The organism is Bdellovibrionota bacterium (genome assembly GCA_040386775.1).
GTDB lineage: Bacteria > Bdellovibrionota > Bdellovibrionia > Bdellovibrionales > JAEYZS01 > JAEYZS01.
The window spans coordinates 133899-178611 of sequence record JAZKEU010000011.1; the positions used below are offsets into that span (position 1 = coordinate 133899).

A 44713-nucleotide genomic window follows, 5' to 3' on the forward strand; every position below is an offset into this window, starting at 1 on the left:
CACAGGTTTTCAAAAGCCTCATCATTGTGTTTCTTGCTCTTTCAGTTTTAATTCTACTCACACCATTTTTACTTCCATTAGCCCTTGGTGGAATTCTCTGTGTTGTGATTTTTCCCATGTACAAAAAAATGGTAGAGAAAAAATGGAATCCCTCTCTCGCTGCACTCACTTCCCTGCTCGTTTTCTCATTGGTGTTCGCGGTACCAACGACTCTTGTCGTTTTAAAAGGCGCAAGAGTCACAACAGAATTTGTCCAAAAAACTTTAGATTCTAAAAAACCAACTCAAGATCTAAAACCTGAAGAGCAAAAAAATATTCAAAAAATAGAAAACTTTGCCGAAAAAACTGCCGGGAGATTTGGAATTGATATTCCAGATCCCTCTGCTGTGTTTGATAAAATTTATAACTCTATAGGCGCATTTATTCTAGCTGCACTCACGGACTTCTTTACAAAACTTCCTGATTTTGTATTGGCATTCTTTATCGCTTTACTCACAATGTACTTTGGCTTGGTTGAAAATGAAAAAATCTATGCCACTTTAAAAAAATATTCGTTCCTCTCGCCTAAGAATGCCGAGAAGCTTGTCGAAAATATTGTTGTGAGCTGTAGATCTGTGATCGTTTCCAATGTCGTGACGGGAGCTATCCAATCCATTGTGGTTGCGGCTGGAGCCCATCTCACCAACACTGGAAATTTCTTTGTGGTGGGATTTATAACTTTTGTATTCTCGTTCATACCTGTCGTAGGTGCAGCTCCTGTGGCTTACGCCTTGGGTGCTTATGCCTTAGTCTCTGGTGAATCTACGGCTGGGATCATAATGATGGTTGTGGGAACTGTAGCGGGGATCTCTGACAACTTCATTCGCCCGATGATGCTCAGTGGATCCGGCGAAGTCCATCCGCTATGGAGTTTATTAGGAATTCTTGGAGGGATTATTATCTTTGGATTACCCGGATTATTTATCGGCCCCTTGATCTTGGCTGTAGCCTCAAGCTGCTTACCGATTTACGTAAAAGATTTTAGAGAGACCTCTAAACAATTAAACGGTCAAAGCTAGAGCATGTCTTCGTAGAAAGCACCAAAGTGCTTTTCGGGATGTCTGATTTGAATTTCTAAAATCCATCTCTGTGCTGATGGCTTTTCCTTAAAATCTACAAGTTGTCCTTTATGATAAAGAGCGTGCGGGAAATCGCCAATGCGATGCCCAGAGGCGCCATTCAATGTCATCACATAGCCGCGCTTCTTAGTGGCGTCTTTTGCAAATTCATAAAGTTCAGCACCGGATTTCCCAGTTTCTTTCCAACAGTTTTTTACTTCATGAAAAATTTCTTCTGACGCTTTGATCACATCGTGATGTTCTTTATTATTTCCTACGGCGAAAGTTTTGCCACAGTCTCCTTCGTGACCGAAGAACACCGGACCAATGTCAATAAAGAATAAATCATTTTCCTGTAAAACCACATTAGGTTCTGAAACCTCTCTAAAGGCCTTCAAAGTATTGATTCCAAAGCGTAGCTTTGACGGATGCCACTTCTTCTCTGAACCAAATTCTTCGAACAATCCCTTAGAAATTTCTTCGATGTCTTTTTCGGTTTGTCCAGGACGAACTCTTTCAGCAATAGCGTTCACGAGATCCCAGGTGCGGTGGCGTGCTTTCTCTATAGAATCCGAATTGAAATTTTCTCCGACTGCCTCTAACATCTTAATCTCTTAAAAAATGGCAAGTATAGCCGTTTGGATTTTTCTGTAGATAATCTTGATGATACCCTTCTGCTGAATACCACTTATCAAAAGAAATAATTTCGGTAACAACTTTGGATTTCCATTTTCCAGAGGTATCGACTTTTTCTTTCACTGCCTGCGCAATCTTCTTTTGATTGTCGTCGTGATAGAAAATAGCTGAGCGATATTGAGTTCCGTGGTCATTACCCTGACCATTCACTTGTGTCGGGTCATGAAGTCTAAAAAAATATTTAAGAATTTCTTCATAACTAATTTTTGCAGGATCAAATTTAATTTGGACTGCTTCAGCGTGGCCCGTGGTTCCAGTTTTCACAAATTCGTAAGTTGGCGCACTACCTTTACCGCCGGTGTAGCCCACTTCTGTTTCGATAACTCCATCGAGTTTACGAAGGAGTTCTTCCACTCCCCAAAAACATCCGCCAGCTAAAGTTGCGACCTCTATTTTCTCTGACATCTTTACTCCTTCAGGTCTTTTTTTTTACTGTCTTCAGCTTTAGTGTCGTTATTGTTCGTGGCTTTCTGAAGTTTACGCACAATTTTCTTACCCGCCACTTTCACTTCATCCACCGCTTCCTGCGCCGAACGATCAATCTTTTGAACCGCCGACTCCTCCGCCACCGCAAAATTTAAAGCAAAAATAGATAAAAATAACGCAAATACAAGTTTCATAAATAACCCCTTTAAAGTGAGTAACCAGAACACTAATAATCTTACAAAAAATAGTCAATTTCCAATATATTTATGACCATAACTTGTAGAAGTTAAGAAGAGTTTTAAATAGAAAGTATATTATCAAATATTCTCGCTGGTTTTACTTACGCAAATAACACTCACATTACCGCGATTTTTAAAAATGCCACGGGTTCTACCAATAAAATTTCTATTTGAATCTGTACTGCGTCGTACGCACACAATCAGCTGTAGATGGTGTGGTCTTTTTATTGCATTCTCTTATCGAATGAGAACTAAACTGATCCTATTGTTTTTACCAGCTTTTATTGTTCATTTCTTTACCATAGGAGTGCCAATATTTGTCCTAGCTAATCAAGCAACAGTTCCCACATCATGTTCAGCCATATTCAATGTTGGCAATGCCGATTCTGCCGCTTTAACTATTTCGAAAATACTTTCGGACCTTAAACTGTATCAAGAACTTACGAATTTTTACCATCATAAAAAACCTGGAATGTATGCACTACACGATATCGTAACTCTGAGTTCTCGCCTAAGCGATCGTGAGCGAAAAGACTTTATCGCTCACGTAAGGCAAATGTACGATGTCACCCATCGTTTTGACCAATCTAAACTTAGGGACATTGCGTTGGCTCTTTTTGATCCCATCATGTGGGAAAGGAAACTGACATCATTAGCTCGCTCGGGAACTAGTAGGCAGGAACTTTATTCCTTTGCAGACTTACTTTTGATTTTAAATCCGAAACAAAAAACAATGCTTAAAGAAATAATTTCAGAAAATTACGCCCTTTCAACTCTGAATAAGATAAATCGTGATTACGAATTACCGTCTAAACGTTCCTATGAAGCCATTTTGCGCTTTTTGATAGATGCTGACAAAAACTTCGAAGCAAATGTCATGCGTCACGGAGTTCTGAAAGCATACGAAACGTACACCGAAGAAAATCAGGCCGTCGTACATGAAGCAGGATTTGGAAATTATCGATTTTCTCAAATTCTACAAACTTATAAACTTTTTCAAGATTATTTAAAAGCTATTCCTGATACTAAAGCCAAAGTTTATTTCAAAGGTAGTTTCGTTAGTCGCCGAGCAAAAATTGATTCATCCGATCTTGATTTATATTTTGAAGGAACCAATAACTTCAGATTCCAACGCCTTGTTAAAATTGCAACCGGAAGTACCGTCAGACAAGGCTTGCATGATATTTTTCATGATCATGAAAAAATAAATCTTGAGATTGAAGACACTGCAAACAACTTCATAGATAAAGGCGCCGGACTGTTTGCTCGTTATGGCGAAGTAGGTGGAATCTTAATCGAAGTCACGGCCAATGATATGCGTTTACTTTATTTTCCAAAGCCTTCAATAAAATATGTAGATCCTGCTTACCCTGAGGCCGTCTTAGCGCGAGAACCAGTGGTTTACCAGTTCGTTTCGGACGATCCACTTTGATACAGGCATGCAATATGCATTCTAATAAATCACTAACGAGAAAGTTGTGTTTATGAGTCGAATGAAACTAAAATCTGTTGTAAATAGAATGCGATCAGATATGGAAGAACTTGTAGTATTAGGTGATGAGTATCGCGCTGCAGTTGCAGCAAGTCAAAAGTCTACGCGGCTCGGGTTCTTAAAGAACTTTCGTCTTCGAAATGAACGACCAGTAAACAGTGCTGGGCAAAATCCAAATACTTTTAACTTATAATTAGCTTTAAACTTACAGAATTTTTGATCGCGCGCTAAATTTGGGTTTACGCTTCTTTAGCTCCTACTTGCGACGTGATAGAAGCTTTGCGTTGAAAAGAAGGATCTTTCTTCTTAGCGACAGTAAGAAAAACCAAGAAGTACGCTTTAGTAAATATTAATCGAAGAGGTCTTTTTCATAGAGGAGATAAATCAGTGGCGAAAAAGAGCCCATGAATATGACTCCAATACAGCAAAGGTAAAAGTATTTGTAAGATCTCTGCTTTTTTTTCAACTGCATAAATATGAACATTAGGACTAAGCCGACGGATACCAACAGATCGGAAAATATTTGATTTACATAAAGCTCTGAAAAAGGAGGAAATACTGTCCAAATGCTTACTTGTTTAAAAACAAAAAAACTAATTACAGAGTGCATAAGCAATAAAAAAATTAAAAACTTTCTAGGCATAGAAATGCACAATGCCGTTGTCTTTTTAAGTTGTCAAATAAGCAATACGAAAAGTTTTCAAAAAATTTCTAATTTATCAATTTAGAAATAGCCGCCTCATCTAAACGATAAACAGTCCACTCCTCCATAGGCTTTGCTCCTAAGGACTTATAGAATTCAATAGCTGGCGTATTCCAATTAAGAACGGACCATTCCATTCTACCGCAATTACGGTCTTTTGAAATCTTCACTAAATGGAGTAAAAGCTTTTTACCAAAGCCCATTCCCCGATATTGAGGACGCACAAACAAATCTTCGAGATAAAGACCTTTCTTACCCAAAAAGGTTGAGAAATTGTGAAAGAACAATGCATAACCGACCGTTTCATTCTCATATTCGCCAATAATAACTTCGGCGGATTTTTCTTTTCCAAAAAGACTTTCATATACAATTTCTTCCGTGGCTATCACTTCGTGCGAAAGCTTTTCGTACTCGGCGATTTCTTTTATCAGTTGTAGAATCAAAGAAACATCTTCTTTAGTGGCATTGCGGATTTTTAAAGTTTTATTTGTGCTTGGATTAATACTCATAGGCCTTGTTTTTAGAATAAAAAAAGTTTATTTTCAATCTGTATCGATCATAAAAACAATGCTTAAGGAAACTATGTCCAATTCTCTTCCTCTATTTGAATATTTTTACTTTATCCGTCACGGTAGAACCGACGCTAACGTTAATCAGCTGATGGCCGGCGGAAGTAACGACATTCTCTTAAACGAGGAAGGTCACCTTCAGGCCGCAAAAGCGGCGCAAATTCTAAAGACCAAATGTCCAGAAATTCAAACCATCTGCGTGAGCACCATGACCAGAGCCAAACAAACCGCTGGCTACATCAATGAACTCCTGCAAAAACCTATGCTCGAGTTTCCAGAATTTATCGAATGGCACTTTGGCGAATGGGAAGGAAAGTCTTGGATAGACGTTGCTCCTTTGTTTTTAGGCAACGAAGAACCTCCCGAGGGCGAAACTCGAGATATTTTTAAAAATCGTGTTTTCAACGGATTGAATAAAGCTCTAAGTCTCCCCGGCCCTATCCTAGTCGTCGCTCACGGCGGTGTCTGGTATAAAATTCAAAAGATCTTTAATCTAGAGCTTATAAAGAGTGATAATTGCCAGATCTTTAAAATATACTCTCAAAAGAACAAAGACATTGTTGAATACAAATACCATGAGATATGTCTATAGACATCGAAACGACCAGCAGGAAACGATAGATGAAGTCTTATCAACCCATACATAAAATTCCGCATTTTTTTGATGACGCCTTAAAACTCCGACATGAGTTCGAAGCAAAGTTCAAAGATCCCAAAAAGACATCGCCAGATCGCTTCGTTTGGGACTATTGGTTTGTGGAAGACCAATATACTTTGATCAGAACGGAAGCTGAAAATATTTTTTCTAAAAAAATATTTCAGAATTTCTCACAAAACTTAATTGAATTCGGGCAAAAATATTTGGGTTGTGATGGCATCACTCCTCCTTGGATCAGTTATTATGTCGACGGCTGCAAACAAGATCTTCATGCCGACGTTCCCCACGGACCGTGGGCCTATGTGTACTCTCTCACTCCCTGGAGCAAACGTGAATTCACAGGCGGCGAAACGGTTCTCTTAAAACCCTCTACCCTCGACTACTGGAACAATTTTGAAAAGATGAGTGGCATCGAAATGAAAGAGCTCACCACAAAAATTCCTGCTAACTTTAATCAACTTTTAGTATTTGATCCCAGAATTCCTCACGGAGTAAGTCCCGTGCGAGGAGCTCAAGATCCACTCAAAGCTCGAGTCGTCATCCATGGCTGGTTTACAAATCCTCGTCCTATCATTCACGGAGGCCTCGGTGAAAAGAAAACCACTTCGCTTTTAAACGAAATGATCTACGAGATGGAACCTATCTTTGATAAATATTCTTTTGTCACCGGCACCCTTGCTATCCGCATGGAAATTAATCCTAAAGGAAAAATAGATCGTCTGTACTTCTTAACAAATACGCTCATCTCGATCGAGAGAAATATTCCTACCGTAAAATTACTCAATGAAATGGAGCTCTTTCTCAAAAACAAGACCTTCCCAAAGGCAAAAACACGAACGGAAATTACTCTTCCTTTTTTATTTCAATCGCGCTAAGCTTTTTTCAGAACTTAATGGAGATTCTTAAATGAATGTACTCGTCACTGGTGGAGCTGGATATATTGGTAGCCACGCCTGTAAACAATTAAAGAAACATGGATTAAATCCAATTGTTTACGACAATCTCAGCCGTGGCCACGAAGACTTTGTGAAGTGGGGTCCACTTATTCATGGAGATATTCTAGATACAACCAAAGTTGAACAAACCCTCAAGCAATATCAAATAGAAGCTGTCCTTCACTTTGCAGCCTTTGCTTATGTTGGGGAGTCCGTAGAAAATCCTACTTTATATTACAAAAATAATGTTCAAGGCTCTTTATCTCTGTTGGAAGGAATGCTTAAGGCCAACGTTAAGAAAATCATTTTCTCTTCGACTTGCGCCACTTACGGAATTCCAGAAAAAATTCCACTCACGGAAGAACTCCCACAAAACCCTATCAATCCCTATGGTCAAACCAAATTAATGATTGAAAAAATATTAAGAGATTATGCACCGGCTTACGGCTTGAGATCTGTTTGTTTGCGATACTTCAATGCCGCAGGCGCTGATCCCGAATCACTCATCGGTGAAAATCATGAGCCTGAGACTCATATTATTCCTCTAGCCATTGAATCTGCTCTTAAAAATAAAGTTTTAAAAATTTTCGGTAGCGATTATTCCACTCCAGATGGAACTTGCTTAAGAGATTACATTCATGTAGCAGATCTTGCTGAAGCCCATGTTCTGGCTCTTAAGTATCTAAATACCTCAGACAAGAATTTTGATTATTTCAATCTTGGTAACGAAAAAGCATTTTCAGTTAAAGAAATCGTAAAAGCCGTAGAAGAAGTTTCTAATCTCAAAGTGAATGCAGAAATTTATCCTCGACGATCCGGTGATCCCGCAGTCTTAGTTTCTGATTCTACAAAAGCAAAAAATATTTTAAAATGGACCCCAGAAATAAAAGACATCAAAGAAATCATCAGAACCGCATACAACTGGCATAAAAAGAATCTTTAGCACAATCTTAAGCAACAGGCTCTGGCGGAATCGGATCTACGGCAGGCTGCACTTTCAAATCTTTAAACTGTTTAAAAATATAAAGACATCCAAAAGTTGCCACTAAAACCACGTAGCTTGTCCAATTGTAATGAAGTAACTTGCCATCCTCTGCTCTGACCACCATGAGTCCCGCAATAAAAGACGCAACACCTGATCCCAACTGCTGGAGAGCGGTATTGATACTCATAAAACCTCCACGAAAACGAGGTTCAATACATCCTGTTACCGCGGTCATTGCCGCAATCATACGAGAGCTTCCTATAACAAAGAAAGTAGTCGTGATAACCAATGCTACCCAAATGGGAACAGGAGGAAGATGAGTGAGTGCAAAAATCGGAATGAGCGCCATAAAAGCCAAAATTTTAAAAACATGGTAAGAAGAAGTTTTATCTACCCAACGTCCCACCAACTGAGAACTCACAATCGTAAAGGCTCCTCCACAAAAGTAAATGTACGAAAGCTCGGCATCGGTAAAACCAATGTTTGCGGACATGTAAGGACTGATAAACGGAATCACCGTAAAGTGAGCGAGCATAAGCATCGGAAATAGACTCAAAGCCCAAATGAGTTTTGGTCTTGCCCAAATGTAAGAATAGATTTCTGTCTTACTTCTTTTTTTACTGTCCATCTTCAGGTGAGCCTTCATCGGAGGCAAAGTTTTAAAAGCAAAAATAAAAACCACTGTGCCAATAGCCACTAAACTATAAAATGGCGCATGCCATGTCATATGGGCCGCAATGAAGAGACCCATCGGAACTCCAAGCACCGAAGCCGCCGAGAAGGATCCCATAATGACACCCATAGCTCTGCCTCGAAAATTGGGATGAATGATATCTCCTACGATAGACATGATTTGCGATCCCATCACGCCACCAAAGAAGCCTGTGAAAACTCTTGCTGCCAATAAAATTTCAAAAGAAGGAGAACTCGCGCACAACAAGGTACCCACTAAAAATCCAAGATAAATAAGTAAAAATGATTTTTTGCGATCATAATCGTCCACAAAAAACGAGCTAAAAATCGCCGAAACTCCCGCACTCAAAGAATAAGATGCTACCAAGAGACTGAACTGCACAGGCGTTATACCAAACATGCGGACAAGCTGCGGCTCGAGCGGCATCATGATCATAAAATCTACGATATTGGTGAATTGAGCACTCGCTAGCAACAACAGAATCTTCAGTTCGCGTTTAGACATATTTGCAATATACGCTTCTTGATCAGGCAGAGCAAATCTCTTTATTTTCTGTCGAATCTTTTAGCAAAGTCACAACGCTGACAAAGAGATTCAACAAGAGTTTTAGCAGCAAAACCTTTTCTCATTTGGCTTGCTTTATCGCCCATCAGAATTGTTTTTAAATCCGTTTCCAGGCAGTTACCTAGATTTATGGAAGCTTCTTTATCCAGGCAGCACGGAACAACGGTGCCGTCCGCATGAATCCCAATATGGTGAGTCAGCGCATGGCAAAAGCCCTTCTCTGATCTTATAGGCTGATTCATTGATGGCCATTCAAACCTAGAATCAAAGTTCACATACAGACGGTTTATAATTTTATAACCCTTAACCCTACGGATATCGATTTTCAAAGTAGCAAAATCAAAGCTGTATTTGTTTTCAATCATTTTTCTAATTAATGCATTCTTTGGAGAAAGACTCAAAGGATCAGCTAAATCCCAAATTCGATAGTTGATATAGATATCAGGCCGTTTTTCGAAAGCCATATCTACAAAGTTAAAAACCTTATCCATATAAGGTGTAACATCTTTTTCCTTATGATTGGCTTCAAAACTATGAATCGAAATATTCACTTGCCTAACAATTGGATTTAAAAGCAATTCCACTTTTTGATGATTAAGTAAAACTCCATTGGTAGTGAAATTCACTTTCACATCATGCTTCACACAGATGTCTAGAATTTCTTTCAAATGAGGGTGACCCAAAGGCTCACCCATAAGATGCAAACAAATTTCTTTGGTTTTTCCTTGGATTTGTGAAACAATTTTTTCAAAGCTTTCGATAGCCATGACCTTTTTGTCTCTTAATACTGGAGGACAGAAATCACACTGAAGATTACAAATATTGGAAATCTCCACGTAGATGCGATCAAATACGTGTGAAGTTACAAATTCCATGCAATCTTCTCCAACTGTTCCGTCTCTTGCGCCCAATAACTGTAACTTTGAAAGTCTGGAAATAATCTTGGAAAAGATGGATCTGTCCATCGCGCAGCAATCCATTTTGCGTAATGAATAATTCTTAAACCTCTTAAAGGCTCAAACAAATCAATTTGTGATTCATCAAAATCTCTAATCTCAGTATAACCAGACAAAATTTCATCAATCTCTTCATCCATTTGGTCCTGGCTGAGCAACATCCAAAAATCTTGAGCCTCGGGTCCATTGCACATATCATCGAAATCCACAAAAAAGAAACTCTTTCCATCATTCAACAAATTTCCTCGATGGCAATCTCCATGAATACGAATGAAATTTTCAGGCTCTAGATAATCTTCTAGATATTCGATAATTTGAATTGCGGCTTTTTCATAGCGGGGCCACATTTCCATGGCAACGGCATTTTTTAGAATCTTTAAACTCTGACGTCCATAAATATCGGCTGTCATCGAGGGCCTATATTTTGCTTTTTGCCGAGAGCCCACATTGTGGATCAACGCCAGCGTTCTTCCAATCTTTTGAAAATCTCCTGGCAAAAGTTCCTGCGGCATACGTCCATAAAATTTGGGAAATAAGCTAAAGTAAATGTCTTGATGAGAAAATACAGTCTGGGCTTTATCATTTTTGGGTGTGAACTCATAAGGAGCTACAACTTCGACACCTTCGTTTTTAAGATCAGCGAGGAATTGATGTTCATCCTTGATGGCATCCATGCTCCAACGACCCGGACGATAGAACTTAGCAATAAGCTTCTCACAGTTGAGGTCATTTTCTTCTAACCGAACCTCAAAAACCCTATTTTCGTAGGAGTTGAGCTGAGTAAATTCCCCCGTTGTGCTGAATCCAAGGGATTCGATACCTATCAAAACCTGATCTGGGGTGAGTTCGTAAAAATTTTTCGTCACGGGTTAACCTTATGCACAGATAAAATATATAAATCTATTAGAAAAACCGCACTCTATTTTTTTACTTTTAGCCATTAACCGCTCTTTCCCCCATAATTGTTACACTTTAGAGGGGTTCGGAAGAGAGATTCGGAAGAGGGGTATCGGGGGATGTTTCAGAGATTAACGCTAAAGTTCGTTTTAGCCATGTCAATTCTAGCAGGATTGAGCTTGGTTTTATTTGCCAATGCAGCTCTGGCTCAAGACTTTAAAATATTCAATCTTAAAAGTAATAAAAAGCAACTTCAAGTCGGCGAAGAATGGAGCCGTACGACTTTCGATGGAAAACTCACTTCCACGGAGGCTCTCAATAGCGCCATCAAAGCTACGGCTCGAGTAGATCTAAAAAATGAGCAAGGATCTGCGTTTTACCTGGGTAAATTCAACGGCGTACACCTCATGTTAACCAACTACCATGTCCTCTCGGAACAAGAAATTTGCCGTACAGGAAAAGTTTATTTTGCAAATATGCAAAAATCTTTCAGTTGTGGCCTGATCATTGATAAATTCCGTGATCTAGAAGCCACATTCTTTACCATTCGAGTTGATAAAAAAGATGAATATCGTTTTGAAAATATCGCTTTGAAATTTGATTTTGTTAATGAATACAAACCGGGACACAAACTTGTCACAGCGGGATACGGAATTGAGCGCAATAGCAACGGAAAGCTCACTTATGAAAACTCTCAAACTTGCGTTGTAGCGACCACCACCTACAAAACTATACTACTGACAGTGCAATCGGATGAAACATCCTACAATGCACGATCGTTTGTTCATGCGTGCGAAATTTCAAGTGGCGATTCTGGATCGGCGGTTATTAGTGAAAGCACCGGAAAAGTTGTAGGCCTCAATTGGGCAACTTCAACCTCTAAACCTATCACTCTCCTAAATAGTCTTAATGTCTATGAATGGATTGAAAAACAATCTAATCTTCTATGGAGTTACATGTCCTACGCTGTCCCTGGAGGAGAGATCATGAATGCCATCCGGGTTTCAAAGAATGTCACCCTCAATGAATTTGTAAACTCTCACTTCAACTCTCCATAATCTGGCCAACAATTTGCATTAATATTTGCTCTTAACTTACAAGATCCTTTCTAAGGAGATACATCTTCTAGAGAATGAATTTTCTTTAGGTCAATTTGTAATGGAGTCAATTTATGCGCCTTATTTATTTAATTTTAATCACATCTATTTTTTCGCTTCCTATCGCCAAGGCCGAAATTCCTTACGCTCAAAAAATCCTATTGAACGCAGAATATGATCGCGCGGAAAAAACTTTAGAGAGCCAAATTAGTGATATTAAAAAAATAAGAGAAAATATCAAAAAAGGCAAAAGCTCTTTCGATGAAGTCAGACACCTTACAGAATCTCTCTATGTCTACGCCCTAGAAAGTGTTTATCGCTATAAAAATAAATCCCAATTCAATCGCCTTGCTCACTTACTCAATAACAACAGCACCAGAGAAAGGTTTTATTACCCAGTAAATCAGAAAGGTGGATTCAGTGGAAAAAACATCCGTTACGTTGCCTGGAAAGATGAAGGTTGCATTAAACCAGTACAAAAAAATCAAATTCAAACGGGCGTTTTTATTGAGATAAGAAGTGGGTCATTCAAAAATCTAAATTTTTCAGGAACAGATCTTATTTTCACTGAAAAATATTTCGTTACTAACAACAAAGAGCAAATTTTAAAGAGCTATCCTCTTGCCTCATTTAAAACTAAAGACAAATCGCCTATTTCTTCTGTAATAGAGGATCTAAAAAACTTATCTAGCGATTTGGCAGAATACTACAATTGCAATTATGTTACACAGTTTGCAACTTTGGAAAAAGCAAACAAGCAACTCTACGCAAGATACTTGCACTTAGCAAAAATTCTCCATAAGACTCCTGTCAATTTCAATAAAGAGAAAAAAGAAAAAACCCTTGGCGAAGAACTCAATGAATTGACTTCTACAATACCAAAAACGGAAGCACCCAGTGCCGTGAGTACAGATGAGGATTTAAAAACTACGCCTTTATAAATATTTTATGAACAGCATCGAGTCTCTGCTTGTATTCTTCGCGTGAAATGTATTTTCCACCAAGAGACTCAAGAACGGGTGTGACCATCTGAATGTCCATCCAATCTAAACCAATACCCTGAAGCCTTTTGATCGCTTCGATTACGCAGAGTTTAGAAACATTACTTTCTAAACCAAACATACTCTCGCCGCTGAAGACTCCCGCGACAAGAACACCATAGAGACCTCCCACGAGTACCTCGTCGCCGTTCGAATTCTTTCTGTAACATTCTATGCAGAGAATATGACCTTCATCATAGAGATCTTTATAGGCCACTTGCATCTCGTCTGTGATCCAAGTTCCTTTTTGATTTTTTCTTGGAACGAGAGAACATTGCTCGATGACGTCGTTAAAGCGCGTATTCATCCTAAAAGTATAGAGATTTTTTTTGATGAGCTTCCCCAGTGATTGTGGAATATGTAGATCTTTAAAATCCAGCACACCACGCTCTTTAGGGAAAAACCAAAGTAATGGATATCCTTCATGAGGCCAAGGAAAGATTCCATGAATATAAGCATCGAGAAGTAAATCTCTTTCAAACTCTCCGCCAAAACAAAGGACTCCATCTTCCGAAGCCGTCATTGGATCCGGAAAACTAGTGATCTGAAAGTACTTTCTTAAATCTTCACTCATTACTAGCCTTACAATTGTCACAGATTCCACATTTCTTAATGTCTTCAAATCCAAAGTACTTGTAGATTTCAAGAGCGCGGCACTCTGAAGTTTTCACCCATTGAAGGAGTTTTAATAAATTCATTTGGCTATTTTTAAGTCTTTCAGAAATTCTCTTCTGATCTACGAGTTTTGCAGGAAGTTCTGCGATCACCTTAAGATCTTTATCTAAAATATCACCGGAGGTCACTTCCCAGCGATCAAAAAGATTAAGAGCTGTTTCTAATCTAAAATCTTTTCGATTGTAGAAATGGAGATTCTCTCGGATTGCATCTAAGCCCTCTTGATTTGCTTTCTCCGTATTCTGTTTAATGTATTGATAAACTCTAGAAATAAACTCTGCGTCTGGATGCGCCCACTTTAAAAATTCCATTTGAATCGTCACATCGTCTTCATCATAAAGCACGTGACACTCAGAAGGCTTTCCATCCCTCCCCGCACGACCCATTTCTTGATAAAGGGCTTCGATATTTGCCGGCAGCTCGAAGTGCATAACCGCTCTGATATTTTGTTTATCAATTCCCAAACCAAAAGCAGGTGTTGCCAAGATCAGATGATCGTCTTCGTCGCCAAGGTCAGACCGGATGAATTGCTTTTGCATCTTTTGGCGCAAACCTCTTGGAAGTTGTCCATGGTATTTGAGATGAGGAAATTTTTTATCGATTTTTTCTGAGCACTTTTCTAAAGTTGAGATCAGAGAAAAATAAACAATCTTTGGCCCTTTAATTCTCGAAGCCACTTCGATCAATCTTTGAATTTTTTGTTCTTCCCCATAAAGATCATCTACATTAAGACTTAAATTTTCTCTTTTGATGCCTGAATGGAAAGTTCGAACTTTGTCCTCATCCAAACCCACTTGCTTCAATATATCTTTTTGCACCTCAGGTGTTGCGGTTGCTGTGAGCATTAGAGTTGTTGGGTTTCCCATGAACTCGCGCATTTCCTTGATTCTGGTATAGTCCGGTCTAAAATCATGACCCCATTCTGAGATACAATGAGCTTCGTCTATGGCCAACAGATTCACCTGATTGGCCTTCAGAGCTTCTCTAAATTCCTCTTTACGAAAGCGCTCGGGAGCCACAAAAAGCAGTTCGTACTCTTGGTTTTTGAGTTTTTTATAACGCTTCTCTCTGTCTTCTTTTTTTAAAAGGGAGTGAATGTCTGCGACCTTAAAACCCCGCTCTTTGGCCTTAGCTGCTTGATCCTGCATTAGCGCAATCAGTGGAGATATCACCACCGTTAAACCTCCTAAAATCCTTGCAGGGATTTGAAAACAGAGGCTTTTCCCCATTCCTGTAGGCATAAGACAAAGGCTATCCTGCCCTGCTAAAACAGAATCAATAACGGCTTTTTGGTCTCCTCTAAAAATATCGTGACCGAACACTTCTTTAAGGATTTTTTGTGGCTCAATTTTAAGTGCCGTTTTTGTAGGCATTTCAAACCTCTTCTGACAACTTTCGCTGGAATTTTTCGCTTGTAAATCTCACTTCTTATGCTACTTTACCAATCTTTAAATTTACAGATATTTAAATATAAAAAACCTAATAACTGACACCAATTTGTTGGCAGTTTATTAAAACCATTATTAAAAAAACCATAAGGGTACAGGCAGGAGCACAATGGCAACAAATTTAGACTTAGTTCGTAACATCGGGATTTCAGCCCACATCGATTCTGGTAAGACTACTCTTACCGAGCGTATCTTGTATTACACAGGACGTATTCATCAAATCCATGAAGTTCGTGGAAAAGATGGAGTTGGCGCGACAATGGATTCTATGGATCTTGAAAGAGAAAAAGGGATCACGATTAAATCTGCTGCTACATACTGCCGCTGGAAAGAATACACAATCAACATCATCGATACTCCGGGACACGTTGACTTCACAGTTGAAGTGGAAAGATCTTTAAGAGTTCTAGATGGCGCTATTCTTGTTCTTTGTTCTGTATCTGGTGTTCAAGCTCAAACTTTGACCGTGGATAGACAGATGAAGCGTTACAAAGTTCCACGTATCGCATTTGTTAACAAATGTGACCGCGTTGGTGCTAACCCTAAAAGAGTTTGTGCGCAAATCAGAGAAAAATTAAAATTGAACGCTGCCATGATTCAAATCCCAATCGGATTAGAAGACGCTCACGTGGGTCAAGTGGACCTCGTGAAAATGGTTGCTTACTACTACGAAGGCGATAACGGCGAAACTGTTGTTGAAAAACCAATTCCAGCGGAATTACTTGAAGATGCAAAAGCAACTAGAGCTGAGCTTATCAGCGTAGTTGCAGACTTCGACGAAGGCGTTGGAGAGAAATTCTTGATGGAAGAAGAAGTTGGCGCTGCCGAACTTCAAGAAGCGATCAGAAAAGGTGCACTTGGATTGAAATTCGTTCCGGTAATGTTGGGTTCAGCTTACAAGAACAAAGGTATTCAAGCGTTACTTGATGGCGTTGGAAACTATCTTCCAAATCCAACTGAAATTGAAAACGTTGCTTTAAACATTGATAAGAAAGAAGAAAAAATCGTACTTGAATCTGTGGATGATAAGCCACTTGTAATGCTTGCGTTCAAACTTGAGAAATCTCCTTATGGACAATTAACGTTCATGAGAATTTACCAAGGGACGATCAAAAAAGGCGATATGATCTATAACGTTGTTGATGGTAAGAAAGTTAAAGTTCCACGCTTAGTGCGCATGCATTCTGACGACATGGAAGATATCGAATCAGCATCAGCTGGAGATATCATCGCAAGTTTCGGTATTGAGTGTGCATCAGGGGATACTTTCACTGACGGTCAATGGAACGTGACATTAGAGTCTATGTACATTGCTGATCCAGTTATCTCTTTAGCGATTGCACCGAAAGATAAAACTTCGACTACAAACTTCTCTAAAGCTTTGAACAAGTTCACTAAAGAAGATCCAACTTTCAGAGTTCATAGAGACGAAGAATCTGCGGAAACAATTATTTCTGGAATGGGAGAATTGCATCTAGAGATTTACGTTGAACGTATGAAGCGTGAATTTGATACGGAAGTTGTCGTTGGTAAACCACAAGTTGCGTTTAGAGAAACAGTTGCAAAGTCTGTTGATTTCGTAACAGTTCATAAAAAACAAACTGGTGGTGCTGGTCAGTACGCAAAAATCGGTGGAAGAATGGAACCGCTTCCAGCTGATCCAGAAGATCCAAAGAAAATTTACGAATTCTCTGATGACACTAAGGGTGGATCGATTCCTCGTGAATACGTTCCAGCTTGTGACAAGGGTTTCCAAGAACAGCTTAAAAAAGGTATGTTGACTGGCGCTCCTGTAATCGGCGTGAAGATGATCGTTAACGACGGTGGATTCCATCCAGTGGATTCATCAGAAATGGCTTTCAGAATTTGTGCGCAAGCTGCGATCAGAGAAGCTTACATGTCAGCTCAACCGACAATCTTAGAACCAATCATGAAAGTGGAAATCACTGTTCCTGAAGAATTCCAAGGTGCGGTCATGGGTCAAGTGAACCAACGTCGTGGTGTTATCATGGGTTCTGGTACAGAACATGCTGAAACTACGATTGAGTGTGAAGTTCCATTAACAGAAATGTTTGGTTACTCAACTGATCTTCGTTCTGCAACTCAAGGTAAAGGTCAATTCTCTATGGAATTTGCTAAGTACTCTCCAGTACCAAGAGCAATCCAAGAAGATATGATCAAGGAATACCAAAAGAAAAGAGCTGAAGAAAATAAGAAGTAATTCTTAAAAATTAATCTAGAAATTGATAAGAGGCTCGTAATTTACGAGCCTCTTTTTTTTGCACCCATGACGCTCATAAAAGAGAGCAGTTTTTTCAAATTAACATCTTCCTTCTAGACAAAGCTATAAGATTAATTAAACTTCTCTACGACAAGGTGGGGTATTATGAAATTCATTGCGATCTCAATTATTTTTTTATTTATTCAAACTTCCTATGCAAATCCAAAATTGCATAACAAGCCTATTAAACTAAGAATAGTTGGGGGAACCGAAGTAAAGCTTGAGGATCTAGAAGCTAAGTCTACGGTTTCACTTCGCCGCGAAAATGGTGGCTTAATTAACAACTGCACCGGAACTTTGATTCATAAGAGATTAGTTTTAACTGCAGCACATTGTGTGGCAAATCATACAACCGTGAATGTAGAAAATTTGTACGTTGGTTTTGGCTTAGCGAAACCAAGTTGGGTAGATTCTTCTGATTCGGAAGTAAAATTTGTTACCCTCGAGACAGGAAGAATTCACCCTGAATACACAACAAATGGAGTAGACATTGCCCTTATTAAACTGAGTCAAGACGCACCAAAAGGTTGGAAGCCAGTTGAAATTGAAAGTGATGCAAGTGTGCTCAAAAAAGGCACTGAAGTTATTCTTGCTGGCTACGGACTTCGCAGTTATAACCCTCTGCTAAACGCCGGAAGTCTCTATAAAGTTACAGTTAAAATTGCCGAAACAGAAAAAAATGCACCTTATCTTTTTAATTATGCTTTTTTTGGTGGAGGAGGATGCCAGGGAGACTCCGGAGGACCAGGGTACATTCAAGATGGCAATAAACTCAAGTTACTCGGAGTTATCTCTGGAGGAGATCGTGATTGCTTGGGCCGCGGCTTCTTATCTTCCGTACCTTATGTCGCAGAGTGGATTAGCAAAATGGCCGTCGAGCTTATTGAAGAAGGATCACTCTAAACTCAAAATAAAGAAAGCACATCCTAGAGCTTATTACTTACAGGGTAAGCTCTAAAAAATTATTTTTCTATTATTATATTGCAGGAAATTTCTACGCTTTTGTCCAAAGCATCTAGGGGTTGAGTATTTAAAGGAATTATTTTTTCACCTATGCTCAATGTAGTTCTTGTTGTTCTAAAACTAGAAGCAGTTTGTTCAAATTGAATGACATACTCGGTGTAAACACCTTTGCCGCCAGGAATCTCATCACCACTGTAACTTGCTTCAACAATTCGAGTGTCTGGCGTTGTCATAATTATTAAAACTTCTTTAGGACAAAGGATCAGTTTATTTGCAAAATCAATAGACTCTTTACTGAACTCTCCAGAGTGAGACGCCCACAAATTCACACCACAGAAAAAAATAACCAAGCCAAATAAAATTGTTTTCATAAAAAATACCACCCAATTATGATTTAATAAGTTGAACTCCTAGAGACAATGAGAAGCCTTGTATTCGCATAGGATGATTTAAACTTAAAAATTATCGACTGACAAACAAACTTTCAGTATGAATATGCCAATGTCACTCCCTCAATCCTTCTACAGACAAAGTACGAAAAAAGTCGCAAAAGAGCTTTTGGGCAAAAAGCTTGTACGCATTTACAAAGGCAAGCGCATCTCAGGGATCATCACGGAGACCGAGGCTTATTTGGGGATTAAGGACATGGCCTGCCACTCTTTTGGAGGGCGAATGACGGAGAGATTAAAGCCCATGTATCTCGATGGTGGGCATTCTTATGTTTATTTTATTTATGGAATGTACTTCTGTTTTAACGTCGTCACTAGAACTTCGAAACACCCTGAAGCGGTGCTAATTCGCGCGTTAGAGCCGCTTGAAAATATCGAACTTATGAAGTCCTTCAGGGGCAAAGATGACCTCAAACAACTCACTACTGGTCCAGGAAAACTCGCGCAGGCTTTAAATATAACCAAGGATTTGAACGGTCTTTCTCTCGCCGAAAACCAAATCTTCATTGAAGATCATTCTAAAATAAGCCCCTCTAAAATCGTTATGAAACCGCGTATAGGCATAGACTACGCTGGAGAAGCAAAAGATTGGCCACTCAGATACTATATAAAAGATAGTCAGTTTATTTCAAAAAAGTAGGCTCGTCTCGATCTGAGACTAGAATATTGTCCCATGACGATTCCCCTATGAAAATCCCTCTATATTTCACTCTTTCAATGTTAAAATAATAATATATTTAGAGAGATCAAAGGGAGATTTATGAACCTGCAATTTGAATATTTTGATTTTACACCACGTAAAGAATTCGAAGAAAAAGCCAACGAAGTTCTTAACGATTTAAAAGGTCAAATTCCATTCGATTGCGAATGCGAAGCTCGCTGCACTTATTTTGCTAATAAATTTTTCTTCCAAATTATTTTTAAAACAGACGATGTGATTTTGAGTGCTCAATCTATTCTCGATCCAAAGAGAGAAGACACCGCTCAAAGAGGCTGGCAAGTAAAAGCCATCGACAACATGTCCAATCTTCTTCGCGGCCAACTCAATAAATTCAGAGAACCACTTTCACAATTAAAAGCAGTTTAAAAAATCAGGTTAACAGACGCATTTTGAGACACCTTTAGGCACACCTTTAGATACATGGGTGTGTAGAAATCACCAAGTTTCTATCTCAATTTTATAGATGTTACCACATCTCACATTAGACCTAACGCCTTTTCCTAATTCTGCGATAATATACTTATACAACTGAACGTATTCTAACAAAGTATAGGAGGGGCCTCATGGAATTACACAACCTAAAGTTAAATAGAACAATAATCCCATTTTCGAAATTCAAAGTCGATGGGTTCACCCCTCGTGAAGAATTTCAAAAGAAAGCTTATTCGATTCTAGAAGATATCATTGGTAAAATGCCAAGTGATGCAACTTTTTCTGCGGAATGCAAAAAAAGATTCGGTAAGTACTATTTTAATATAACAGTGAATGGGAGCAATACACATTTTGAAGCCAGTACAACTGTGGATCCTTCGGAAGAAGATTCTAAAGATCGTAATTGGCTGAACAAGGCGATTGAGGGACTTCATAACTCTATGAACATCCAAATCGATGACTGGTTACAGTCACGACGCCTCACCTAATATTATTATTAGGATGCTAGGACTCAATGGCCTGAAGACATCACTTTCATTAGTGATGTAATGAGGAGTGCATTTGTGAGACAAGCTTATTTTTCAGAGACGATATAAGCAATCCATGAATCGCACTCCTCTCCTATTTCTGAAGGAGAGAATTCGCCATTGCCTTCGCCCTTTGAGTCGTTACCTTCCCAATATACCGTGCTTTTTTTAAAACCCACTTCACTCAATAAATCTGTCAGCTCCGCAATGGTCCACATTCTCCAGTCATAGTAAAATACTTTTTCAATTTTCGGCTGACCCTTGAGTTTGTAGTGAATAAAAAATTCGGCTTCGTTCTTTACAGGGTTGTAGTTTATTTGGTCCCAAAAATAAGAGAAATCTTTGAATGGAGTTTCTTCTTCAATAGCTGCCTGACACTGTCCACCACCAAAACAGTCAATAATAAGAATTCCGTTCTTATTTAAAGTTCTCAGGCAATTTTCAAAATATTTTTTTAGCAGCTCTCTTTTCTTAAATAGAAAATATGAAAAATTAAGGGCAGCTATGATATCTGTAGGAGGGAGTTTTTTGTCTAAAACATTTTTATTCAAAACTTCGGTACGAGACTGCTGATCAGATGTGAGTTTTGGAAGGTAGTTTTTGAGACCATACTCAATAGGTTCTTTATCCAAATCCACACCTACTGCGGTAAAAGTCTTATCTAACCTTACCCATTCACAACATATAGAAAAAGTTCCGCAAAAGTCTTCTCTCAGAGATTTTGGATTTTTCTTTTTTATTTCCTTATAAGTTTTTAAAAAAAATTCCGCATCGTTTTTCGGATTTTGTACCGATTCGATGTAGTAGTGGTATTTATCAAATCCCTTGGGAACGTCTTTAGCTTTATTATCAGCTGCTTTGCTCATGATGCCTTACTTGTGTTTTACTATTGTTAAGGAATGTCGTTTAAAACTTCGTTAATCGCCTCGATAATATCATGCTTATGCGGAACAGAAGCCTCCTCAAGATTTGGATGGAGCCCAATTCCTGGAAGATTTTTTCCTGCATGAACTTTTGGCCTTGCATAGAGATCATAGAACAATTCCTGTGAAGCTCTATAAGCCAAATGCTCACCAAAGTTTGTGACTTCAGTGTCTTCGTTTACAAAAATGACTCTTTTTGTTTTCAAAATCGAATTTTTAATTGTTTGCCAGTCATAAGGATAAATCGATCTTAAATCAATCACTTCTAAAGACTTACCTTGCTCTTGCATTTCGATGGCAATCTCTTCGCAAATCAAAAGTGGTCTTCCGTAACTTACCACTGTGAGATCCGTTCCTTCTTTGACGATTTTCGCTTTCCCGATTTCAATTTTATGATGTTTGAGATCTGGCCATTTTGCTTTCCACTTTGTACGGTCTCCGAGTGGCGCATCGATCATGGCCTTCAATTCTGTTTCGCTCTCTGGTTCACCCGGAATTAATTCTTTCCCCTTAACTCTTAAAAGAGCTTTTGGTTTTAAGAACATCACCGGATTTGGATCTTCAATTGCGGCTAACAATAATCCGTAGGCATCCAGTGGTGTTGACGGCATTACAATTTTCCAACCTGGAAGTCTTGAGGCCCAGGCATCAAAGCTATGACTGTGGTAGAGCGATCCTCTGATACCTGCTCCCGTTGGAGTCATCAAAACCAACGGTAAAGTGACTTTGCCATTGGAGGCCCAATTCATATTTCCAACTAATTTTAAAAGATCGATAGTATTAAAGATGTAATCAACGAATTGAATCTCAGCCACACATCTTTCGCCAGTCATTGCGATTCCAGTCGCCATACCAACGATTCCTCTTTCATCCAGAGGTGTATTCCAAGTTGTTTTCAAGCCTTGAGTTGCCGTGAAAACTCCACCGAGAGGCATCCCCACATCTTGCCCAAAGATATCTTTCACTTCGAGATTTGTTTCAGCATAGTGAAGAGCCATTCTGATTGCTTGAGCCATATTTGCCATTAGAATTTTCTCCAATCCGCATTTTCGTTATTTACGAAAACATGATCCCAGATGGTATCGGCGCTTGGACCAACTTCAAGTCTCACGATTTCTAAATCACGCTTTGATTCTTCATCGTAGTCAAAATACATTTTTTTGATTTGCGCTTCAGTGATTAAGCCGTGCTTTAGAAGTTTGGCTTCTGTGATTTTTAATGGATCTTCTTCGTTGCTCACATAGCTTGCGCCCGAAGCTGAAGAATGTCCGTAAAGACGAGATACAAAGATCTCTACCAATGCGGGTTTTCTTTCTTTTCTAACATAGTCCATTTCTTCTTTGAGTCGGATGTAAGCTTCTTCCGGATCATTTCCGTAAATTGTTGAAGAACGAATTCCAAAAGCTCTTCCTCGATCACAGATGTTTTTTTCTCCGTGCTGAGAATCGTAGTTTGTTGAAATTCCCCACTTGTTGTTTTGCACAGTCATAAGCATTGGAAGCTCTCGACCTGGACGCGATGACCATACAAGTGCGGATGCAAAATCACCTTCTGCCGTTCCAGCATCACCGCCAGAAACCACTGTAATGCTCTTCGTATTACTTCTTTTTTGAACCCAAGCCGTACCGAGTGCTTGAGAGTACTGAACTTCAATGGGCGAGGTAATGGGCGCAATATTCCATTGCGGATAGCAGTAGTGACCAGAGAAATTTCTTCCACCCGTTGATGGATCTGTAGCTCTGTTCATGATGAGTCGGATCGAATCAATCATCGGCATGCCCATGGCAATCAATGTTGGCGTTGCTCTATAGTGCAAATGAAACCAATCGTGCTTGATACCTTGGCCTTTATTCGCCAAAAGCCCGAGGGGAACACCCATCGCTTCTTCCCCAGGTCCACCAATCCAAAAGAATGCCTCACCCATTTTATAAATACGAATGAGTCGCTCTTCTAAGATGCGAGTTTTAACCATTAAATTATGTATATTGAGAAGAAGCTCCTTAGGTAGTAAGAGCTTCTCATTCATCGCTTTTTTGCCCATACGCTAGAACATAAAGGTGAGCCGCACCTTTTGTAAAGTTTTGCGTCATTCTAACGCAAAAATTTATAAAAGGTGCGGCTCACCTTTTTTCGGCTCACTATTTTTTCAATTGGTGTTGGCTTCTTGGCTGCCTTTTTTCTGAGCAACAACGCCTTGAGGACCTACTAGTTGCAGATAGTCTGTCACGATACTTACTGATTCTGTAATGTCTGGGCGTTTTAAATATTCTTCAAGACGCTTTTTTGCATCAGCTTTCTTAGATTTTTTCTCTTTTTCTTCAGCTTTCTTTTCTTTGTCATTTAGGATTTCTGACAGAGTTACAAGCTTACCTTTCTTCTGAAGCTTTGCTAATTCTTCTGAGATTTTTTTGAACTCAGCATTCTTACCAACACGTTCTTCAGATTTTTTCTTCAACTCAGTAACAACTTTAGCATCCACTTTTGCCCAAGCACCTTCGCCTTTTTCAACGTAAGCGTCTTCAGAAGTGAATTGCGGAATTGCTTTTGGAGAAAGTGAATAATCTAAACTCTTCTCACCAATTTCATCTAAAGCGAAAGCACTTGGTAAAGTGATATCGCCATCCACACCACCATGCTGCGTAGATTTACCACCTGGAACGAAGAACATTCCAACTGTTACTTTATAAGCGCCTAAGTTTTTAGGAAGCGGAAGAACCGTTTGCACTGAACCTTTACCGAAAGTGTGATCGCCACCAACTATAACCGCTCTACCGTAATCTTTTAGTGCTCCAGCTAAAATCTCAGAAGCCGAAGCGCTCAATCTGCTAGTTAAAACCACAAGCGGACCGGAGTAATTCACTTCAGGATCTTGATCTGCGAGAACTTCAATTGTCGAAGATTTAGCGCCTTGAGTTTTTACGATGTTACCAGTCTTAATAAATAAACCGGTTAACTTCACTGCGTCCTCTAAAGATCCGCCGCCATTTTGAGAAAGGTCAAGAACAAGTCCGTCGATCTTTTCTTTTTGAGCTTCTTTTAAAAGTCTCTTCATATCTCTGTAGCAAGACCTGCCATTTGCATTCTTAGAATCATAGTAGAACGATGGAAGATTCAAGATACCAATTTTATATTTCTTTCCATTCACTTCTTTTGTTTGGTAAGAGATTTGAGCAGCTTCGTCTTCAAGATTGATTTTTGATCTTGTAAGAGTCACTTTCATGCTCTTCATTCCATCAGCTGTTTTTCTTAACACTGAAAGCGTAACCGTTGTTCCTTTTTTACCACGAATAAGTTTAACAACGTCTTTGAGTGGCATATCAACAACAGGCTCCATCTTCTCGCCTTTACCTTGGCCAACCGCAATGATTTTGTCTTGGCTTTCAAGTTCGGCTGAAGCAGCTGCTGCACCACCAGGGATCAATTGCTCGATCACGGTATATCCATCTTGCGATGAAAGTGTCGCGCCAATACCTTCTAAAGAAAGATTCATATGGATATTGAAATCCTCTAAATCATCCGCAGACAAGTAGCTAGAGTGTGGATCCATAGATCTTGCAAAAGAATCTAAAAGCGAAGCATATGTATCTGCATCCGCTTGCTCTCTTAATTTCTTAGAAGTTCTATCGTATCTTCTTTCGACCCAACCCTTTGCCTCATCTTCTTTCATGTCTGTAGAAACAAAATTTGCAACTTGGAATTGAATGTATCTTTTTTGAAAGTCTTCCAATTCAGTTTTATTTTTTGGATATTCTCTTTTTTGAGCATCCATTTGAAGAGTCATCTTATGATCCAATTTAAATTCTTTTCCTAAATATTTTTTCGCGAAGTCACTGCTCTCTGCCACTCTTTGCGTGTAGAGAATTTGAACTTTATCAAGAGGTGAGCAATCTTGCTTTGCAAGCCACTTCTCCATGCCACCCAAATCTTTTTTCATCTTGTCTACATCACTAGCTAATAAATAACCTTTAAGTGGATCTAATGATTTGATGTATTGATCAATTGTTCTATCTTCAACTTCTTTAGTGAATTGATTGTAGAGCATGTGCTGTCTGAGCATCGCACCCATAATCAAGTAGATATATCTGCAAGATAAATCACTCTTAGAAATTTTCTTTGTTACGACTTCTGAAGAAACAGGAGTTTTGATTAAGTCCTTCGACTTTTCCATTGATTTTTCTGCTGGATGATTCGGATCCACTTTTTGTGCGACATCAGCTTTCCGAGCTTCATTCTGCTTAGCGTTTTGAGCATTTACAATTCCTGTAGTCGAGAGAACACTAACGATGAGAACTATTAACCACAACTTTGCGAATTTCATTTAGACTCCTATTTATATCCTTGGTGTCGGATACCCTTCACACCTAAAGATTACCAGCAAGAATTGCCAGCAGCTTCGATTACCCAATATTCATCGGCATACGATTAGATAAGTATATGATTTTGGAGTTAAAAATGTAACTAAAGAACAAAATTTTAATATTTTTTTATCTAAACATCTTGGTCAGAATTGAGTATTCAATATAACGCATGTGCGACACCCAAAAGTGCAGGGCACTTTTGGGTAGGTGGTACTGCGTTATTTTCTATCCGGGCTGACTTAGGTCGAGTTGAAGTTGAGATTGGGTGAGGGTATGTCTCTCTGTGTGATTCAAGAACACTTCTTCTTTTACGTAATCAGATTCATGGGTGTGAATCACAAAGAAAGAATTGTCTGGGTATTTATGCTTCAAAATAAGCATCGCTTTGTAAATCAACTCTAAGTTCTTTGGATCATCATCAGACATACCAAATCTATGATGAGGATTTATGCCATAGGTCTTCATTGCCATCTCGACAGATTCAATCACCGCTCGCAGTTTTAATTCTGCCGTCGACATCATCTTGCCGCCAGTAAGTTGATTTTGAGTTTCTGGATGGCTCACTGGATAGAGACTGAGATAATTAGGTTCAAATGGCAAATGACCGTCTCTCACAAAAAGTTTAATTCCTTCTTTGATAGTTTCCGGAGCATGACCTCTTGCTGTAATCAGCGACATGGGTCTTTGATTAAAAGCTGCATGATAGAAGCACTGCCACGATGGACCTTTCCAATCAAACTCAGGTTTTGCAATTGCTGTTTGCAAGTCCTCACAGAACGACCGTAAGTTCACAGGCTTATCTTCATCTCTAAATCTTCTGAAGGAACCCAAAGTGTCCGTTGGATCAATGATGTAGTCTTTGTAGATACCAGATTTTCCGATTTCAGATAGATGTTTAGCAAAGTCACCCGATGATAATGCAATTTCAGCATTTGTCTTTTTATGGAAAACATAAATGGGAGTTCCTAGAAAGAAAACGTTGTCATCGAGATCGAAAAAATAAAAGCTTCGACCACCTTTTTCAAAGTTGCGGTCCGGCTCTTGGGCGCGTGTGATCCCGAGCTCAAGTTGGCTCTTTCTCTGGGCTTTTTTCTGTGCTTCTCTAAAGTTATAATCGTTTGAATTAGTCATATGCGTGTTGCGTCATAATACGGAAATCCCTTGGGAATATCAAGGTTTAAATGAATTGAGGAGGGAAATTAAGATGAACGGTCGAAAGCATTTGAGGAGACGGAATTAAACTAAAAGCAGTTTATACTCTCGCGGCCGAGCATAAATCATTTAAATTACTGAGCTTTATCGGCCTTGAGGTCGACCGTTCATCTTAATTTCCCTCCTCAATTCACTTTCGGCTGTTCATTTTTCAAACTCTCTTCTGCGTTTTAGTCTTTGAGGTCATCTTCTTTTTAGCGACCACCGGAGCTTTAGAGGCCTTTGCCTTCTTCGAAGCACCCTTAGCAATCACCTTTGTTACCTGCAAATCCACCTTATTGATCGGAGATTTTTTACTAGAAATCTTTTTCGCTTTCTTACCTTTGCCAGCTGACTTTGAGCCGCCTTCAGATTCTCCAAGCAGTTCAATGGCTTTTTCCATCGTAAAGTCTTCTGGTTTTTGTCCCTCAGGAAGCGAAACATTCTTCTTGCCCCACTTAATGTATGGACCATATTTTCCCGTCATGATTTGCAGCTTATCACCATCATGTTCACCGAGTTCTTTGATTACGGATGAACCTCTACCGCCTCTGCCTTTTTTCGGTTGCGCTAACATTTCGAGAGCTTTATTTAAATCCACCGCAAAGAAATCTTCTGTCTTAGGAATAGATCTGTAATCACCATCGCAAACGATGTAAGGACCAAATCTTCCGATACCAAGCTTGATGTCTTTTTGAGACTCCGTATGTTGCCCCAAAGTTTTTGGAAGACTTAAGAACAACAAGGCTTTCTCCATATCCACAGTGTCCATTGGGATGTGCGGAGGAATAGAAGTTCTCTTTGGTTTTTTCTCTGGATCTTTATTGTCTTCATTGTCACCAAGTTGTACGTAAGGACCATATCTTCCTGTGAGGACATAAATTGGTAATCCAGTTTTAGGATCTTTACCTAGAGAATCTGCCCCATTGATTTTTTGATCAATCAACTCATTTGCAAATGCTTCCGTGATTTCAGATGGAGGTCGGCTTTCTGGAAGAGAAGCACACTGTTCTTCTTTTCCATTCTTGCGGCAAACGTATGCTCCATATCTACCAACTCTAAAGCTCAACATCTCTAGACCTTGAACGTTCATTGAGCGAGCTTCATCGGCATCGATGATCTTTTCTTGTTTTTCAACCATGCTTCTCAAACCTGTTTTACCCATGTAAATGGATTTCAGGTAAGTCACCCAGTCTAAATTTCCTTCTGCAATCTCATCGAGATTTTCTTCCATCCCTGCCGTGAACTTTAGGTCCACGTATTCTGGAAAATAGTTAGAAAGAAGTTTTGAAACAATAAGTGCCGTAAATGTTGGAATTAAAGTGTTACCCTGACGAGACACATAACCGCGATCCACAATCGTGCTAATGGTAGAAGCATATGTTGATGGTCTTCCGATACCTTCTTTTTCTAGAACCTGAATCAATCCCGCTTCCGTAAATCTTGATGGCGGCTTTGTTTCGTGTTCTGTTTTTTTAGAAGAAACGATATCAATCATCTCCCCTGCTTTTAAAACTGGTAATGTTTCTTCTTCTTGATTTTGATCATCCGTCGCTTCTTCGTAAACTTTTAGGAAGCCTTGAAATTCAATCACCGTCCCAGAAGATGAGAAAATGCTTTTCTCGTGTGAAAGTTTAATTTGAACTTGTCTCTGTTGAGAATTCGCCATTTGACAAGCGAGCGTTCTTTTCCATATCAAATCGTAAAGCTTGTATGCATCCCCAGATAATCCACTCTCATCGGGATCAACGAACTTGCTACCTGAAGGTCTAATTGCTTCATGGGCTTCTTGAGCGCCTTTTACTTTTTTGCCTTTGAAAGTTCTAACTTCTTTGGACAAGAATTTATCGCCATAAAGTTTTTTAACGCTATCGCGAGCAGCCTTGATTGCTTGCTCCGAAAGATTTACGGAATCAGTTCTCATGTAAGTGATGAAACCTTTTTCATAAAGCTCTTGTGCTGTTCTCATTGTCTGTCTTGATGGCCAGCCGAATTTTCTCGAAGCATCCTGTTGAAGTGAAGACGTAATGAACGGAGCGTACGGTTCACGGCTGATTGGTCTTTCATCGACGCTTTCAACTTTTAATTTTTTGCCTTTAAGGCCATCAACGATTTTTTGTGCGGTCTTATCATCCAGGACTAAAATTTGAGATTGTTTGTCTTTTGGAACTTCGCCCGTTTCTTGATCAAAGTCTTTTCCCGTAGCAATTCTTTTCCCGTCGAATTGTGACAACTTTGAGGTAAAATTTTGTTTCGCTTTCTCAAGTTCGTTCTCGACTCCACAGTAAAGAGCTTTTTTGAATTTGAATCTTGAAAGTTCTCTTTCCGAAACCAGCCTCAATGCCACCGATTGAACACGGCCCGCAGACAATCCGTAAGCTACTTTTTTCCAGATGAGTGGGGATAGAGAAAAGCCCACCAAACGATCTAGAATTCTACGCGCCTCTTGAGCACGAACTAAGTTGTCATCAATCTTTCTGGTGTTCTTAAGTGAAGCTTGAATGGCCTCCTCTGTGATCTCGTGGAACACCATGCGCTTTACGGGAATTTTTGGTTTTAGCACTTCTAACAAGTGCCAAGAAATACTTTCTCCCTCCCTGTCTTCGTCGGTTGCGAGATAGAGCTCTTGAGCCTGTTCCATTTTGTCTTTGAGTGTACTTACAATTTTTTTCTTGTCATTGGGAATGCAATAGAGCGGCTCGAATTCATTTTCAACATCGACACCGAGTCTTGCCCATTTTTGTTTTTTATATTTTTCAGGAACGTCTTTTGCGGTCTTCGGAAGATCTCGAATATGCCCCATACAAGATTCAACAATATAGTCTTTACCCAAAAACTTTTTGATGGTTTTTGCTTTGGTTGGAGACTCCACAATCACTAATTTTTTTCCGCCAGCTACAACTTTTGCCATTTTTCCTCAAGCGCGTTTTCTCTTATATATAAGGGGTCATTGACAATGACTTCCCTTTTTAAAAAATGAGGGCCACGGCGTATTTTAGCAAGTAGAAATTTTGTTGGTGCGCATTAAAATCTAGATTCTTCGAATGTTTCTAAGTCTTTAAGAATGGTCTCGGTCACCCTCTCAAAGCGCCGAGTTATGGGATTTATTTTTTCGCGACGATAAATAATCTTCAAAACTGTATGCCCAGTTGCTGCATCTTTGTGCATAAACGTTTGCGGAAAACTCATCGAATGCTTCAAATTCACACGAATTAAATTTCCTTCACTGCGATCAAAATTCCAAATTTCAATTTCATTATGTTTCGGAATGATCCATGAATGACCTTCCAAACTAAAAAATCCTTTTAGTATTTCGTTTGAATCGTAAGTGTATTCAGTTTCATTTTTTTTATGTACAATTCTTAGAGAATGCGAGTCTTCACTTAAGAAAGCTTCGTAATTTCTTGTAGGACTTAAAGTTCCAACCACTACGTCTTCACGAAAGAGACTCGAGCATACCGGAGTCATAGCTGCTGCTATCACACTGAGTGAAAGGAAAAATGTTAGAGTCACAAGAAAGATCTTCATTAAGCCAAGTAATTGCAAACCTTAAGCCTTTCTCCAAACCTTTTTAAAGGTCACACACTCCAAATAACTCTACTTGGAAGGTCCTAAGCTGAATAATCCTTTTACATCCAGAGCCCTTTTACGTAAACTTAAACCTATGCAATCACTTGAGCAATTCACTAAATCAGAGACCCAAATTCAGTATGTTTTTTGTGATATTGACGACACCATCACTGAGCACGGAAAACTTCCCGCAAACTCCTACAAAGCCCTTTGGGATTTAAAAGAAAAAGGCATTCACGTAATTCCGGTCACTGGTCGACCTGCCGGATGGTGCGAGATGATCGCGAGATTTTGGCCCGTGAGTGGCGTGATTGGGGAAAATGGTGCGCTTTATTACCGTTATGTGGGCGGAAAAATGAAACGCCACTACATGCTAAAAGAAAAAGACATTCAAAAAAATCGAAAAAAATTGGATAAACTTTCCAAAGAAATACTTAAAAAAGTAAAAGGCTCTGCTATTTCCTCTGATCAATTTTGTAGAATTTTTGATTTAGCCGTGGATTTTTGTGAAGATGTAAAACCTCTGCCCAAAAAGAAAGTAGATCAAATCGTGGAAATTTTTGAGAAACACAAAGCTCAAGCCAAAGTATCTAGTATTCATGTTAACGGATGGTTCGGAAAGTACGACAAACTTTCTATGTGCAAAGTTTTTATGAAAAAAGAATTCAAATTCGATATCTTAAAACAAAATAAGCTCTGCGCTTTTATAGGCGATTCTCCAAATGATGAACCGATGTTCCATTTTTTTGTGAATAGCTTTGCTGTCCATAACATTACAAATTTTCTTGATAGCCTAAAACATAAACCGGCTTTTGTGACCCCTTCAAATGGGGCAAGTGGATTCGTAGAATTCGCTGAAAAGATCTTGAGCTAGCTTATCTCCAAAAATCTTTAACTTCATACATAAGCCTTATTAATAAGTGATTTCCTTTGGTTTTAGCGCGATAAGAACCATTCCTGTTAAAACCAAAACTCCTCCTGCGATTTGAACCAAACCCATTCGCTCTCCCAAAAATAAAGATGCGACAATCACACCAAATATAGGTTCTGTCGTGCTTAAGATCGAAGCTTCCGATGAATTTACTTTTTGAAGTCCCGCAAGGAACAATGTGAGAGGAATTAAAGAACAAACAATTGCCATTCCCACAATCAAACCAAAATTATTTGTAATGACCTCAATGGGACGATCCAAATTTCTAAAGTTCAGAATACAAAGTGTTAAGCCTGCTCCCAACTGCACATAAAAACTTGAACCCATAAAGCTTACGTTTTCTAAAAATTTTCTAGATACTAAAATATAAATGGAATAGAAAAATGCGGAAGCCAATCCGTAAATTAAAAATACCGCGCCACTCACCGCCCATTCACCCCACACCAAACCTACAAGACCAACTGAGGATAAAACCAAGGCAATAAAACCCTTTATACCAATGTGCTCTTTAAAGACCAACCTTGCACCAATAGCCACCATCACAGGATAGGTGTACAAAAGTAAAACTGTAAGAGATGCCGAGATCCCTTGAAGTGCTAAAAAATAACAACTAGAGAAAACAGCGTAACCTAAAATCCCTAACAGCATTGAGATCAAAGAGCTTTTCCAAGACATTTTGAAAGCTTTTCTCTGAAAGAGAGCCAAAAAAATTCCAAGTAAAATCGCGGAAGTTAAAAATCTCAAACCGAGGAGCTCTCCCGGTAAAATATTATTCTGATAAGCAGTTTTTCCAAATAATCCCAGGAAGCCAAAGAATGCTCCAGAAAGAATAATCTGTGTAAAACCGATATGCTTTTGACTCATATCGAATAGGATAAAGCTTTTTTGTGTAGACTCAAACAAATTCCCTGTTTGATATTGACGGAAGTTTAAGCACTATCTTACTTAAGACTTGAACCGTAACCGAACTAACCTTTAGGAGTTCATATGTCGAAATATATTTTAACACTCATCGGAGTATCTTTACTTTCTCTTTCCGCAAATGCTTCGTTAATTGTAAATTGTAAAACGAAACAAGATAACGTATCTGCGCAACTTCAATTTGAAGGTTCTTCTGTTTACATCCAAGTAGCAAAGAACAAAGCTCTCACTCACACCACTCAAGGCATAGCAATCTTTAATCAAAAATGGAATAGCATCACTGCAGACGGAACATCTCAAACTTCAGATGAATTAAAAGGAGTAAAAATCTACTTTGAATCTTCAAGACACCAAAATATCTCTGCATCCATTCGTCCATACGGATCGACTTCAGAAATATTATACCCAGGAACTGAGGGTATCATCGTAGTCGGTATGACTTGTGATCAACCCTACTCTGCCATTTACAGCGAAGTGATAAACTGATTGTTCCAAAAGAAAAGGCTTTGAAATTCATTCAAAGCCTTTCTAACAAAAAATCAAAAAATTAACGAAGGCACCAGAATTTCGCGCTTCCTTTGATTGAGCAAGGTGCCTTTGTAGCGCTATTCACTGACCACTTTGATTTTTGATAAATACTACCACCGCAATAGTTGTACGCATAACTTCTAGATGCTTGTTGTGCAGTTTTAAGAGCGTCTTCATAATTTACGTTTTCGCATGAAGCCTCACCCGGAGCTGAAAAAGTACGACATCCTTCAACACAATTATTATGAGGATTGCAAGAGTTTACAGGACACAGTTCCCCTGCAGATGCCATAGTTGATAAGAAACATGTAACCAATAATATTTTTAGTATTTTCATTTAGATTCCCCCTTAATCTGAACAGTAATTCAGCTTTTAATATTCAGTCACTGAAAAATTAATAAAATAGGTACCAGATTCCTTTTTGTCCATTTGCGCGTCAAAAAATTCACCTTTCGACGTCGGTCGTATGGAAATAAGCAAGATCATCCCCATAAAATATGGCGTGCTGTACCTCTTCGATGTACAAAGCAATACCAGGAGTATGTCGGGGTATTTCCTTCTCAAAAACGTGGAACATGTCCAACATTTATACAATTGAGTTATTTTTTCCATCTTGAAATTTAATCGATTTTTTTATGCTACATTGCTCACTCACTTTTAAATTAACCTACCTTAAGGAGACTTATGAAGAAATTAATCGTATTAGCTGCAATGTCTATTTCGGCAAACGCATTTGCGAGTGCCGATGCTTACTATACTGACTGTAAAAAAAATGAGTCAGATAAAGAATGCGTACAAAGAATCGTAAAAGAAAGCGATGTTATGACTCAAAATTTTTACACAGGCAAAGAGTCTGAACGTCCTATGATATATAATGCAATTTATGGTAAGGCTAACATAACTCTTATTCAGGAAGCTGGCGAAGGCGGAACTGTTTTTACAAGCTATCTCTTAGTTTATAAAGTTTCTGGCACAGAACTCAGTGGGCTAAAGGCTGCTGCATTTTCTGTTACTTTAGAGAAATCACTAGAGGATACAGGTAAAAAACCTAAAGTAGTTGGTAGATCAATTCTTTCTTCTAGCATCAAAATCTTAACTGGAGCCACAGAAGAATAATATTAGAAATAAAATAACTAATTAACAGAATACACGCCCTGAATACAAAAGCTCTGATCATGCGATCAGAGCTTTTTTTATTTTTAAATTATTTTTTGATTTTTAAATCTGTCAAAGCCGCAAAAGGATTATTGAAGGTTGGCTTTGGTGGCGGCTTAGGACGATCAAACTGCGGTCTACCACCCTGTTGCCCTCCTCTAGCCTGCGGTGGACGTCTGTCGTCTTGAGCTTGTCTTTGCGGAGGTCTTCCACCTTGCGGACGATCATCACGTCTCGGGCGATCACCTTGCGGTCTCGCCTGATCGTTTCTCGGCCGGTCATTTCTTGCCGACCCATCTCTTTGCGGGCGAACTTGAGCCGCCCTTTGAGGACGTTCCGTCAATTTCATCGTTAAGAAGATTTGGTTTTTCTCTAGATCTACCTTTAAAATTTTCACTTCGACTTGATCGCCTGGGCTTACAACTTTTCTAGGATCATCCACGAATTCATGAGTGAGTTCAGAAATATGAACCAGACCATCTTGGTGAACGCCGATATCAACAAAAGCTCCAAAGTTCGTAACGTTAGTCACTAATCCTGGACAGATCATTTCTTCTTTTAAATCTTTCACTTCAAAAATATCATCTCTATATGAAAACACCTTAAAGATATTTCTAGGATCTCTTCCTGGCTTCTCAAGCTCCTTAATCATGTCGTTGAATGTGAACTCTCCAACAAGCTCCGCCCATTTAGTTCTGAGTTCTACAAGTTTCTTTGCACCCTCACCAATCAAGCCAGAAACTGTTAAATTCAATTCCTTAGCCATATCACGAAGAGCAGAATATCTTTCTGGATGAATCCCTGTTTGATCCAAAACATTTGGACCATTCATCACTCTCAAGAATCCTGCGGATTGTTCAAAAGCTTTGGTAGAGAATTGTGGAACTTTTAAAAGCTCAGAGCGGTCTTTGAAAAGGCCATTCTTACCACGGTATTCAACAATGTTTTTCGCAGTCGCAGGCCCAATACCTGAAATGAATTGAAGTAAATATGAAGAAGCTGTGTTGAGATCAATCCCCACGTTGTTCACGCAAGACTCTACAACACCTGTTAAGCTCTTCTCAAGTTTTGTCGGAGTAATATCATGTTGGTATTGACCCACGCCGATGCTTTTAGGATCAATTTTTACAAGCTCAGACAATGGATCTTGAAGGCGTCTTGCAATCGAGATTGCTCCGCGAATTGTTAAATCTAATTCTGGAAACTCTTCTCTCGCTACATCTGATGCAGAGTAAACTGATGCACCTGATTCGTTCACCATAATGATGGGGACATCTTTTTCTAGTTTCTTTAAAACTTTTCTAATGAAAATTTCTGTTTCTCTTCCCGCCGTTCCATTTCCCACGGCAATGGCTTCTACCTTTACGTGACCAAGTAATTCTTTGAATAATTTCTCTGCGTTGGCTTCAGCATTTGAACCCAGGATATCCATGATTGTATGAGAAATGTATTTTCCTGTATGATCTACTAGGGCAACTTTAGACCCGCTCTTTAATCCTGGATCTACTCCAAGAACACATTTTGGACCAAATGGACTTGCAAGTAAGATCTTTCTTACGTTTTCTGCAAATACATCCGTTGCATGAAGATCAGCCGTATCCTTTAATTTTTTATGAATTTCATTTCCGATTGATGGCATCACGTGAAGATCTAGAGCGTTCTTTGCCATGTCTTCAAGGAAAGGACGAGCTTGGTTGTTTGTGGTCACAGAAAAATCTACGAATCTTTTTAAGATCAATTCTGTTTCGCCTTCGATGTTAAGAGTTAGTTCGCTCTCATTCCAACCTCTTCTCATAGCCATGTATCTATAAGATACTTTTGGACCAAGAAGTTTTTGAATTCCCTCTTCGAAATCAATGTACATATCGTATTTAGAGTTGGCCTTAAATTTTTTGCCCTTTTTAGAGACAACTTTTCCTTTGGCCATCAAGTTATCACGAACAAAAGCTCTCAAGTCTTGATCGTTCGTTAATTTTTCGATCAGAATAGCTTCTGCACCTTTTAGAACTTCTTGATAAGTTGCAAAATGATGTTCTACGTTTTGGAAAGTCTTTGCCTTCACTTCAAGAGACATAGAATCAGAAACTGTACCATTACCCAAATCCCAAATCCACTGAGCGAAAGGTTCGATACCTGCATCTCTTGCCATTTTGGCTTTTGTTTTCTTTTTCTTTTTGTACGGACGATAGAGCTCTTCCAACTCATCGATGTCCATTGTCGTCACCAAACGCTTTTTAAGATCGTCCGTAAGATTTCCTTGGCCTTCGAGTTCTTTTACGATGAAAGCTTGTCTCGTAATAAGCTCGTCGTAATTTTCATTGGCCTCAAGCACATCTCTGATTTGTATTTCATCCAAGTTGCCCGTTTTTTCTTTTCTATAGCGTGCGATAAATGGAACAGTGCCGCCTTCTTTATGAAGAGCAATAACTGCTTGAATTGAATGCATGTTGATCTTTGGAAGGTATTTTTTGAAGTAACTTTCTATTGTAACAGCCATATATAGCTAAACCCCATTGTATTAATTTATCCAGCTTATCCAGCTTACAACTTGAACTATGTTGACAAACAGAGTAAAAATCGTGTTTTACTAACCTACCTAACTTATGGCTGGTGTAGCAGCTCGAAAATATATTCTATTAAGGGAAAAGATGGCAAGAGATGATTTAGCTCAGATTGAAGGTAAAGTTACAGACGCCGGTGCTGGTGGACTTTATAAAGTGGAACTTGAAAATGGGATGACCATTGCAACAAAGCTTTGCGGAAAGATGAGACGTTTTAATATTCGCGTAGTAGTTGGTGACAAAGTCACTGTGGGCGTATCACCGTATGATCCTTCACACGGCTTAATTCTCTTCCGTCACAAGTAATTTCGAGCCTTCATATTCTGCCTTAAATGTTCTATTTAAGGCTTATAATTAACGATAAGTGTTTTTAATCCCGCCTCGAAGAGTACATCGATGTAATTGTCACGTTTTTGCATAACAACTCCCCATCCATGAACTTTATGACTGATTGGAGCTTTGAGCTCGAAATCCTCTGTCATTTTATATTCGATCGGCTTTTCCACGGACAATTGCTTGTGTAGCTTTAGCCATTTTTTGTAATGATCTTGATCATCTGAAGACATATTTTTGAAGTCTTCTTTTGTGATTGGTGCATTAGTAGCTGGATTTTCTGCTGTGTGAGCGGGTCTTGGCGGTATTTTTACCTTTGCCGCTTTCTTTGCTTTTGCCTTTGGTTCAGCTTTCACTGCAACTTTAGCTTCGACCACTGGTTGTTTCTCAGCCTTTTTTTCGGCTTTTTTCGCTGGAGTTTTTACTGCTGATGATTTCACTATTGCCTTTTTGATGCCTTGAGTTTTGGTTTTGGATACTTTCTTCTTTTTTTGCATACCCATTCGCCCCTAAGTTATGTTAATTTTTTTTAAGCCACCTAAGTTTACCTAATAATTTTTTTTAGGTTCAAGGATGTTATATGTCAATAGCTTGTTCAGAATTGTTATCAACTTATCCCGAGCTTTTAAGCCTGGCCAAAGGAGATAAGGATGTTCTCATTGAGGATGTAAGTCCATCAGAAAAAGGAAAAAAGGGATCAATCGTTTTTATTTCAAACGAAAAGCACTTCGCTCTTGCGCTTCAAAATGGTGTCTCTTGCCTCGTTATTCCCTCTCAATTCAAAGATAAAGCACTTCCATTCATTACTACGCAAACTTTGCTGCTTTCACCGAATACAACTCTAGCTATGGCGCTAGTAATCAATAAGTTCTTTAATCCCGGCTATCCAAAATTAGAATCGCTCATCCATCCAACGGCCCAAGTTCACCCAACTGCAAAGATTGGTAAAAACGTAGAAATTGGCGCGTACTGTGTCATTGCTCAGGATGTTCAAATTGGAGCAAATACTAAAATCCATGCTCATGTGGTGATTGAGCACGATGTAAAAGTTGGGTCGGATACAGTTCTATTCCCGTTTGTTTTCTTGGGAAACAAAACTGAAGTAGGAAACAATTGCGAAATCAAACCTCACGCAAGTATCGGCACAGAAGGTTATGGCTTCGCCCACGATGAAAAAGGCAAACATTACAGAATTCCTCAAAGAGGTATCGTGGTCATTGAAGACAATGTTTCTATTGGCTCTCAATGTACAATCGATCGCGCAACTTTTGAAGTGACGAGAGTTGGTGAAGGCACAAAGATGGATAATATGATTCACGTAGCTCACAACACTCAACTTGGTAAACATGGACTTTATGCGGGCGGCAGCGTGATCGCTGGATCTGCAAAGATTGGTGATCATGTTGTTATCGGTGGACACTCTTCTATTGGTGGACACATCGAAATCGCAGACAAGGTCACCGTGAGCGGAAGAAGTGCAGTACCAAGCAGCATCACTGAACCTGGAATGTACGGCGGTCATCCCGTAGAACCACTAAAAGATCACTTAAGAACTCAAGCCTCTTTAAGAAAACTCAATCAAGGCCTTAAAGATTTAAGAAAAATCATGAAGCACTTAAACATCGCAGGCGACAAGGAATAGTCAGACATGAAGTTTTACATCACAACTCCGATCTACTACGTGAACGACACTCCACATATTGGGCATGCTTACACGACAGTGGTTGCAGATGTGCTTACTCGTTATAGAAAGCTTTTTGGAGATGAGTCTTATTTTTTGACCGGAACTGACGAGCACGGACAAAAGGTTCAAAAGGCTGCGGAAAAAAGGGGACTCGAACCACAAGTTCATTGCGACGAAATGGTTTTGAATTTCAAAAACATTTGGAAAGAATTGGATATCAATTACGATAAATTCATCAGAACAACAGATGACTACCACAAAAAGGTTGTCCAAGACTCCCTTCAAGAACTTTACGACAAAGGCGAAATCTATCTTCAAGAATACGAAGGTTGGTATTCTGTTTCAGAAGAAATTTTCTATACAGAAAAAGATTTGGTAGATGGAAAGTCTCCCTCTGGAAAAGAAGTTCAACTTGTAAAAGAGAAAAACTATTTTTTCAAAATGTCGAAGTACCAAGACAAACTCCTCGAGTACATCAAAAATAATCCTGAATTTATTCAGCCAGATGCCAAAAGAAATGAGACTTTGGGATTTTTAGGAAAACCTCTCGAAGATCTTTGTATCAGCCGGCCAAAAGCTCGCCTCTCTTGGGGAATCGAAATTCCTTTCGATAAAGATTATGTTACGTATGTTTGGTTTGATGCTTTGATCAACTACATTTCTGGAATTGGGTACAAGCAGGCAGATAAAGAAAAACAGTTCAAAGACACTTGGGCCGAAGCCATTCATTTGATTGGAAAAGATATTCTTATTACGCACACCATTTATTGGCCGACAATGTTGATGGCACTGGGAGTTCCTCAACCCAAAAAGATTTTTGCTCACGGCTGGTGGCTCACCGGCAATGCCGCAAAGATGAGTAAATCTGAGGGCGAAGTTGTAAAGCCCTTAGATATGAAAAGCATCGTCGGCGTTGATGGATTGAGATATTTCTTAACACGAGATATTTCCCTCGGAAACGATGCTCAGTTTTCTCAAGATCTCGTGATTCAAAGGGTGAACACGGAGCTTGCCAACAATCTTGGAAATTTACTTTCTCGCACAGGCCAGCTTATTAATAAATACTTCGAAGGAAAAATTCCAGACATTAAAATCAAATCTGACATCTGCGTAAGCCTTTTAAAAATGGCGACCGCTACTCCGGAAAAAGTAAGAGAGGAAGTTCTTCACTTTGCTCCACAAGCTGCTGTTGGCCATGTGGTTGAGCTTTTAACCGAAGCCAATAAGTTTCTAGAGACCGAAGCTCCTTGGAAAAAAGCCAAAGAAGATCTGAATGCTGCGGGTGAATCTTTAGTAACAGTGCTTGAAGTTCTCAGAATTGCGGGAACTCTGCTTCACCCAGTTATGCCTGGCAAGACGACTGAACTTTTAAAGCGCATAGGCTTTGTCGGTGAACCCAGCTTTGCTGAAACAAAGATTGCTCAGGCTTTAAAACCTGGATCCGAAGTCATTAAAGCAGATCCATTATTTCCGAGAGTTGATAATAAGTAATTATGAACTTACAACCTACATTAAAAGGAAATCTAACTACTCTAAGGCCACTGAAATCTGATGAGTTTGAATCGCTCTTTGCCGTCTCTGCCGATCCCCTACTTTGGGAGCAACATCCTGTTTATGATCGATATAAAAGAGAGGTCTTTGAAGATTTCTTTAAGCTGGCAATAGAATCTCAAGGGGCTTTTGCCATCATCGATAACTCCAGCGGGGAAATGATTGGCAGTTCACGTTTCTATGATTTGGATCCCACTAAAAAGACAGTCATTGTAGGTTACACTTTTTTAGCTAGAAAATATTGGGGCAAACGTTACAACGAAGAAATCAAGAATCTTATGCTCAACTACGCATTTCAATTTGTTGATACCGTTCTCTTTGAGGTTGGTGAAAACAATATGAGATCGCAACTTGCTATGAAAAAAATTGGTGCAAAATTAGCAGGAAAAACCAATCTAGATAATAAATCACGTTTGATTTTTAAAATTGATAAAAAAGACTGGAAGGATGTATGAACAAGCCACCTTTTATTGGAAACTACAAAGATTTTATGGAAGAGGATAATCAAACCTACAAAGGCAGTGACGAGCTTTTAGCTTACGGTGCGCCTGTAGGTAAAAAATTAGGATTAGAAAAAATTGGAATTCATGTTGTGACTATTCCTCCTGGTAGAAGGACATCATGGCCCCACGCCGAAAGTGCAGAAGAAGAGTTTGCCTACGTAATCGAAGGAAACCCTTCCGTGTGGAATGATGGCTACCTCACCGATTTAAAACCTGGAGACTTCATAGCGTGGCCAGCAGGAACTGGTATTTGTCATACGATATTGAATAACACAAAGGAAAATTGTTTGGTTTTAGTTGGAGGAGAGGCCAATAAAGATGAAAACAAATGTTACTATGCTCTAAACCCAAAGCGTAATGAAGAAATCAAAAAGACTAATTTTTTATGGGAAGATTGGCCCGAAAGAGATTTTGGACCACACGATGGAATTCCTAAGAAATGAGTAAGAATAAAAAGATTTTCAACGTTTGTTTATTTATTTTTTGCTCCGTAGTTCTTTATCTGCACCTTAAACATCAGAATAAATCTTACAACGCACCATCGAAAAACCAATGCGAATCTCTATTTAAGTAGAAAATTTGCTCTCTTTGGCACACGAGACCTTAGCAGTCTTTACAAATGGCTCTTAAACACTGGTTAAGTCTCTGAAAAAGCGCGATTTTGGTTGGCAGTAACACTGTAGTGTTTAAGGGGGGAATGTGAAATTCATTTTTATTGCTGTTCTATTTCTTGCTACAACTTCCAATGCACAATCTATCCACGAAAGACTGAAAGCTCCACTCGTCGGTGCTCACCGCGGTGGGAATTCTATTTCTGGCACTAACAATACCATCGAAAAATTTTTAAATATGATCAAAGCCGGTGGCGATATCATTGAAACTGACATTCAACCAACAAAAGATGGCGTACTCGTTATTTTTCACGACGCGATTCTCGATGATGATACAAACTGTAAAGGTAAAGTTTCAGAAACTACTTATGAGCAAATTAAAAAATGTACTCTTAAGGGCGGAAAAAAAATTGATACCTTTGAAGATGCGCTGATCGCTATCAACGGTAAAGCCATTTTGAATGCAGAATTCAAAGGTGATTTAAGTGTCGTTGTCCCGGCAATAAAACTCGCTCAAAAATATAACGCCTATGACTGGGTTTATTTTCAAACCAAAGCAGAAAGAGAAAGATATCTCCTGGCTCGTAAAACAGATAATAAAATTGCTCTTTTATACAAGGCAAATAATGTTACTGAACTAGATTGGATCATTTCTCAGCGAGATCCATATCTGGTCGTTATCGAAATGGAAAAAGACATGGCAACTCCTGCCAACATCAAGAAAGCTCATGAAGCGGATAAGCTTGTTTCCGTGAACTCCTGGAGGTATGGAAGCCTAGAGGAGTACTTTAGTGCAGCCTGCGACAAAGTGTTTAAACTTGGAATTGATATTGCCATCGCTAATAATATTCAGAGCTGTATTGGACAAAAGAAGTACTATAAGCACCAACCTTAGATCCAGTTCAAATCTTTCTAGTGATATAAATCAACCTCTTGAATAAAGTGTCCGTTATAATCGGATATGAATTAAGGGGTTTTTATATGAAAATAATTTTGTTTTCGTTTGTTTTTTTAATGTCTATTCAAAGTTACGCTGACTATCCTACAGATAGAAAGTGTGCCCACATCGCTGCATGGATCACTGGAAATGCATACGGTCTTAAAGTTGTCGATACTGACCTCGCTCCTGCCGATACAAATATTTATACAAAGTATTCCACAAATAAAAATCAAACAGAATTGTATCGCGGAAAAAAGCGTATTATTTTTAAAAAAACTGGTAACAGAATTTCTACTATCTATGATGGAAATAAAATTCATATAATGGATGGGAACTGCAACTTATTTCAAACTCTTCAAAATGGAGCAACATCTGCGGATAAAACTTCCATTCTCTACGATCAAAATCTTTGCCAAGAAATTGGTAAGCTTTATAGATCTGCAGGCATCAAGCACCCTACGGGTAAGGAACTGGAGGGTAACGTTCAAAATTTAATAATTGCTAAAAATAAGCAATTAGCACTGGAGGGTGTAAACGACAAAATTCCTTTAGTATTTGATAAGAATAATATCTACACCGCTCAGGGTTACGCTGCAAAATGCACTTTTCAAGCAAGCTACGAAAAAAAATTGGAAGGACTCTTTATTGAAGAAGAACCTCATTCAAAAGCATGGACAACTAAAGTTTGGGAAGCCATTCTACCGAAAAATCGAAATAAAGCACCTTCTTCCGCAAATCAATAGATAAATCATCTCAAATTCTTTGGCCCAAACGCCTCTGGCAAGAGCTCTTTAAAAGTATAAACACTTTTTAATTCTTTCAAGTTGCCAATCCAAATTTGTGTTTTGTCATTGAAAAACTCTGCCATCACTTGTCTGCACATTCCGCATGGCGGAGTTTGCATTTCGGTGTCTGTCACGACCACGATGTGCTTGAACTTCTTATCACCATTCTTGACGGCTTCAACAATGGCTACACGCTCCGCGCAGATCGTTCCGCCGTAACTTGCATTTTCTACGTTTGTTCCCACGTAGATTTCGCCTGCATTAGTGACAAGCGCGCTGCCCACTTTAAATTTTGAATAAGGGCTGTACGAATTGAGTCTTATGGCCACTGCTTTTTTGTGAGCTTTCTTTACGACATCAGGGATTTTCATTTTTACTCCAATGATTATGTTACGCTCTGATTTCATACTTTAAGAAACGACAATCGATTGGTCCATTGAAAACTGGAATGCGAAGCGTAGATTTTAAACCTAGAAGTTGCACCAACTCCTTATGGCCAGACAAAATCCAACATTCCCAACCCTTGAAGTTTGTTTTGAGAGAAAAACCAAGATCACGGTAAACATCTTTTAGATTTTCATCATTTCCTAAACGTTCCCCATAAGGTGGATTGACGATCAAAATCCCTGTCTCACATGGAGGCGTTAAAATATCCACGCCGGATCGGCCGATCTTGATGAAGTCTTGCAATCCCGCTTTATGTACGTTTGATTTTGCTGCCTTGGTTGCTTGATTGTCGATGTCGTAACCGAAAAATTGCAAATCTGTTTCTTGTTTTTCAAGATCAAAATATTTCTGAGTCAATTCATCCCAATCATTTTGGTTGAAGGATTTTAATTTTTGAAATTGGAATTTCTTTTTATTGAGACCCGGATATTGATTAAGCGCCATCATCGCTGCTTCAATCAAAAAAGTTCCAGATCCACACATAGGATCGACAACATTAGTTGTTCCTTTGTATCCCGCAATTCTTAAAAGACCTGCTGCTAAGTGCTCTCTCAAAGGCGCCATAACTGTAGTTTCTCGGTAACCTCTTAATGACAAACTATCGCCAGAAGTATCCAGAGCGACATCCACTCTGTCATCCACCACTCTGATGTTGATAATCAAATGTGGATTGTCTTTATCTACGCTTGGTCTTTCACCAAATTGATCACGGAATCTATCTGCGATGGCATCTTTTGCTTTCATCGCGACGTAACGTTGATCGGTAAAATTTCTGCCCCAAACTGTGGAGTGAATCATGAAAGTTTGATCTTTAGTGATAAATTCTTCGAACGCTATATCGTAAACTTTTTTGTAAAGTTCTTCAGGGTCTTGGGCTCTGAATGAAGTGATTGTTAAGAGAATTCTCGTGGCTATGCGTGAACAGATATTTGCTTTCATGCAGTCTTGCATATCTCCTTCAAAGTAAACTCCTAAGAAAGATTTCTTTACATTTTTTAATCCGATTTCCTCTAGTTCAGAAACTAAAGCGTCCTCGAGCCCTTCCGACGTCATTGCATAAAACAGCATAGCCTAACTCACTTTCACCAGCACCGATTTGAATTTCAAAGAACCCCGTTTATGCCAAAGTCCAGCCAAAGAGTCCACACCAAAAGGCGCTTAGTCGCTTTTGGCGAC

Annotated in this window: 45 protein-coding genes (1 of these 45 running past the window's edge); 22 read left to right on the forward strand and 23 right to left on the reverse strand. The window is 39.1% G+C overall.

The genetic code is table 11. The features are described from left to right. Positions 1 to 1058: the 3' portion of an AI-2E family transporter gene (locus tag V4596_06425; GenBank protein MES2768765.1), read on the forward strand. Its footprint begins 16 nt before the window's first position; only the last 1058 of its 1074 coding nucleotides appear in the window; its start codon lies off the left edge, out of view; it ends in the stop codon at positions 1056 to 1058. On the opposite strand, the gene V4596_06430 is transcribed toward V4596_06425, so the two are convergent. From V4596_06430 to V4596_06440, 3 genes are read right to left on the reverse strand one after another with little or no spacing between them, the layout of a single operon-like run. After that, entirely contained in the window at positions 1055 to 1702 is a 648-nt protein-coding gene (locus V4596_06430) for a M24 family metallopeptidase (GenBank protein ID MES2768766.1), read from the reverse strand. The two genes, V4596_06425 and V4596_06430, sit on opposite strands and share 4 nt — an antisense overlap. 1 nt (position 1703) lies before the next feature. Beyond that, positions 1704 to 2198 (reverse strand): peptide-methionine (S)-S-oxide reductase MsrA, encoded by a 495-nt coding sequence (msrA, locus tag V4596_06435; GenBank protein MES2768767.1) that lies wholly within the window; start codon positions 2196 to 2198, stop codon positions 1704 to 1706. A gap of 2 nt (positions 2199 to 2200) precedes the next feature. Further along, the gene (locus V4596_06440) at positions 2201 to 2413 is read right to left on the reverse strand and encodes a hypothetical protein (protein MES2768768.1); all 213 of its coding nucleotides are present in this window, start codon (positions 2411 to 2413) and stop codon (positions 2201 to 2203) included. A 289-nt stretch (positions 2414 to 2702) separates the two neighbouring features. On the opposite strand from V4596_06440, the gene V4596_06445 reads away from it, so the two are divergent. Continuing rightward, a complete protein-coding gene (locus V4596_06445; GenBank protein ID MES2768769.1) occupies positions 2703 to 3890 on the forward strand; it encodes a hypothetical protein in 1188 nt (395 codons plus the stop codon). Positions 3891 to 4661: 771 nt separating this feature from the next. On the opposite strand, the gene V4596_06450 is transcribed toward V4596_06445, so the two are convergent. Continuing rightward, on the reverse strand, positions 4662 to 5162 hold the full coding sequence (locus V4596_06450) for a GNAT family N-acetyltransferase (protein ID MES2768770.1): 501 nt from the start codon (positions 5160 to 5162) through the stop codon (positions 4662 to 4664). Between the two features lie 73 nt (positions 5163 to 5235). Between V4596_06450 and V4596_06455 the strand changes: the two genes are divergently transcribed. The 3 genes from V4596_06455 to galE are packed head-to-tail and all read left to right on the forward strand — an operon-like array spanning position 5236 to position 7758. Next, positions 5236 to 5814, forward strand: coding sequence for a histidine phosphatase family protein (locus V4596_06455; protein ID MES2768771.1), 579 nt, complete (start codon positions 5236 to 5238; stop codon positions 5812 to 5814). A 29-nt stretch (positions 5815 to 5843) separates the two neighbouring features. Then, positions 5844 to 6755, forward strand: coding sequence for a 2OG-Fe(II) oxygenase (locus tag V4596_06460; protein MES2768772.1), 912 nt, complete (start codon positions 5844 to 5846; stop codon positions 6753 to 6755). A 31-nt stretch (positions 6756 to 6786) separates the two neighbouring features. Beyond that, positions 6787 to 7758 carry a UDP-glucose 4-epimerase GalE gene (gene galE, locus V4596_06465; protein MES2768773.1) on the forward strand — a complete coding sequence of 324 codons (972 nt, stop codon included), beginning with the start codon at positions 6787 to 6789 and terminating at the stop codon, positions 7756 to 7758. Positions 7759 to 7765: 7 nt separating this feature from the next. On the opposite strand, the gene V4596_06470 is transcribed toward galE, so the two are convergent. From V4596_06470 to V4596_06480, 3 genes are read right to left on the reverse strand one after another with little or no spacing between them, the layout of a single operon-like run. Next, positions 7766 to 8998 (reverse strand): MFS transporter, encoded by a 1233-nt coding sequence (locus tag V4596_06470; GenBank protein ID MES2768774.1) that lies wholly within the window; start codon positions 8996 to 8998, stop codon positions 7766 to 7768. 41 nt (positions 8999 to 9039) lie between these two features. Beyond that, positions 9040 to 9933: a radical SAM protein gene (locus tag V4596_06475; protein ID MES2768775.1), complete on the reverse strand. Its 894-nt coding sequence runs from the start codon at positions 9931 to 9933 to the stop codon at positions 9040 to 9042. Further along, the gene (locus V4596_06480; protein MES2768776.1) at positions 9921 to 10880 is read right to left on the reverse strand and encodes a serine/threonine protein kinase; all 960 of its coding nucleotides are present in this window, start codon (positions 10878 to 10880) and stop codon (positions 9921 to 9923) included. Before V4596_06480 ends, V4596_06475 begins: the two co-directional genes overlap by 13 nt. A gap of 150 nt (positions 10881 to 11030) precedes the next feature. On the opposite strand from V4596_06480, the gene V4596_06485 reads away from it, so the two are divergent. Together V4596_06485 and V4596_06490 are read left to right on the forward strand one after the other, a co-directional pair. After that, the gene (locus tag V4596_06485) at positions 11031 to 11969 is read left to right on the forward strand and encodes a serine protease (protein ID MES2768777.1); all 939 of its coding nucleotides are present in this window, start codon (positions 11031 to 11033) and stop codon (positions 11967 to 11969) included. Positions 11970 to 12082: 113 nt separating this feature from the next. Beyond that, positions 12083 to 12949 (forward strand): hypothetical protein, encoded by an 867-nt coding sequence (locus V4596_06490; GenBank protein MES2768778.1) that lies wholly within the window; start codon positions 12083 to 12085, stop codon positions 12947 to 12949. Here the strand turns inward: V4596_06490 and V4596_06495 are convergent. Next, a complete protein-coding gene (locus tag V4596_06495; GenBank protein ID MES2768779.1) occupies positions 12936 to 13622 on the reverse strand; it encodes a leucyl/phenylalanyl-tRNA--protein transferase in 687 nt (228 codons plus the stop codon). The genes V4596_06490 and V4596_06495 overlap by 14 nt on opposite strands. After that, positions 13615 to 15096, reverse strand: coding sequence for a RecQ family ATP-dependent DNA helicase (locus V4596_06500; protein ID MES2768780.1), 1482 nt, complete (start codon positions 15094 to 15096; stop codon positions 13615 to 13617). The genes V4596_06495 and V4596_06500 overlap by 8 nt, the downstream gene beginning before the upstream one ends. 184 nt (positions 15097 to 15280) lie before the next feature. Here V4596_06500 and fusA point away from each other — a divergent pair, with 184 nt between their 5' ends. After that, positions 15281 to 17392 (forward strand): elongation factor G, encoded by a 2112-nt coding sequence (gene fusA, locus V4596_06505; protein ID MES2768781.1) that lies wholly within the window; start codon positions 15281 to 15283, stop codon positions 17390 to 17392. Positions 17393 to 17557: 165 nt separating this feature from the next. After that, a complete protein-coding gene (locus tag V4596_06510) occupies positions 17558 to 18355 on the forward strand; it encodes a trypsin-like serine protease (GenBank protein ID MES2768782.1) in 798 nt (265 codons plus the stop codon). A gap of 59 nt (positions 18356 to 18414) precedes the next feature. Here V4596_06510 and V4596_06515 read toward each other — a convergent pair whose 3' ends face one another. Further along, positions 18415 to 18786 carry a hypothetical protein gene (locus tag V4596_06515; GenBank protein MES2768783.1) on the reverse strand — a complete coding sequence of 124 codons (372 nt, stop codon included), beginning with the start codon at positions 18784 to 18786 and terminating at the stop codon, positions 18415 to 18417. Positions 18787 to 18904: 118 nt separating this feature from the next. Between V4596_06515 and V4596_06520 the strand changes: the two genes are divergently transcribed. The 3 genes from V4596_06520 to V4596_06530 all read left to right on the forward strand — a co-directional run bounded on the left by V4596_06520 (position 18905) and on the right by V4596_06530 (position 20505). Beyond that, positions 18905 to 19504 carry a DNA-3-methyladenine glycosylase gene (locus tag V4596_06520; protein MES2768784.1) on the forward strand — a complete coding sequence of 200 codons (600 nt, stop codon included), beginning with the start codon at positions 18905 to 18907 and terminating at the stop codon, positions 19502 to 19504. A gap of 120 nt (positions 19505 to 19624) precedes the next feature. Then, the gene (locus V4596_06525; protein MES2768785.1) at positions 19625 to 19951 is read left to right on the forward strand and encodes a hypothetical protein; all 327 of its coding nucleotides are present in this window, start codon (positions 19625 to 19627) and stop codon (positions 19949 to 19951) included. A 197-nt stretch (positions 19952 to 20148) separates the two neighbouring features. Next, positions 20149 to 20505, forward strand: coding sequence for a hypothetical protein (locus V4596_06530; protein MES2768786.1), 357 nt, complete (start codon positions 20149 to 20151; stop codon positions 20503 to 20505). Positions 20506 to 20591: 86 nt separating this feature from the next. Here the strand turns inward: V4596_06530 and V4596_06535 are convergent, their stop codons facing one another. The 7 genes from V4596_06535 to V4596_06565 all read right to left on the reverse strand — a co-directional run bounded on the left by V4596_06535 (position 20592) and on the right by V4596_06565 (position 30544). Then, the gene (locus V4596_06535; protein ID MES2768787.1) at positions 20592 to 21410 is read right to left on the reverse strand and encodes a class I SAM-dependent methyltransferase; all 819 of its coding nucleotides are present in this window, start codon (positions 21408 to 21410) and stop codon (positions 20592 to 20594) included. A gap of 26 nt (positions 21411 to 21436) precedes the next feature. Next, positions 21437 to 22492: a transketolase C-terminal domain-containing protein gene (locus V4596_06540; protein ID MES2768788.1), complete on the reverse strand. Its 1056-nt coding sequence runs from the start codon at positions 22490 to 22492 to the stop codon at positions 21437 to 21439. Then, positions 22492 to 23508, reverse strand: coding sequence for a thiamine pyrophosphate-dependent dehydrogenase E1 component subunit alpha (locus tag V4596_06545; GenBank protein ID MES2768789.1), 1017 nt, complete (start codon positions 23506 to 23508; stop codon positions 22492 to 22494). The genes V4596_06540 and V4596_06545 overlap by 1 nt, the downstream gene beginning before the upstream one ends. A 105-nt stretch (positions 23509 to 23613) precedes the next feature. Beyond that, a complete protein-coding gene (locus V4596_06550; protein ID MES2768790.1) occupies positions 23614 to 25785 on the reverse strand; it encodes a S41 family peptidase in 2172 nt (723 codons plus the stop codon). Between the two features lie 265 nt (positions 25786 to 26050). Beyond that, positions 26051 to 26956, reverse strand: coding sequence for a hypothetical protein (locus tag V4596_06555; GenBank protein ID MES2768791.1), 906 nt, complete (start codon positions 26954 to 26956; stop codon positions 26051 to 26053). A gap of 232 nt (positions 26957 to 27188) precedes the next feature. Further along, complete coding sequence (gene topA / locus V4596_06560) at positions 27189 to 29927, reverse strand: type I DNA topoisomerase (protein MES2768792.1); 2739 nt, start codon at positions 29925 to 29927, stop codon at positions 27189 to 27191. A 113-nt stretch (positions 29928 to 30040) separates the two neighbouring features. After that, positions 30041 to 30544 carry a hypothetical protein gene (locus V4596_06565; protein MES2768793.1) on the reverse strand — a complete coding sequence of 168 codons (504 nt, stop codon included), beginning with the start codon at positions 30542 to 30544 and terminating at the stop codon, positions 30041 to 30043. A 136-nt stretch (positions 30545 to 30680) separates the two neighbouring features. On the opposite strand from V4596_06565, the gene V4596_06570 reads away from it, so the two are divergent. Then, entirely contained in the window at positions 30681 to 31460 is a 780-nt protein-coding gene (locus V4596_06570) for an HAD-IIB family hydrolase (protein MES2768794.1), read from the forward strand. A 39-nt stretch (positions 31461 to 31499) separates the two neighbouring features. Here V4596_06570 and V4596_06575 read toward each other — a convergent pair whose 3' ends face one another. Further along, positions 31500 to 32381, reverse strand: coding sequence for a DMT family transporter (locus tag V4596_06575; GenBank protein MES2768795.1), 882 nt, complete (start codon positions 32379 to 32381; stop codon positions 31500 to 31502). A 123-nt stretch (positions 32382 to 32504) separates the two neighbouring features. Here V4596_06575 and V4596_06580 point away from each other — a divergent pair, with 123 nt between their 5' ends. Continuing rightward, on the forward strand, positions 32505 to 32924 hold the full coding sequence (locus V4596_06580) for a hypothetical protein (protein ID MES2768796.1): 420 nt from the start codon (positions 32505 to 32507) through the stop codon (positions 32922 to 32924). Positions 32925 to 32985: 61 nt separating this feature from the next. On the opposite strand, the gene V4596_06585 is transcribed toward V4596_06580, so the two are convergent. Continuing rightward, positions 32986 to 33303, reverse strand: a complete 318-nt coding sequence (locus tag V4596_06585) for a hypothetical protein (protein MES2768797.1) — start codon at positions 33301 to 33303, stop codon at positions 32986 to 32988. A 348-nt stretch (positions 33304 to 33651) separates the two neighbouring features. Here V4596_06585 and V4596_06590 point away from each other — a divergent pair, with 348 nt between their 5' ends. Further along, on the forward strand, positions 33652 to 34083 hold the full coding sequence (locus V4596_06590; GenBank protein MES2768798.1) for a hypothetical protein: 432 nt from the start codon (positions 33652 to 33654) through the stop codon (positions 34081 to 34083). Positions 34084 to 34171: 88 nt separating this feature from the next. Here V4596_06590 and V4596_06595 read toward each other — a convergent pair whose 3' ends face one another. Beyond that, on the reverse strand, positions 34172 to 36619 hold the full coding sequence (locus V4596_06595; protein MES2768799.1) for a Tex-like N-terminal domain-containing protein: 2448 nt from the start codon (positions 36617 to 36619) through the stop codon (positions 34172 to 34174). Between the two features lie 151 nt (positions 36620 to 36770). Between V4596_06595 and infA the strand changes: the two genes are divergently transcribed. Further along, positions 36771 to 36989 carry a translation initiation factor IF-1 gene (gene infA, locus V4596_06600; GenBank protein MES2768800.1) on the forward strand — a complete coding sequence of 73 codons (219 nt, stop codon included), beginning with the start codon at positions 36771 to 36773 and terminating at the stop codon, positions 36987 to 36989. A 35-nt stretch (positions 36990 to 37024) separates the two neighbouring features. Here infA and V4596_06605 read toward each other — a convergent pair whose 3' ends face one another. Then, on the reverse strand, positions 37025 to 37513 hold the full coding sequence (locus tag V4596_06605) for a hypothetical protein (GenBank protein ID MES2768801.1): 489 nt from the start codon (positions 37511 to 37513) through the stop codon (positions 37025 to 37027). Between the two features lie 83 nt (positions 37514 to 37596). Between V4596_06605 and lpxD the strand changes: the two genes are divergently transcribed. From lpxD to V4596_06635, 6 genes are all read left to right on the forward strand, one after another. Next, the gene (lpxD, locus tag V4596_06610; GenBank protein MES2768802.1) at positions 37597 to 38658 is read left to right on the forward strand and encodes a UDP-3-O-(3-hydroxymyristoyl)glucosamine N-acyltransferase; all 1062 of its coding nucleotides are present in this window, start codon (positions 37597 to 37599) and stop codon (positions 38656 to 38658) included. A gap of 6 nt (positions 38659 to 38664) precedes the next feature. Then, a complete protein-coding gene (gene metG, locus V4596_06615) occupies positions 38665 to 40191 on the forward strand; it encodes a methionine--tRNA ligase (protein MES2768803.1) in 1527 nt (508 codons plus the stop codon). A gap of 2 nt (positions 40192 to 40193) precedes the next feature. Beyond that, a complete protein-coding gene (locus V4596_06620) occupies positions 40194 to 40706 on the forward strand; it encodes a GNAT family N-acetyltransferase (protein MES2768804.1) in 513 nt (170 codons plus the stop codon). After that, positions 40703 to 41197: a cupin domain-containing protein gene (locus tag V4596_06625; GenBank protein ID MES2768805.1), complete on the forward strand. Its 495-nt coding sequence runs from the start codon at positions 40703 to 40705 to the stop codon at positions 41195 to 41197. The genes V4596_06620 and V4596_06625 overlap by 4 nt, the downstream gene beginning before the upstream one ends. Before the next feature lie 256 nt (positions 41198 to 41453). Further along, a complete protein-coding gene (locus tag V4596_06630) occupies positions 41454 to 42260 on the forward strand; it encodes a glycerophosphodiester phosphodiesterase family protein (protein ID MES2768806.1) in 807 nt (268 codons plus the stop codon). Positions 42261 to 42346: 86 nt separating this feature from the next. After that, complete coding sequence (locus tag V4596_06635) at positions 42347 to 43048, forward strand: hypothetical protein (protein ID MES2768807.1); 702 nt, start codon at positions 42347 to 42349, stop codon at positions 43046 to 43048. Between the two features lie 5 nt (positions 43049 to 43053). Here the strand turns inward: V4596_06635 and cdd are convergent, their stop codons facing one another. Together cdd and V4596_06645 are read right to left on the reverse strand one after the other, a co-directional pair. Further along, positions 43054 to 43461: a cytidine deaminase gene (gene cdd / locus V4596_06640; protein MES2768808.1), complete on the reverse strand. Its 408-nt coding sequence runs from the start codon at positions 43459 to 43461 to the stop codon at positions 43054 to 43056. A 19-nt stretch (positions 43462 to 43480) separates the two neighbouring features. Continuing rightward, the gene (locus tag V4596_06645) at positions 43481 to 44605 is read right to left on the reverse strand and encodes a THUMP domain-containing protein (GenBank protein MES2768809.1); all 1125 of its coding nucleotides are present in this window, start codon (positions 44603 to 44605) and stop codon (positions 43481 to 43483) included. Positions 44606 to 44713: the final 108 nt, after the last annotated feature.

Excerpts from the sequence above, each read along its gene's own strand:
- V4596_06430 (MES2768766.1), bottom strand. The coding sequence starts at position 1,702 with ATGTTAGAGGCAGTCGGAGAAAATTTCAATTCGGATTCTATAGAGAAA.
- msrA (MES2768767.1), bottom strand. The coding sequence starts at position 2,198 with ATGTCAGAGAAAATAGAGGTCGCAACTTTAGCTGGCGGATGTTTTTGG.
- V4596_06440 (MES2768768.1), bottom strand. The coding sequence starts at position 2,413 with ATGAAACTTGTATTTGCGTTATTTTTATCTATTTTTGCTTTAAATTTT.
- V4596_06445 (MES2768769.1), top strand. The coding sequence starts at position 2,703 with ATGAGAACTAAACTGATCCTATTGTTTTTACCAGCTTTTATTGTTCAT.
- V4596_06450 (MES2768770.1), bottom strand. The coding sequence starts at position 5,162 with ATGAGTATTAATCCAAGCACAAATAAAACTTTAAAAATCCGCAATGCC.
- V4596_06455 (MES2768771.1), top strand. The coding sequence starts at position 5,236 with ATGTCCAATTCTCTTCCTCTATTTGAATATTTTTACTTTATCCGTCAC.
- V4596_06460 (MES2768772.1), top strand. The coding sequence starts at position 5,844 with ATGAAGTCTTATCAACCCATACATAAAATTCCGCATTTTTTTGATGAC.
- galE (MES2768773.1), top strand. The coding sequence starts at position 6,787 with ATGAATGTACTCGTCACTGGTGGAGCTGGATATATTGGTAGCCACGCC.
- V4596_06470 (MES2768774.1), bottom strand. The coding sequence starts at position 8,998 with ATGTCTAAACGCGAACTGAAGATTCTGTTGTTGCTAGCGAGTGCTCAA.
- V4596_06475 (MES2768775.1), bottom strand. The coding sequence starts at position 9,933 with ATGGAATTTGTAACTTCACACGTATTTGATCGCATCTACGTGGAGATT.
- V4596_06485 (MES2768777.1), top strand. The coding sequence starts at position 11,031 with ATGTTTCAGAGATTAACGCTAAAGTTCGTTTTAGCCATGTCAATTCTA.
- V4596_06490 (MES2768778.1), top strand. The coding sequence starts at position 12,083 with ATGCGCCTTATTTATTTAATTTTAATCACATCTATTTTTTCGCTTCCT.
- V4596_06495 (MES2768779.1), bottom strand. The coding sequence starts at position 13,622 with ATGAGTGAAGATTTAAGAAAGTACTTTCAGATCACTAGTTTTCCGGAT.
- V4596_06500 (MES2768780.1), bottom strand. The coding sequence starts at position 15,096 with ATGCCTACAAAAACGGCACTTAAAATTGAGCCACAAAAAATCCTTAAA.
- fusA (MES2768781.1), top strand. The coding sequence starts at position 15,281 with ATGGCAACAAATTTAGACTTAGTTCGTAACATCGGGATTTCAGCCCAC.
- V4596_06510 (MES2768782.1), top strand. The coding sequence starts at position 17,558 with ATGAAATTCATTGCGATCTCAATTATTTTTTTATTTATTCAAACTTCC.
- V4596_06515 (MES2768783.1), bottom strand. The coding sequence starts at position 18,786 with ATGAAAACAATTTTATTTGGCTTGGTTATTTTTTTCTGTGGTGTGAAT.
- V4596_06520 (MES2768784.1), top strand. The coding sequence starts at position 18,905 with ATGAATATGCCAATGTCACTCCCTCAATCCTTCTACAGACAAAGTACG.
- V4596_06525 (MES2768785.1), top strand. The coding sequence starts at position 19,625 with ATGAACCTGCAATTTGAATATTTTGATTTTACACCACGTAAAGAATTC.
- V4596_06530 (MES2768786.1), top strand. The coding sequence starts at position 20,149 with ATGGAATTACACAACCTAAAGTTAAATAGAACAATAATCCCATTTTCG.
- V4596_06535 (MES2768787.1), bottom strand. The coding sequence starts at position 21,410 with ATGAGCAAAGCAGCTGATAATAAAGCTAAAGACGTTCCCAAGGGATTT.
- V4596_06540 (MES2768788.1), bottom strand. The coding sequence starts at position 22,492 with ATGGCAAATATGGCTCAAGCAATCAGAATGGCTCTTCACTATGCTGAA.
- V4596_06545 (MES2768789.1), bottom strand. The coding sequence starts at position 23,508 with ATGGGCAAAAAAGCGATGAATGAGAAGCTCTTACTACCTAAGGAGCTT.
- V4596_06550 (MES2768790.1), bottom strand. The coding sequence starts at position 25,785 with ATGAAATTCGCAAAGTTGTGGTTAATAGTTCTCATCGTTAGTGTTCTC.
- V4596_06555 (MES2768791.1), bottom strand. The coding sequence starts at position 26,956 with ATGACTAATTCAAACGATTATAACTTTAGAGAAGCACAGAAAAAAGCC.
- topA (MES2768792.1), bottom strand. The coding sequence starts at position 29,927 with ATGGCAAAAGTTGTAGCTGGCGGAAAAAAATTAGTGATTGTGGAGTCT.
- V4596_06565 (MES2768793.1), bottom strand. The coding sequence starts at position 30,544 with ATGAAGATCTTTCTTGTGACTCTAACATTTTTCCTTTCACTCAGTGTG.
- V4596_06570 (MES2768794.1), top strand. The coding sequence starts at position 30,681 with ATGCAATCACTTGAGCAATTCACTAAATCAGAGACCCAAATTCAGTAT.
- V4596_06575 (MES2768795.1), bottom strand. The coding sequence starts at position 32,381 with ATGAGTCAAAAGCATATCGGTTTTACACAGATTATTCTTTCTGGAGCA.
- V4596_06580 (MES2768796.1), top strand. The coding sequence starts at position 32,505 with ATGTCGAAATATATTTTAACACTCATCGGAGTATCTTTACTTTCTCTT.
- V4596_06585 (MES2768797.1), bottom strand. The coding sequence starts at position 33,303 with ATGAAAATACTAAAAATATTATTGGTTACATGTTTCTTATCAACTATG.
- V4596_06590 (MES2768798.1), top strand. The coding sequence starts at position 33,652 with ATGAAGAAATTAATCGTATTAGCTGCAATGTCTATTTCGGCAAACGCA.
- V4596_06595 (MES2768799.1), bottom strand. The coding sequence starts at position 36,619 with ATGGCTGTTACAATAGAAAGTTACTTCAAAAAATACCTTCCAAAGATC.
- infA (MES2768800.1), top strand. The coding sequence starts at position 36,771 with ATGGCAAGAGATGATTTAGCTCAGATTGAAGGTAAAGTTACAGACGCC.
- V4596_06605 (MES2768801.1), bottom strand. The coding sequence starts at position 37,513 with ATGCAAAAAAAGAAGAAAGTATCCAAAACCAAAACTCAAGGCATCAAA.
- lpxD (MES2768802.1), top strand. The coding sequence starts at position 37,597 with ATGTCAATAGCTTGTTCAGAATTGTTATCAACTTATCCCGAGCTTTTA.
- metG (MES2768803.1), top strand. The coding sequence starts at position 38,665 with ATGAAGTTTTACATCACAACTCCGATCTACTACGTGAACGACACTCCA.
- V4596_06620 (MES2768804.1), top strand. The coding sequence starts at position 40,194 with ATGAACTTACAACCTACATTAAAAGGAAATCTAACTACTCTAAGGCCA.
- V4596_06625 (MES2768805.1), top strand. The coding sequence starts at position 40,703 with ATGAACAAGCCACCTTTTATTGGAAACTACAAAGATTTTATGGAAGAG.
- V4596_06635 (MES2768807.1), top strand. The coding sequence starts at position 42,347 with ATGAAAATAATTTTGTTTTCGTTTGTTTTTTTAATGTCTATTCAAAGT.
- cdd (MES2768808.1), bottom strand. The coding sequence starts at position 43,461 with ATGAAAATCCCTGATGTCGTAAAGAAAGCTCACAAAAAAGCAGTGGCC.
- V4596_06645 (MES2768809.1), bottom strand. The coding sequence starts at position 44,605 with ATGCTGTTTTATGCAATGACGTCGGAAGGGCTCGAGGACGCTTTAGTT.